This is a genomic window from Pseudooctadecabacter jejudonensis (assembly GCF_900172275.1).
Classification (GTDB): domain Bacteria; phylum Pseudomonadota; class Alphaproteobacteria; order Rhodobacterales; family Rhodobacteraceae; genus Octadecabacter; species Octadecabacter jejudonensis.
Genome location: NZ_FWFT01000001.1, coordinates 904,978 through 962,192 on the forward strand (window position 1 = coordinate 904,978; position 57,215 = coordinate 962,192).

A 57,215-nucleotide genomic window follows, 5' to 3' on the forward strand; every position below is an offset into this window, starting at 1 on the left:
GCCGATGTTGCCACGGTCTTTGCCGGTCATGGCCTGCGTTGCGCTTTATCCGCGCCTGTGGCGCCGGGTGATGGATCCCTTGGCGGACGAATGGCAATCCGCCGCCTGATGTGATGATGGCCCTATCCCAATGGGGTATTGTCTGACAGTTTGTCCCCATGAAGTGCATAATTCTGTCCATCGCCATGGCCCTGTTCGCGGCCCCCGCCACAGCCGAAACACCCCTGTCTGCCGAGGCATTTGAGGCGCTGGTCGAAGGAAAAACCCTTTCCTTTTCCGTGGGCGGCGCTCCATATGGGAGCGAGTTTTACGGCCCCAATCGACAGGTCATCTGGTCCTTCGTGAATGGCACCTGCCAATACGGCGAATGGTTTGAACGCCCAACAGATCAAGGCCCCAGCATCTGCTTTGTTTACGAGGGCGACGGGCAAGAACAATGCTGGCAGGTGTTTGAGGACGCAGGGACTTTGCGCGCCGAGTTTTTGAACGCCCCCAACACCACGGTGCTGTACCAACTCGAAGAGGCCGCCCCCTTGGTGTGTGGCGGCGTCGGCACCTGATCTTCAATGTGTTTTTGCGTGTTTGGGTCGAATTTTAGGTATTTTTGACCCAAAGAAACAGGGCGTCGCGTTAGAACAGGTTGCCTTGGTCTGGCGGTGAGGTCTTGGGTTTTGGCTTTGCCTTTGGGGCAACGGGCGACGGTTTCAGGACACCGTCGGCGAATTCAATCTCAATAGACGAGGCCGATTTCGCATCTTTTGCGTTTGTCACAACCGCGCCGTCGCCGCGCACCACAGCATAGCCGCGCTCCAAGGTGGCGCGGTAGCCCAAGGTCTCGCGCATGCGGTCCATCGCCTCAAGCCGCGTGCGGGCGCGTTCCGTTCGGGTGTGCGCCGCTGTGACAAGCCGCGCCAATGTCGCGGTGAAGTCCCGTTCGGCACGGGATTTCGCGGCCGTAACAGCCTCCGGACGCAATCGATTGGCCCGCTGATCCAGATCGCGCCGCGCTTGGGCGGTGGTCCGCGTCAAAGCCGGTGCCAGGCGGGTTTTGAGGCCAGTCAAACGGTCGCGTCCCTGGGCTGTGCGCGTGTTCAGGACCGACGGCCGCAACAAACCAGCCGCATGTCCCAATTGTAGTCGACCATCCGTCACCCGCCGGATCAGGGCCGCATCCAGCTTTTCCGCCCAATAGTCGTACCTTTGCTTGGCGTCATCGGCCAATTGCTGCGGATTGGGGGCCGCGCGCCACAGGTCTTTGACACGTTGCTTGCGTCCTGCAACGCTTTCGGTCACAGCGCGGCTCGCCCGCGCGCCCATCTGGTCCACCGCGGCGACCAATTCCATGCGCACCGGCACAGCCATTTCTGCAGCAGCCGTTGGGGTCGGCGCGCGGCGGTCAGAGACGTAGTCGATCAGGGTTGTATCGGTCTCATGGCCCACCGCCGAGATCAACGGGATGTCCGATCCGGCCGCAGCACGGGCCACGACCTCCTCATTGAACCCCCAAAGGTCTTCGATCGATCCGCCCCCCCGCGCAACGATGATGACATCGGGGCGCGGCAACGCGCCGCCCGGGCTCATCGCGTTGAAGCCTTCGATGGCGCGCGCCACTTGCGGGGCGCAGGCCTGGCCCTGCACCGCGACCGGCCACACCAGCACCTTGCGCGGAAACCTGTCGCGCAGCCGGTGTAAAATATCACGGATGACAGCGCCAGTCGGCGACGTAACCACCCCGATGATGTCCGGCAAAAAGGGCAAGGGCTGTTTGCGCTCCGCCGCGAACAAACCTTCTGCGTCCAACGCTTTCTTGCGCTTTTCCAACATCGCCATCAACGCACCGACACCCGCCACCGAAACCTCGGTTGCGTTCAACTGGTACTTGGATTGGCTGCCAAAGGTCGTCATGCGGCCCTGCACCACGACCTCCATCCCTTCCTCAGGGGTCACGGACAGCTGGGCCACCTGCCCTTTCCACGTGGTACAGGCCAACACATTGCGATCGTCCTTAAGGTCGAAATACAGATGCCCCGACCGCGCGCGCACCACACGCCCGACCTCCGCCTTGACCCGAACCTGGCCAAATTCGCCCTCAATGGTGCGTTTGACCGCCCCTGAAAGCTCACTCACCGTGAATTCAGGGGTGTTGCCAGCGGTTTCGGGATCGTCGATCAGGTCCATCAAGGCGCCTCTTGTGCTGCGTTGGGGGTCACAATAGAACGCGGCCAGGCAGAAGGGAATTGCACATGAACATCCTTATCTTAGGCGGCGGCGGCCGTGAACACAGCCTCGCATGGGCGGTCAAGCAAAACCCGAAATGTGACAGGCTGATCGTGGCGCCTGGGAATGCGGGCATCGCCAAAATCGCGCGATGTGCGTCACTGGACATCGAAGACGGTGATGCAGTGGCCGCCTTCTGCGCCGACAATGCCATTGACTTCGTCATCATTGGGCCAGAGGCGCCTTTGGCCGCCGGGGTGTCTGATGTGCTCCGCCAAAACGGGCTTGTCGTTTTCGGATGTTCTAAGGCTGCAGCACAGCTCGAAAGCTCAAAGTCTTTCACAAAATCAATCTGCGACGCCTGCGCCGCCCCGACCGCAAAATACGCCCACTTCACAGATGCGACAGCGGCAAAAGACTATGCCACAGCCCAAGGCGCGCCCATCGTCATCAAGGCAGATGGATTGGCCGCGGGTAAAGGCGTCGTTGTTGCAATGACCTTGGACGACGCCCACGCCGCCATCGACGATATGTTGGGCGGCAGCTTCGGGGCCGCCGGCGCGGAAGTCGTCATCGAGGAGTTCATGGAGGGCGAGGAAGCCTCCTACTTCCTCCTCTGCGACGGCGAAACAGTCCTCCCCGTCGGCACCGCCCAAGACCACAAACGGGCCTTCGATGGCGACACCGGCCCCAACACCGGCGGCATGGGCGCCTATTCCCCCGCCCCCGTTTTGACCGACACCGTGGCGCAAAAGGCACTCGATGAGATCGTAAAGCCGACCGTGGCCGAAATGGCCCGCCGCGGCACCCCCTTTCAGGGCGTTCTCTATGCCGGATTGATGATCAAGGACGGCCAACCGCGCCTTGTGGAATACAACGTCCGGTTTGGTGATCCTGAATGTCAGGTTTTGATGATGCGGCTCGGCGGTCAGATCCTCGACCTGCTCCATGCCTGTGCCACCGGCACCTTGGCGGACGTCAAACCCAACTGGGCCGATGACCATGCGATGACCATCGTTCTGGCCGCTGACGGATATCCGGGGCATTACGAAAAAGGCAGCACCATCAACGGCTTGGACGCCCTGCCAGAAACCACATCCGAAATGGTCTTTCACGCAGGCACAACCGAAGAAAACGGCACGATCACAGCGACAGGCGGTCGGGTCCTGAACGTCACCGCCCGCGGCGCAACCCTGCAAGAGGCGCACGAAAAAGCCTATGCCATGACCCAGCAAATCGATTGGCCCGAAGGGGTCTACCGCACCGACATCGGCCACCGCGCGCTCTAGTCTTCATCTGACCCGAAATACTCCCGCCGGAGGCGCACATCGCCCCACGCACCGCGTCAGACATTCGGGCTCACACCGCCACATGCGCCCATAAAAACAACAAAGCCGCGCCCGAAGGCGCGGCTTTTCCATTTCTAAACAGCCAGGTCTATGCGGCAGGTGCGCGGCTGGCGAGGGTTTCGGAAATCTCATCTGCCGCATCGCCTTCGTTGCCATTGCCCACGGCGGCAATCTCACGGGTCAACCGCTCAAGTGCTGCTTCATACAGCTGCCGCTCGGAATAACTTTGCTCACGTTGGTCGTCGGCACGGTGCAAATCGCGCACCACCTCTGCAATCGCGATCAAATCGCCAGAGTTGATCTTTTGTTCATACTCCTGCGCCCGCCGCGACCACATGGCCTTTTTGACCTTGGCCTTACCCTTCAACGTTTTCATCGCGTCTGCCACAACATCAGGCGCAGACAGCGACCGCATGCCGACGTCCTCGGCCTTGTTTGTCGGCACCCGCAGGGTCATCTTGTCTTTTTCAAAAGCAATGACGAACATTTCCAACTCGAAACCGGCGACCTCTTGCGACTCAATCGATACGATTTTACCGACCCCGTGGGCTGGATAGACCACAAAGTCGTTCGGGCTAAATTCACTTTTCTTCTTCGCCATGAGTGTTTCCTTTCCTCAAAGCAGCCTCCCCAACACCACAAAAGGACCGGCGGCACCAAAGGTCCCGTCAGTCCGTTTCGTCAAAATTGGGTCAGCAATTACGCGGCATTGACGACAGTATACCACAAAAATAGGGTGATTCCCAGCGCGCCAAAAAACGACGCTCAACCGCCCTCGCCCGGCGCCTCGGAGAACAGATCCATCTTGCCCTCTTTGCCATCCATATCATCGGCATTGGGCAATGGGTCTTTTTTCGTGATGATGACCGGCCACATCTCGGAATACTTGCGGTTGAACTCCACCCACTTTTCCATGTCAGGCTCGGTATCGGGGCGGATCGCGTCAGCGGGGCATTCGGGTTCGCACACGCCGCAGTCGATGCACTCATCCGGATGGATCACCAGCATGTTTTCCCCCTCGTAGAAACAATCCACGGGGCACACTTCGACGCAGTCGGTGTATTTGCAGGCGATGCAGTTGTCGTTGACAATGTAGGTCATGGGTCAAATCCGTTTGGTGTCGCAGGTTCTGTAACGTCCCCCTGACAGGGCTTCAAGGCCTGACGTGGGGCGGCGGCTTATCTGGTGCCGCGAAGGTGATCCAGATCGCGGCGGTCTTTCTTGGTGGGCCGTCCGCCCACCCGTTGCTCAATGGCCGTATCTTTTGGGGGGCTGGGCGGTGTCAGATCGTCGTAAAGCGCCTGCGCCTCTGGCGCGGGCCCGCGCCGTTCGCCCAAGGCCAAAACCTTGATGACGCGCACTTCGTTTTCCTTGGGAAAGGTCAGCACCACACCGGGGCTGATCGTGCGGCTGGGTTTGCTGACGGGGGTGCCATCAACGCGGCACCGACCCGATTTCACCAAACCCGCCGCCAGCCCGCGCGATTTGAAAAACCGCGCGTGCCAGAGCCATTTGTCCAGGCGGAGTGTCTCCCCCTCGCTCAATCCTTTTTGAGCCCCGCAAGGGCGGCCGCAAACGGATTGTCGAGATCAATCTTGTCCTTCTTGGGCGGACGGGCCGAGAACGACTGCGCCTTGCCGCCGCCTTTGCCCTGTGGCTTGCCGCCCTTTTTCCCAGCTCCGCCCTTGCGGCCTTTGTTTTGGGGCCGGTCACCCTGTGGTCTATTGCCTTGGGGCCGATTGCCCTGAGGACGATTGCCACGGGGTTTGGGCGCCCAGGCAAAGGTATAAAACACCTCCATCTCAGGGGCAGCCTCAGCGGGGGCCTCCACGCTTTCACCTTCGGGGATGGGTTGGACAGCGGGCGCCTCGTCCGCCGCAGGTGCGGCCTCTTCGGCGGCGGCGGTCCCGTCCGGGGCGGCCTTCACCTTTTCGCGTTCGCCCTTCTCGGCCTTGTAACCCAGGCCCTCCATCAGGCCCGCGAATTGCTCCAACGTCATGCCGGTGATCGACAGCATATCCGCCGTCGCCTCAAACCCGCCGCGCGTGTCTTGGTCGCGCAGCATATCGGCCAGCCGTTCCAGCATATCAATGCGGATCGCGCGGTCGCCTGCGGCGCGGTATCCCGACATCGCATAGGTGCCGGGCTCCAGTCCCTCAACCGTTGGCACCGTCACCAATCCAGGCGGTGGCGCTTCGGGGAAGTCCTGCAACCCTTTGTCAATGCTCCACAAAACCAGACGCAACCGAGTGGGCGCAGGCTTCAGCAGCAGCGGCATGAAGACCGTAAACTGACCGAACCGCACACCATGTTTGCGCAACGCCCCGCGCGCGTCCTGATCCAGCGCCTTGACCTCCCCAGCCACAGCGCCCCGGGGGATCACACCGAACCCTTCAACCAGACGGAAGGCAAACCCCTTGGCGTCTTGCGGCAGCTCCTCATCGGCGCGCATCTTCATCATCGGCTCAAACGCCGTGGCAATCTTGCGGTCGATGAAATGCTGCAACCGGCGCTGGACTTTCTCGGCCACCTCTGCCCCCGCCTCATCATCGACAAAGGCCTGCGCACGGGGCTTGAGCGGGTCATCGCCCTTGATCAGCTTGCCCACGGCATCGCTGCCCCACATCAGGCCACCTTGTTCGGTGAAATCAATCTCTGTGTCGGGGGCGTTGTAGAACCGATCGGCCCGCAGCACGAACTGCGGCGCCAGCGCCTGCAGCGACGCCGCACGCAGGGTCTTGGCCTCCTCCGGCGTGGCAGACGAATCCTGACGGAACCGGAAGCCTTCGATTTTCCCAACAAACTGCCCTTCGACAGTCACTTCACCTTTGTCGTTTACGTCGGCCACAAGGCCCTCCTTTTGGTTGAGCCGCCGAAGAAGAACACTCGTCCGCCGGTCCACAAATCGTTGGGTCAGACGCTCATGCAAGGCATCTGACAATCGGTCTTCTACAGCGCGCGTCGCCCCGCGCCAATGACTTTCGTCGTGCACCCAGCCTTTGCGCTGCGCCACGTAGGTCCATGTGCGGATGTAGGACAGCCGTTTGGACAGCGCGTCGATGTCCCCATCCGTGCGGTCGATGCGGCGCACACGGGTCGCCAACCAATCATCCGGCACCTTACCGCTTTCATGCAGGAAGTTGTAAATATCCGTCAAAAGCTGGGCGTGCTCGGATTTGCTGATGTCGCGGAAATCGGGGATGCGACACACATCCCACAGCAGCCTGACAGACGGACCGTCGGTCGCCCGTGCGGTCACCTCCGCATCCTGTGACACCGCTTTAAGCGCCTGTAAATCATCACTTTCCCGCACACGGGTCAGCCACGGATCGTCCGTGCGTTCTTCCAATGTGGACAGCAAACGCGCGACGCTTCCAAACTGCAAATTCGCATTGCGCCATTGCAGTTTCTTGACCGGCGCAAACACATTCGACGTGATCGCCTCGGCCACATCGTCATCCAACGCCGGCGCCTCCCCCGTGACCCCGAACGTGCCCTTGTTCATGTGACGCCCTGCACGTCCCGCGATCTGGGCCAGCTCATTGGGCATCAAATGGCGCATCCGCCGTCCGTCAAACTTGGTGATCGACGAAAACGCCACATGATCAATATCAAGGTTCAAGCCCATCCCGATGGCATCGGTCGCCACCAGATAGTCCACATCGCCGTTTTGATACATTTCAACTTGTGCGTTGCGCGTGCGCGGGCTGAGCGCCCCCATGACCACCGCAGCACCGCCCTTTTGACGGCGCAAAAGCTCTGCGATGGCATATACATTTTCAACAGAAAACCCAACAATGGCCGACCGAGGCGGCATCCGACTTATCTTTTTCGAACCTGTGTACGTGAGCGTGCTGAACCGTTCCCGTTTGACGAAATCCGCCTCAGGCACCTTCGATGCAATCGCCCCCCACATCGTCTCTGCACCCATGAACAAGGTCTCATGGGTGCCACGCATCCGCAGCAACCGGTCCGTGAACACATGCCCCCGGTCCGGGTCCGCGCACAGCTGAATTTCGTCAATCGCCACAAAATCCGCACCCATGCCCTCGGGCATGGCCTCAACCGTGCAGACCCAATAGGCCGCACGCGGCGGCACGATCCGTTCTTCGCCCGTGACCAGCGCCACCACACCGGGGCCGCGCACCGCCACCAGCCGGTCATAGACCTCACGCGCCAACAGCCGCAGCGGCAGGCCAATCACACCTGTTCGGTGGGCCAACATCCGTTCAATCGCATAATGGGTTTTGCCCGTGTTCGTCGGGCCCAAAACGGCAGTCACCCGACCAAGGGGCATCACTTAATTCCTTGAAACTATTACAGGGTTTGCCCCGAAAGGGAGGCGTTCAACCGCTCGATCACCTGTTCAACTTCTGCATCTGCAGGGCTCAACTCCGCGACCTTTTGCCAAACCTCAAGTGCCTCTTCAACACGGTCCAGTTCCTCAAGTATCACGGCAACCCCAATCATCGCGCCGAAATGGCGCGGCTCAATCACCAAGGTTTGGCGCAGATCATCAATGGCAGGGCCGTAAAGCCCAAGGTTATAGTAAGCGGTCGCCCGCCCATGATAGCCTTCGGCAAAATCGGGCGCGTGATCCACAAGGGCTGTCAAATGCTCGACCGCCTGACCAAATTCGCCAGCCTCAATCGCGTCTTCGCCCCTGCGCAGCAGCAAATCCATCGCGGCAGAGCCTGATTTGCTCCACTCCGTGATGATCTGCCCTTCAATGCGCTCCACCTCATCGGATTCCGCCTCAAGCAGCTGTTCAAACAACAAATCCAAACGTTCCGATTGCGCCCAGACAGGTGTGGAAAACCCGACTGTGATCAAAAGTGTCGTAGCGATAGAATTGATGTAGTGACGTTCAATGCCCATAGTGGTCAGTGTAGCGCATCACGCGCCCGATACCAGAGGCGCCGCTTCACAATCACGCGGCCCATCACCAAAGGACCAAACCACATGAGCGACACAATCACCGAAGCCGTCACCGCCCTGAACGCCAAAATGGACGGCGGATTCGACGGCACCGCGAAATTCGACATCGAAGGCGAAGGCGCCATCATCATCGACGAAAACGGCGCACGCGCGGGCGACGACGACGCAGATGTCACGCTGTCCGCCTCCGCTGAGACGTTCAAGGCGATTTTGGACGGCGAAGAAAACCCAACAGCCGCCTTCATGACCGGCAAGCTCAGCGTCGATGGCGACATGGGGATGGCCATGAAACTGGCCGGCGTGCTGGGTTAATGATGGATCAGGCCCCCTATCACGCAGACATCGCAGGCAACCCGGACGGGCACTGCCACTGGCTGGTGACGGTGGACGGGGTCCGCATCAGGGTGGGCCACTGGCCCGCCCAAACGTCTGAAAAGATGTCCAAAGGCACCGTGCTGATCTTTCCAGGCCGCACGGAATACATTGAAAAATACGGTCGCACCGCAACCGATCTGACAGCACATGGCTACGCCTGCGTGGCCATCGATTGGCGCGGCCAAGGCATAGCCGATCGTCTGCTGGACAACCGCGCGGTGGGCCACGTCAACGTGTTCGGCGACTATCAGCTGGACGTCAAAGCCGTCTTGGCCCATGTGCGCAAACTTGGCCTGCCGGAACCCTTCCATCTGCTGGGCCACTCCATGGGGGGCTGCATCGGGCTGCGCGCGCTTTATGATGGGTTGCCTGTCGCCTCCGTCGCGTTTTCAGCGCCCATGTGGGGCATCAAAATGTCGCCTGCGTTGCGCCCCATCGCATGGGGTCTCAGCACGGTCAGCAAACCGCTTGGCTTCTCCGGCGTGTTCGCCCCCGGCCAACAGGCCGAAACCTATGTGCTGCGGGCCACGGCAGAGGACAACACCCTCACCTCCGACCCCTCCAGCTTTGAAATTCTGCAGGCCCAGCTGAAGGCGCAGCCTGATCTCGCACTCGGCGGGCCGTCCCTACATTGGTTGAACGAGGCCCTGCGTGAAATGCGCGATCTCTCGCTCAAGCCCTCCCCCGACCTCGCTTGCGTCACCTTTTTGGGCAGCGAAGAGGCCATCGTGGACCCCGCCCGCATCCATGACCGCATGGGCCGTTGGCCGCACGGCGAACTGGTGGTCCTTGATCTGGGCCGCCATGAGGTACTGATGGAAATACCCGCCCTGCGCGATCAGGTCATCGGCGGCGCTGTGGCGCTCTTCGACGCCCACGCCAAACAGCTAGCCTAGGGCGTGAATGCCCTTGGCTGCCATCGCAGCGCCTTGCCGCATCCACGTATGTTCTGACGCAACAACGTATCCGGTCATGCCACAGTCCGACCACTCTGCGGCCTTGGCGGCATCCGGCACCCACGACACATACCCCTTGCCCGCCTGCTGACAGGCCTGCCCGACGCGGACCAAGGCCGCGCGCAAATCGTCGTTGTCTGTGTCGCGATGCCCATACCCAACGGTCAAATCCGCAGGCCCGGCAAACAGCGCATCAATCCCGTCAATGGCCGCAATGCCCTCACAGGCCTCAACACCCTCGGGTTCTTCGATCTGCGCCATCACAATTGTCTGGCCGTCCTGATCCAAAACCTCCCCCATAGGTCGTGTGGCAAACCCGGCCCACCGCGTGGATCCCGCAAACCCACGTCCACCGCGTCCGAAATGGGCCGCCCGCGCCACCGCCTGCGCTTTGGCCACCGAATCAACATGGGGGACCACAACGCCCACCGCACCTGCATCCAGCGCCATCAGAACATTCTCCTCCGATGCGGAGGAAATCCGCACCATTGCCGGAAAATCCAACGCGCGGGCCACAGCCAAACAGGCGTCCAGCCGTCCGCGATCAAAGCCGGAGTGTTCCCCGTCCAGCACAATAAAATCCAGACCAGAGGTCGCCAAAACCTCCACAACCGTGACCTCAGCCGTCTTCACAAACGTGCTCGCCAATCTCTCCCGGCCCAAAACCCGTGCCCTCAATCCAGCAGTGCGCATATCGTCCTCCCTTTTGCGACACGCCACCACATCCACGGCGGCAGAACAACCGCCCTGACTTCATCTGACCAGAAAAACTCACTTCCAACAGGGCGGCCCCGCACTACCTCACCCCATATGACGGACCTTCTGACCTTTACGCCCAACGGCATATATTGCGCTGCGGGTGACTTCTATATCGACCCGTGGCGTCCCGTGGACCGCGCCCTGATCACGCACGGCCATGCCGATCACGCGCGCCCCGATATGGGGCACTATCTGGCGACAGAGGCCGCAGCCCCCGTCATGCGCCACCGATTGGGCGACATCTCCCTCGACACCGTCAAATACGGCGAAACGCTCACCCGCAACGGCGTTTCCATCTCGTACCACCCCGCAGGTCACGTCCCCGGTTCCGCCCAAATCCGCCTGGAACACAAAGGCGAAGTCTGGGTCTGTTCCGGCGATTACAAAACCGTCGACGACGGGTTGTCCGAACCCTTTGAGCCTGTCCCCTGTCACGCCTTCATCACTGAAAGCACCTTCGGCCTGCCCGTCTTCAACTGGACGCCGCAAGAGATGCTGGCCCAGCAAATCAACGACTGGTGGGCTACAAACGCGGCCAACGGCACCTTTTCTTTGCTGGGCTGCTATGCCCTTGGCAAAGCGCAACGCCTCCTGCGCACCGTCGATCCCTCAATCGGCCCGATCCTGACCCATGGTGCGATAGAAAACACCAATCAAATTCTGCGCGGCCAAGGCATCGCCTTGCCTGACACAACCCTCGTGACGCCCGATCTTGACGTCAAAGCCAACGCAGGCGCACTTGTCCTTGCCACGCCTTCAGCCCTCAACTCCTCATGGGCTGGTCGGTTCAAACCGGCCTCGACCGCGTTTGCCTCCGGCTGGATGGCCCTGCGCGGGGTCCGCCGCCGCCGCGCCGCCGACCGTGGGTTCATCGTCTCAGATCACGCCGACTGGGCGGGCCTAAATTCCGCAATCGCCGCCACAGGCGCCGACCGCATTTTCGTCACCCACGGGTACACGTCAGTCTTTTCCAAATGGTTAAACGAACAGGGCTACAACGCAAAAATCGTCGAAACCCAATTTGACGGCGAATCCCTCGATCATACAGAGGCCGACTGATGGCCCGCCTGCCATACGCGTGCCATACGCAAACCATACGCGAGCCAGCCCGCCCATGAAGGACTTCGCCGCCCTCTTCACCCGCGTCGATCAAACGACGAAAACCACCGTCAAAGTCGCGGCCATGGCCGACTATTTCCGCACCGCATCCGATGCGGATAAACTCTGGACGGTTGCGCTCTTTTCAGGTCGCCGCCCCAAACGCGTCATCACCACCACAGCCTTGCGCGAATGGGCCGCCGAACGGGCCGGTCTGCCCCTGTGGCTGTTTGAGGAATGCTACCCAATCGTGGGCGATCTGGCCGAAACCATCAGCCTCTTTCTGCCTCCATCCGAAGGACATGAAGACCGCCCCCTAAGTCACTGGATTAACGAACTGAAACGTCTTTCATCGCTTGATGATACCGCCCGCCGCGCCGGCATCCTTCAGGCGTGGGACAGCCTTCCGCAAATCGAACGTTTCCTTTTCACCAAATTGCTGACCGGTGGGTTCCGGATCGGCGTCAGTCAAAAGCTCATGACCCGCGCGCTCGCCCGCGCCACGGATCAAGATGAGGCCGTTCTAACCCATAAGCTTATGGGAAATTGGACGCCGGACACCACCACATGGGCCGCCTTGATTGAGGCAGACGACCCCACCGCAGACCTCAGCCGCCCTTATCCATTCTACTTGGCCTACGGGCTGGAAAATCTGGATGAACTTGGACCAACAACCAACTGGTTTATCGATAGAAAATGGGATGGCATCCGCGGCCAACTCATCCTACGCGGCGGCGAACATCACCTGTGGTCGCGCGGGGAGGAATTGATGACAGACCGCTTTCCGGAACTCGCCCAACTCAAAGACTATCTGCCCGACGGCACCGTGATCGATGGTGAAATCCTGGCCTTTCAAAACGAAACCCCGCTGTCCTTCAACGCCTTGCAAAAACGCATCGGCCGCAAAACCGTCCCAAAGAAAGTCCTGGCCGAGGCGCCGGTCATCCTGATGGCCTATGACTTACTGGAAACAGGCGGCGTAGACATCCGCGCGCAAGCCTTAGAAACACGCCGCAACCATCTGGAAAACCTCCTTGAATCCACCCCAACGAAAGCCCCCATTCGTCTGTCCCCCGAAGTGACAGGCGACACCTGGGGCGCACTCGCCGCCGAACGTGCCCGATCCCGCGATCTGAACGCTGAAGGCCTCATGCTCAAACGTCGCGACAGCCCCTATTTGGCGGGCCGCAAAAAGGGCGATTGGTGGAAATGGAAGATCGATCCCCTGACGGTCGACGCCGTTATGATCTATGCACAGGCCGGTTCTGGCAGGCGGGCCAACCTCTTCACCGACTTCACCTTCGCGGTCAAAAACGGCAATGATCTTGTGCCCTTCACCAAGGCCTATTCCGGCCTCACAGATGCGGAATTCCGCCAGATCACCCAGTGGGTCAAACGCAACACCCAAGAAAGGTTCGGTCCCGTCCGTCAGGTGCCCGCCGAACACGTGTTCGAAATCGCATTCGAGGGGATACAGGCCTCGCCGCGCCACAAATCGGGCATTGCGCTCCGGTTTCCCCGTATGCTCCGGTGGCGGCAAGACAAACCGGTGGATGAGATCAACACCCTCGATGACCTGCAACAGATGCTGAAGACCTATGGATAAACCAATCGCCCAAATGCCCCCCGTCCCCCGCGCGCCCAAAATCGCGCCCCCCGATGGGGCCTGCGACGCCCATGTCCACCTTGTGGGCGGGCGCTCCGATTTCCCGCTGTGGGACGGCCGTGTCGAAGACCCCGCACGCGACGAAAGTGGCGGCCCCGATTTCCAAGGCTGGCTGGACCTCTACCGCGCCCATCTGGACACCTTGGGCTTCGATAAGGGCTTGATCGTCCACTCCATTCTCTACGGAACCGACAATAAGGTCACCATCGAAACCCTCAAACACCTCGGCCCCAATTTCAAAGGCGTGGGCCTGTTGCCTGACACCGCGACCGATGCCGACCTTGATCGTTTCGCCGATCAAAACCTCGTCGCCGTGCGCCTCAATTACGTGCACGGTGGGGTGCTGACGTGGGACGGCGCGCGCGCCATGGCCCCGCGGCTGGCCGCACGCAACCTGCACATCCAGATGCTGCTGCACAGCCACCTGCACATCGCTGATCTCGCCCCCGACATCCGCGCCCTCCCCGTCCCACTGGTCATCGACCACATCGGCTGGCCTGACTTGAGCCTCGGCACCGATGATCCCGGCTTCCAAACCCTGCTGAAACTGGTGGGCGATGGCCACGCCTATATCAAACTCAGCGCGCTGTATCGCCTCTGCCCCGCCCCCTACGATGACGCCGCTCCCTTCGTAGAGGCCCTCGCCCGCGCCAACCCAGACCGTTGCCTCTGGGGCTCCGACTGGCCACACCTGATGCTGAACGGGGCCGCCATGCCCCATGCCGCCAGCCTCCTTGATGCCTTCCATGACACCGTCACAGACACCGACAGCCACACCCGCATCCTGAAAGGCACCCCCGACGCCCTGTTCTTCGGCTAACCTTCATCTGACCGGAAAAACTCCCGCCGGAGGCGCCCCCCTGTTCAACCCGCGCGGCCGTACATAGGTATGGCATAACAGTACAACCAACGAGGCCCCCATGAACGACCCCCGCACCTTTGACGCCAACGCCACAGGCACGACCCCCTTTGGCGATCTGCCCGAATGGGACCTGACGGATCTCTACCCCGCGCCCGACAGCAAAGAGATCAAGCGAGATCAGGATTGGCTCGAAGACGCCTGCCGCAGCTTTGCCACCGATTACGAAGGCAAACTCGCAGGTCTTGACGCCGATGGCCTGCTTGAGGCCGTCAAACGCTATGAACAGATCGACATTATCGCAGGCCGCATCATGTCCTACGCAGGTCTGCGCTATTACCAACACACCACAGACCCCGAACGCGCCAAGTTCATGTCTGACATGCAAGACAAAATCACCACCTACACCACACCGCTGGTGTTCTACGGGCTGGAATTCAACCGACTTGATGATGCCCACATAGAGGCCCTTTTGGCTGCCAACGCGGATCTTGCCCGCTACAAACCCGTGTTCGACCGCATGCGCGCGATGAAACCCTATCAGCTGTCCGATGAGCTGGAAAAGTTTCTGCACGATCAATCGGTTGTGGGATCTGCCGCGTGGAACAAACTGTTCGATGAAACCATTGCCGGCCTGAAATTCACCGTAAACGGGGACGAGCTTAACATCGAAGGAACGCTCAACCTGTTGTCCGAACAAGATCGCAGCACACGCGAAGCGGCCTCGCGGGAACTGGCCCGCGTGTTTGGCGAAAACGTCGGCCTTTTCGCCCGGGTCCACAACACGCTCGCCAAGGAAAAAGAGGTCGAAGACCGTTGGCGCGGCCTGCCTACGCCTCAAACGGGCCGTCACCTGAGCAACCATGTAGAGCCAGAGGTGGTCGAGGCCCTGCGCAATGCCGTCGTCGACGCCTACCCCCGTCTGTCGCACCGCTACTACGCGCTGAAGGCCAAATGGATGGGCCTTGAGACGATGGAAGTCTGGGACCGCAACGCCCCCCTCCCGATGGAGGCAGACCGCACCGTCCCGTGGGACGAAGCCCAACAAACCGTCATGGACGCCTACGCCGCCTTCGATCCGCGCATGGCCGATCTGGCCAAACCCTTTTTCACCGATGGCTGGATCGACGCGGGCGTCAAAGACGGCAAGGCCCCCGGCGCTTTTGCCCACCCCACGGTCACCACGGTGCACCCTTACGTGATGCTCAACTATCTGGGCAAACCCCGCGATGTGATGACGTTGGCCCATGAATTGGGCCACGGCGTGCATCAGGTTTTGGCCGCTGAACAAGGCGAATTGCTCAGCTCCACCCCGCTGACACTGGCGGAAACGGCTTCGGTGTTTGGGGAAATGCTCACCTTCCGCAAGCTGCTCGATCAGGCCAAAGACGCGACCGAACGCAAGGTGCTGCTGGCTGGCAAGGTCGAGGATATGATCAACACAGTCGTCCGCCAGATCGCGTTCTATGACTTTGAATGCAAACTCCACGCCGCCCGCGCGCAGGGCGAACTCACGCCCGATGACATCAACGCCCTATGGATGTCCGTGCAGGGCGAAAGCCTCGGCCCGGTGTTCAACTTCATGGACGGGTACGAAACCTTCTGGGCCTATATCCCCCACTTCGTTCACTCGCCCTTCTACGTCTACGCCTACGCTTTCGGCGACGGCCTCGTAAACGCGCTCTATGCCGTCTTTGAAGAACAGGGCGAGGCGTTCAAGGACAAGTATTTCGACATGCTCAAAGCCGGCGGGTCCAAACACCACAGCGAATTGCTGGCCCCCTTCGGCCTCGATGCCTCGGACCCTGCCTTCTGGGCCAAGGGTCTCAGCATGATAGAAGGCATGATCGACGAATTGGAAGCGATGGAGTGACATCCCTTGCGGAAAGGGCGGCGCGGCGCAGTCCGATCAAACCCAGCCCCGGTTCATCGTGAACCGATGGGCCAGCCCAACGGCTCATATGAAAAAATCCGATCCTCACTCAGCCCCCTGTTTCGCTGTTTCTCAAATATGCAAAAGCCGCGCCCGCCAGGGCGCGGCTGGTCGGATTTGCGCAGCAAATTCGAAACCAAATTGATCGCCACACCGCAAAGACGTCCCTCGATCGACTTGCGGCCCGTCCAACTCCGCCTTCCGTCATGGGCCCGCGAAACCGGCTTCGCCTCTTCGCTACACCCATAAGTTGGATGACCTGCGGTCAGTCCAACTCCGTCCAGGGCCAGGGTTTCACCTCGGACGCGCCGGTTTGATACCGCGTGGCCTTGGCCACCCAAATGCCCACATCCGTGCCCAAATCCGCAATCCGTTCGTTGGGCTGCTTTTGGTTCACCAACATGATGATGAATTGCAGCAAGGCCAAAAGCCCGATCACTGACCCCGCGAAAGAAATCATGAACGCGATGATGATCATGTAAATCAATCGGGAAAACAGGTTCTCTTCGATGGGCTTTTCAGGCGCACGCCTCGACGTGTTTTCAGGCATCACATCATCAAACTCATTGGGATCCGCCATGGTCCTGTCTCCTCTCTCAGCGCCTTAAGCCGCATAAATCCGGTCAATGACCTCTTGCGTGGTCTTGGCCTGTTCCAACGTCCAGCCAAAGGCCGCCTCACCGCGCATCGCCGCGCCAAAGGCCTCAACTTGCAGGACATACTGGCGCACGGCGGGCCAACGTTCAACACGGGTGCCCCCCCCCGCCTGAACGATCCTGATCTGTGCCTCACCCACTTTGCCCGCGTTGAACGGCGCCAGCACATCAATGCGTCCGTGGCTTCCCACAAATGACATCCATTGGCTGTCATGAATGTTCATCGCCGTCACCCAATGGGCAGTAAACCCGTCAAACCGTACCGACACCCGTGCGCGCACATCGACCCCGTTCAACATATCAATGTCCGCATGTGTGATCTGATCGGGGGTCTGTCCCGTCGCCAAAATGGTAGATCCGATGGTGTACACACCAATGTCCGGCAGGCTGCCGCCCCCCTTGGCCGCGTCATAACGCACATTGGTCAAATCAGGGTTGTTGTAGGTAAAGATCCCGTCCACATGGGCCAGCGTCCCAATCGCGCCATCCGCCAGCAAATGCCGCACACGGTGCCACTGGGGATGATGGGCAATCATATAGGCCTCTGCGGCCTGTAACCCCGTTTCATCGCGTCGTGCCATCAGCGGATCAATCTCCGCCGCCTTCAACCCAACGGGCTTTTCCACCAAAACATGTTTGCCCGCAGCCAAAGCCTTCATCGCCCATTCGATATGCAGATGATTGGGCAACGGGACATACACCGCATCAACGGCGGGATCCGCCAGGACCGCATCATAGGTGTCATGCACCACCAAATCCGGCGCAAAAGCCTGAAAAGGCGCGGCCTTCTCAGCCGAAGACGTCCCCAAAGCAACCAACCGCGCGCCAGAGGCCGCATGGATCGCAGGGCCCATCTCCTCCCGCGCGAACTTGCCCGCGCCCAAAATTCCCCAGTTCACGACCATGCTCCGCCCCCTGTTGCCTCTGCCGTCTGTCTTTGTTTCAAAAATATCCCCGCCGGAGGCATCAACAGCAAGAAAAAAGACGCGAACCCCGTTGGGGGCCCGCGTCTTTCGCATTCAAACCTTTAGGCGCTGGCCAACATGCCGCGTTCGCGGGCCAAGGTCTGCATTTTCTTCTGCAGCTTCTCGAACGCCCGCACTTCAATCTGGCGGATCCGTTCGCGGCTGACGTCATATTGGCCGCTCAGCTCTTCCAAGGTCACCGTCTCGTCGGCCAGACGACGTTGCATCAGAATGTCTTTTTCGCGGTCGTTCAGCACATCCATGGCTTCGGCCATCAATGCGCGGCGGGCCTCCAGCTCATCGCGGGCCTCATAATCGCCCGCCTGGTCCGCATCTTCGTCTTCCAGCCAATCCTGCCACTGCATGGTGCCTTCGCCCTCGGATCCAACCGTGGCATTCAGCGATGCGTCGCCACCGGACATCCGGCGGTTCATCGAAATCACCTCGTCCTCGGTCACGCCCAAATCGTTGGCGATCCGCTTGACGTTCTCGGGGCGCAAATCGCCGTCTTCCAAAGCACCAATGCGGCTTTTGGCCTTACGCAGGTTGAAAAACAGCTTCTTTTGCGCCGACGTCGTGCCCAGCTTCACCATGGACCAGGACCGCAGGACATATTCCTGAATGGAGGCCCTGATCCACCACATGGCATAGGTCGCCAGACGAAAGCCCTTTTCAGGGTCGAACCGTTTGACCGCCTGCATCAGGCCCACGTTCGCTTCAGAGATCACCTCAGCCTGAGGCAGGCCGTAGCCACGATACCCCATCGCGATTTTGGCGGCCAACCGCAGGTGCGACGTCACCATCTTGTGCGCCGCTTCGGTGTCCTCTTCCTCAACCCAGCGTTTGGCCAGCATGTATTCTTCTTCGGGCTCCAGCATCGGAAACTTGCGAATTTCCTGCATATACCGGTTCAGGCCCTGTTCCGGCGATGGCGCCGGTAAATTTGTGTAAGAGCTCATTTTGCCCCTCCCAAAGGTCGTGTTGGCCGTTCTTCGAACTTATATGTTTACGGCCTTAACATGGATATGGGCGCACAATGCGTCCCATTCAAGACTGATCTGTTCAGTTTTCATAAATCCAAACTAAGAATTGGTTAAGTCGGTTCCACAAACATGTCGCGGCCCTCACGCACATGGGACGCACAGAGCGCAATTGTTACAGATTTCACAGTCTGGTGCCCGACGAACGGCCTAACATCCACCCAGCGCCGCCACCAAATCGCGCATATCCTGCGGCATCGGGGCCTCAAACCGGATCATCTCCCCGCTCACGGGGTGTTCAAACCCCAAAGTGGCGGCATGCAGCGCCTGACGCGAAAACGCGCGAACAGCCTCAATTCCGCGGGCCCCAATGGCCTTTTCGGACAATCTGCGTCGGCCGCCATAGGTCGGATCCCCGATCAACCCATGTCCCGCATGGGCCAGATGCACGCGGATCTGATGGGTGCGCCCTGTTTCCAACCAGCAATCCAGCAAGGCAGCGGTGGGCGGTGTGCCGTAACTCTCAACAATGCGCGCGCGCGTCACCGCATGCCGCCCGTTGTGCCACACGACCTGTTGTTTCTGACGGTCATGTTTGTGGCGCGCCAGCTGGGTTTGCAGCTTTAGAATATTGCCCGCCTCAAACGACGCCCCCTTCACGCCGCGCACGCGGGGGTCGGTGCTGTCGGGCACGCCGTAACAGATCGCGCGGTAATGACGCTCCACGGTGTGCGCCTCAAACTGCGCGGCCAGCCCGTGATGGGCGCGGTCCGTCTTGGCCGCCACCAACAACCCCGACGTTTCCTTGTCGATCCGGTGCACAATGCCGGGCCGCTTTTCCCCGCCCACACCCGACAGGCTGTCACCGCAATGGTGCAACAAGGCATTCACCAACGTCCCCCCTGGCGTGCCGGGGGCCGGATGCACCACCATGCCCGTGGGCTTGTTGACGACAATCAGTTCGGCGTCCTCAAACACCACATCCAGCGGAATGTCTTCGGCCGCCACGTGATAGTCATCCGCAACCTCAACACTAATCCGAACGGCATCTCCCTCTGTTGCCCGCGCCCGTGGGTCCGTGACAACCACGCCGTTTACACGCACAGCCCCCTCAGCCAGCAAACGCGCCAGCCGCGACCGGCTGAGCGCCGCCCCCTCAGGCACATCCCGCGCCAACGCCTTGTCCATGCGCGCAGGCGGTGCCTCCCCGATTTGAAATTCTACATTCATGCGCGCCTGATACGCCCCAACCTGCCATATGTCACGACGCCCCCCTTCATCTGGCCCAAAAAACTCCCGCCGGAGGCATCCCAGCCTATCCGCCAAACCAGCGGTCAACCAAAGGCGCCCCAATGATCACAAAGACAATCCGCACCAAATGATGCGCCACCACCACCGCCGCATCCGCCCCCGCGACCAGCGCCACGATCGCCATCTCCGCTTGTCCACCCGGCGCAAACGCCAAGGCCGCCTCGGTCAGCGGCAACCACCCCAACCGCACGATAAGCACCGCGAAAAGCCCCCCGACCCCCAAACTCAAAACCGAAAACACAACCCCCGCCGTCACATCCACCTGCACCTCTTTCCAGGTGATGCCGGAATATTTCACGCCAATCGTGAACCCGATAAAAAACTGCGCCGCCGCGATGGCCTCCGCAGGCGGTCGGTTCTCAATCACACCGGCCAAGGACAGACCGGCGGTCAAAAACAACGGCCCCAGGATCGACGCCCCGAACAGCCCTACCCGTGCGGCGATCTTCCAGCCCGCAATTCCGGCAGCGCCCAAGACAATCAACTCAGCCAACGGCACATTCGTCCAGGGCGCGCCCACAGGCCCGTTCAGCTCCGCCCCATAAAAATAGGCAAACACAAACGGCAAAACCATCACCACAATCAACACCCGCGTGGCATGGATCAGCGACAGCGCCCGCACATCACCGCCTGCCTCTTCGCCAAACAGCAGCATATCCTGCAACCCACCCGGCATCGCGGAATAAAACGCGGTGGGATGATCAAACCCGAACCCGCGCCGAAACAGCGGATAGCCCACAGCGCCGACGCAAATCACCAAGGGCGGCACCAGGGCCAACGTCCAAATCAACGTGCCCAACTGCGCAAACAACGCCGGCGTGATCGTGGCCCCCACCGCCACCCCCAGAATCGTGCGCATCACTTGGCTGGCCCGTGGCGCGCCGCGCAACCGCACACCGCAAAGGGCGGCGATCAAACATCCCAACAACGGCCCCAACAGCCACGGCAGCGGCAACGCCAGCGCCATGAAAACAGCAACGCCCACGCCGGAAATGATAAGGGTGATCAACAAAGCCATTGGAATGTGGTGCCACGCCTCGCCCACAAAGCCCAGCCCCCCGAAACCGGTGTATCAATTGTCGCGGCCTGTCGGGTTCCGGTAGACGATGGTATACAAAGACGTTAAACGGCCTCCAAACCCTCCCATCCACCCTCCGACCACAGGGAACCTGACCCATGACCAAGATCATTTACACCACCGTTGATGAGGCCCCCCAGCTGGCCGCGGCCTCCCTCCTGCCCATCATCAAACGCTTCCTGTCCGAGGCAGGGCTTGAGGTTGAAACCCGCGACATTTCCCTCGCAGGCCGCATCATCGCCGCCTTCCCCGATCATTTGACCGACGCCCAACGTCAGTCCGACGCGCTGGCCGAATTGGGTGAACTGGTCAAAACCGCCGATGCCAACGTCATCAAACTGCCCAACATCTCCGCCTCCGTGCCCCAGCTGACCGCCGCCATCGCGGAGCTGCAGGGCCAAGGCTACGCCCTGCCCGACTACCCCGAAGCCCCCCAAACAGACGATGAAAAAGCCGTGCGCGCCAAATATGACGCCATCAAGGGATCGGCGGTGAACCCCGTGCTGCGCGAAGGCAACTCCGACCGCCGTGCGCCCGCCGCCGTCAAAGCCTTCGCCAAAGCCAACCCGCACCGCATGGGAAAATGGGTCAGCGACAGCAAAACCCGCGTGGCCACAATGGGCGAAGACGACTTCCGCTCAAACGAGGCCTCCGTCACCCTCGCAGACGCCGCAACCCTGCGCATTGAACATGTAGCAGGCGACACCGTGACCGTCATGAAAGACGGCCTCGACATGCCCGCAGGCACCATCGTCGACAGCACGTTCATGTCCGTCAAAGCCCTCAAAGCCTTCTACAACAAAACCATCGAAGACGTAGCCAAAGAAGGCACACTTTACTCCCTGCACATGAAGGCCACGATGATGAAGGTCTCCGACCCGATCATCTTCGGCCACTGCGTGCGTCAATATCTGGCCCCCGTCTTCGCCAAACACGGCGACCTGTTTGACGCCAACGGCATCACCCCCAACGGCGGTCTGGGCACCCTGCTGGACAAAATCGCAGACCTGCCCAACGGGGCTGAGATTGCGGCAGAGATCGACGCGGTCATGGCCGACCGCCCGCCGCTTTACATGGTCAATTCCGACAAGGGCATCACCAACCTGCACGTCCCCTCCGACGTGATCATCGACGCCTCCATGCCTGCCGTGATCCGCGCAGGTGGCAAGGGCTGGGGCCCTGACGGCGAAGAGGCGGACACCACTTGCGTGATCCCCGACAGCTCCTACGCGGGGGTCTATGCCGAAAGCATCGATTACTTCAAAGAAACCGGCGCGCTGGATCCGGCCACCGCAGGCACCGTGCAGAACGTCGGCCTGATGGCGCAAAAGGCTGAAGAATACGGCTCCCACCCCACCACGTTTGAGGTCCCCGCCGCCGGTGAGATGCGCGTGATGAACGGCGACACCGTTCTGATGTCCCATGCGGTTGAGGCAGGCGACATCTGGCGCATGGCTTCCACCCGCAAAGCCCCGATCATGAACTGGATCGAACTGGCCATCGAACGTCAGGCGGCTGAAAACTGCCGCGCGATCTTCTGGCTCGACGAAACCCGCGCCCATGACGCCGAATTGCTGAACTACGTGCGTCCGGCGTTGGCCGAAAAAGGCCTCACCGACACGTTTGAGGTCATGGCCCCCACGCCAGCAACCCGTGCCTCCTGCGAAGAAATCCGCGAGGGCCGAACCACAATCGCCATCACCGGCAACGTGCTGCGCGACTATCTGACGGACCTGTTCCCGATCCTTGAGGTCGGCACGTCGGCCAAAATGCTGTCCGTGGTGAAACTGATGCAGGGCGGCGGGTTGTTTGAAACCGGCGCCGGTGGCTCCGCCCCCAAGCACGTCCAACAGCTGATGGAAGAAAACCACCTGCGCTGGGACAGCCTTGGCGAGTTCTGCGCGCTAGGGGAAAGCTTGCGCTTCGCTGGCGGCGCGAAAGCTAAAGTCATGGGCGACGCCGTGGACACCGCCACCGTCAAACTGCTGGCCGAGGGCAAATCTCCGGGCCGCAAAGTGGGTCAGGACGACAACCGCGCCTCCCACGCGCACTTTGCGCTCTACTGGGCGGAGGCGCTGGCCAACCAGACAGACGACGCCGAACTGGCCACCGCGTTTGAACCCGTGGCCAAGGCCTTGGCGGACGGGATCGATGCGATTCTGGCTGAAATCAAGGCCGGTGCGGGCCAGCCTGTCGATCTGGGCGGCTACTACCACGGCGATGCGGACAAAACCGCAGCTGTCATGCGCCCCTCTGCGACGCTGAACGCGATCATCGGCTAAGCCAGCCCCAAAAAACAGCCAAGGCCCGCCTGTTTCCACAGGCGGGCCTTTTCGTGTCTGATGCGTCCCTCAGCGGATCGAATACACGAAGGACGCGCCATTGCCGCGATCGCGCGTCACCGTCGCCTCATTGCCGCTGACGGCCCAGATCTGGCAATCGAGGTCCAACGTGCGGCTGGTGCCGATGCTGCCCTCGCGGCAGGCTGCGCCCTCTTCCCATGTCCACGTGCCGGAAATGCCCTGCCCGTCCCACGGACCCGAAATCGTGCCATCGGCGTTAAACGCAAAGGTGTTGCCCTGAAAATCCAATGTCCGACCGACAATGGCTTGTTCAAATTGCGCCCGGGTGGTCAATGTCATCGATGCAGCCTCAGCTGCGCCCGTCTCAACCGGTGCTGTTTCCATGCAGGCGGTCAACCCCGCCAATGCCATCGCGCATCCCAAAAGTCTCATATGGTTGTCCTTCCCAATCTGCCCCGCGTCCTGCCCCCCAAATTGCCAAAGGACGCACGCACGCCCTTTGGCAGAGGGACCATTCAGCACCAATACTCACTCAAACTGTGCCGCAGGTCGTTTCAATAGGGGCAATCGGCCATGCCAGCGGGGGGCCACGCAACAGCGATAACCGGCGGGCTACCTCAAACAGGGTATGTGGCGAAGATGTCCGACAGAACCGTGCGCAAAGGTGCGCCCTCGGTCAGATGCCCCATCTGGGGTATGACCTGTGCGGGCTGGCCAGTGACATCATGCGACAAGGCCATCAGCTCATCAAGATCATGCACCCTGTCTTGCGCCCCGTGCCAAAACCGCCGCTCCATTGGCAAAGCCCGCGCCCTGTCCCATTTGAAATGCAGTTGCGACAGATAATCGTGGCGCATGGACCCGATGGACCCGCGGATCACTTGCTGCACCCGCGCGGCCCCCTCGGATGTGGCAAAGGCGGCATCCAGCACGGCCTGATCCACCGCACTGCCCCTGAAAATACGTCTGATGGTGCGTTCCAAGCGCCGCGTGCAGAACGCAGCCCCTCCCAGATGCTGCACCATCACCATCGCCATCCGGCTGTTCTGACGCAGCGCCCGCACCAGAAAATCACCGAAATAGGCGTCCCGCGATGGCCGTCGCCCTGCCGAATAGCAGGTTGAAACGAAATCGATCCGCGCCACCAGATCAGGGCGCGCCTCTGCCAGCGCCGTGGCATACCCGCCCGACGACACCAGCGCGATGACGGGCACCGGCACGGCACAGACAGCCCCCAACACCGTTTCGCAATTCGCAACGACGGCGGCGCAATGATCGTCCCACCGGCCTGACCGCACACCCGATGTGGTCAAACACTGCGGGCGTATGGGCCAGATCGCACGAATGCCCAGATCATGACACAGCGCGACATCCTCGGCGGTGATCGCCGGGAAGATCATCGGATGCAGCACCATCACAACCCGCCCCGTAACCGGCCCGATATCCAGATACCGCACCGCCGCACCGCTGGCATCCAACACCGCCGCGCATCGCACGCCGGCGGGCAAAAACGCCGCATAGCCGCCAAGGTCTTTGCTCTCTGACCGGTATAGCGTGGACAGCTCAGCCGACAATCTGTGCGCGGCACCTGCGGCAAAAGCCACCAGCGCCGCCTGACTTTCAACGCCCAGCTTGCGAAATACCCCCTGCAACTGTTTGCGTCGGGTCGACACGGCAACGCCCGCGGCCTCTGCGCTGCTCTCGACGGTCCGCCCGCAGCCCAAATCCGCAAACAGCTGAAACTCAGCCTCAGACAAGGGCGTATCCAAAGCGCTGTTCACATGGTCGCGCAGATCCCCCCTCCGAAGGGTGAACACCACCTGATGGCCTGCGTCCCATACGCCCAACCGTTCGTCCGACGGGGCCGTCAAAGGCCACATGGGCAAACCGGATGTCTGCGTCTGGGCCCACACCGGTGCATCGCCAAACCAAAAGGTCGGCATGTCTTCAATCACGTTCAGTTTTTCAGAAAAGGCGGCCAACCCGTCGTGGCCCTCATCCAGCGATGCCGCGATGACCGGCAAAGCATCCAATCCCGTCATCTCACCCATGTGCACCCCCCTTACGCCAAACTTACACGTTGGCGCGCGGCTGACAACAAAAGCCCTGTCTTGGCGACGTCTATGGCATGCGGGGGAGAGAATGGTACCACCTCCTGGTCTCGAACCAGGGACCTCTTGATCCACAATCAAGCGCTCTAACCAACTGAGCTAAGGCGGCACGCGAGGGCTGATTTAGCCAGACAGCCGACCGAATGCAAGAGGGTAAGGCGCGTTTTCAAGCGGTCATTTCCCCTGCCCTTGCCATTTCCCCCGCCCCCGCGCTAGATCATCCCAAGATCGGCAAAGGACACCACATCCATGGGCATCAACGACGAACGCGATATTGAGGCAAACCTGCAAATCGGGCCAACCGATCACGGTCAGGTGCGATTGTTCATTGATGCAGGCCAGTTTGAGGTTCCGATGGATTTCACACCCGAAGAGGCCGAAGAAATCGCCGAGGAAATCCTCGCCGCAGCCAAGGCCGCCCGCCTCGTCAAACGCTGAAACGCCCCCCCTTTGGCTGGTTGGTGTCACGGTGTTCGTGGCCATGACCTGCATCGTGATTGGCGACACCGCCGGAAAAATTCTGACCCAACAGGGCGTCAGCCCGCTGTTTGTCGCCTGGACCCGGTTTGCGCTGGCCGGTCTGGTGCTGTTGCCGTTTATGGGCTTGCAGGCAGATGATCTGCGGGCTGTGCGGGATCCTCTGGTCTGGCTGCGCGCGCTGCTGATTGCAGGCGGCATCGTCTGCATCCTGACGTCCCTGCGCACAGAACCTGTCGCCAACGCCTTTGGCGCGATGTTCATCAACCCGATCGTGGCGTTTGGATTGGCGGCGGTTTTTCTCAAGGAACGGGTGACTGTCACGCGGTCCGTGCTGCTCATCGCAGGGTTCATCGGCGTGCTGCTGGTGGTCAAACCGGGATTCGGGTTCACGCCGGGACTTGGCTTCGCGCTCAGCGCAGGGCTGCTCTATGGGGCCTTTCTGACGACCACCCGCGCGGTGGCACAAAAATATCGCCCAAGGTTGCTGCTCATTTCGCAACTCCTGATCGGCTCCGTTCTGTTGGCGCCCATGGGTTTGTCGGTTTTGCCAACCGCGATCAGCCTTCCGATGTTCGGATTCATCCTGCTCAGTGCGCTGGCCTCGGCTGCGGGCAATCTGCTGGTCGTCATGGCCAGCAAAACCAGCCCCAACACGACAATCGCACCGTTGATCTACTTGCAGCTGATTTCGGCCACAGCGATCGGGTATATGGTGTTTGGGGATTGGCCCGACCCCATCAGTTTTTTGGGCCTGTCCGTGATTTTCGCCGCCGGCATGTCATCGCTGGCCCTGTCACGCCGCTAGCCAAAGCCCGCCCCAAACCCTGCGGTCGGATCCCGCAGCGCCTGTAACCGCATCGCCGCCGTGCGGGCAAACTTCTGCACCATCACCTTGCGCCGCGCTGCGGCCAGCTTGTTTTCCGGCCCCATGCGAACGATCTCAGCATCATAAGCGTCAGCCAGGATCAGCCCCGTTTCATTCGGAAGCAAATCCGTCGGAAAATCCCCATCCACCGCCCAAAAGAACCGGTCGCACCACTCCAGATACCCTTGCCACTTGTGATCCGACTGAAAATCCGCGCGGCTGGATTTACATTCAACCACCCAAACCTCGCCCTTCGGGCCCAACGCCATAACGTCCACCCGCAACCCTCGCACAGGCACAAGTTCTTCAACACACACAAAATTCATCGCGCGCAAATGTCGACAGACCCCCCGTGCCAAAAGCTGACCGGGCTGAAGCGTTGCAGAGGTTTGAAGCAAATCATCAGGCATATCTGAAACATGAACAATTCATGAACATCGGTCAAGGTCTGGCACGACCACCCCTTCATCTGACCCGAAAAACTCCCGCCGGAGGCCAAAATCTTGTAAAAGATTTTGCACCCAAAAATTCTACGAATTTTTGACACACCCGCCGCAGGCGCCCTTGTGCAATGGGGACCTACGCACTACCTCAAGTGTCGGCGGGCTTCTGCTCTTCTCGTATACAACGGGTAAATTCCGGTGGCCTTAAGCAAATCCGAGGGAGCTGGCTCTGTCATGGCCCTGGCCACGTTACCTGGCGCCCACCTGTACATACAGGTCCTCGGGAATTCAGACCCCTACGGTCGCTGCGGGGCCCGCCACTTTTGACGTTCGGTCATGTTCGAACGTCCGAATTGGGGGCGCTGCCCCCGGCGCGGTGCGCCTCCCCCGAGGTATTTTTGACCCAAAGAAACAGGGCCTGCTGGGCAAACGGAGGGCGCTAGAATGCCTCGGGTTTTGCTTCGCGGGCCATATGATCGAGGACAGCGTTCACGAATTTCGGCTCATCCCCGCCCTCGAAAAAGGCTTTGGCAACATCGACGTATTCGGTGATGGCCACCTTGGGTGGGGTATCACGGCCCGTCAGTTCTACGCCTGCTGCGCGGAACACAGCCCGCAACGTGGGATCGATGCGGCCCAAGGGCCAGCGGGCAACCAGGGCGCGATCGGTCATCTGGTCGATTTTGGCTTGGTGGTTCACGGCACCTTCGACGAGGGCGCGGAACAGATCCACATCGCCTTCGGCCATTTCATCGCCTTCATACACTGCGCCGAACCGGTGGTTTTCGAATTCGCGGGTCACGTCTTCGATGGTCTGGCCCGTCTGTTCCATTTGAAACAGGGCCTGCACGGCGTAGAGGCGCGACGCGCTGCGCATTTTGCGTTTTTGGTTGTTCGAAAGGGTCATGCGGTTGTGTTGCCGTCCATTTTGCCCGCCATCAGGATCTCGCTGGTGAATCCAACGCCCTCCTTGGCGCGGCCCCACTTACGGCTGAGCGCGATGAGGTGCAAGGCCGCAGCGGCCGCGCCGCCGCCTTTATTCTGATCCGACGGATCCGCCCGCACAGCAGCCTGTTCGTGGGTTTCCACGGTCAGGATGCCGTTGCCGATACACAGCCCTTGCAGGCCCAGCAATTGCAGCGCGCGGGAGCTGTCGTTGCAGACCGTATCGTAATGGGTGGTTTCACCGCGGATCACACAGCCCAATGCCACATAACCGTCAAAGTTGGACATACGTTCTGCAATCCCAATGGCGGTCGGAATTTCCAGTGCGCCGGGCACCTCGACGACCTCATGGGTGGCGCCTGCGGCCTCGATCTCGGCCTTGGCCCCGGCCAGCATATTGTCGGCGATGTCCTTGTAATAAGGGGAGATGACGATGAGGATCTTGGTGTCGCGGTCCACGTCGGCGCGCGGCAGAATGTAATGTGAAGGTCCGGCCATGGGTCTGGTCCTTATCCGAGGTCTGAGATTTTGCGGGTTCCGACAATTTCCAGACCGTAAGCATCGAGGCCCACAATCTTGGGTTGGGGGGAGTTTGTCAGCAACTCAATCTGTCCCAGCCCCAGCGAGCTGAGGATCTGCGCGCCCAGCCCGTATTGGCGCAAGGTCTGGGGGGAGACTTCGTCATGGGCGACGATCTTCATGGATGTATCGCGGAGCAGAACCACAACACCGCGCCCCTCTTCTTCAACCCGCTTCATGGCTTCGCCAAATTCCGCCGTGCGCCCTTTTGGGCCTGCGCCCACCACATCGAGCATGGGATCCATGGAGTGCATGCGCACCAGCACGGGCGCGTCGCCGGTGATGTCGCCTTTGGTCAGCACGATGTGTTCGTCGCCGTGTGTTTCATCGGCGTAGACACGCATGTCCCACTCGCCGCCGAATTCGGAGGTGATCTTTTCTTGCGTTTGTACCCGCACCAGATTGTCGTTGCGGCGACGGTAGGCAATCAAGTCGCTGATGGTGCCGATTTTCAGCCCATGCAGTTGGGCAAAGGCCACCAAATCGGGCAGACGCGCCATTTCCCCGTCGTCCTTCATAATTTCGCAGATCACACCGGAGGGGTTGAGGCCTGCAAGGCGGCTGATGTCCACTGCTGCCTCGGTGTGGCCTGCGCGGACAAGCACCCCACCTGCGCGGGCGCGCAGCGGGAACACATGTCCGGGGGTCGCGATATCCTGAGGGCCTTTGGTCGGGTCGATGGCCACGGACACCGTGCGGGCGCGGTCGGCGGCCGAAATGCCTGTCGTCACCCCTTCGCGAGCCTCGATGGACACTGTAAAGGCGGTCTCGTGGCGCGACGAGTTGTGCGTGGACATGAGGCTGAGCCCCAGCGCATCAAGCCGTTCGGCCGGCAACGTCAGGCAGATCAGCCCGCGCCCGTGGGTCGCCATGAAATTGATCGCATCGGGGGTGGCCATTTGCGCGGGGATCACCAGATCGCCTTCGTTCTCACGGTCTTCGTGGTCGACGAGGATAAACATGCGACCATTGCGGGCATCATCGATGATCTCTTCGATGGGAGAGATCGCATCGCGGTAGTCGGCTTCGACGGGCCCTGGGGTTTCAAACATATCGCTCATGGTTGTCCTTTGGGCTGTGCCTTGGTCTTTGGTGTCAGATAGCTTGGCGGCGGGGATTCGGAAAGGCCACTGACGTGACGACCTTTTGCACCTTTGGTGCGATGAGTTTTTTTGGTCAGATGAAGGGGGGCTTCACTCGATCAGCCATGGCACGGCTTTGAGGGCGGCGGAATAGGCTGCGAATTCGGTTGTGAAGGCGGGGCCATCGGCGGCGGACAGACGGCGCCAGCCGTGGCTGTCTTCGGGGTCACGGCGGCATTCGGCGAAGGTGAAGTGGGTGTCCCCGTGTTTGATGATGTCAACGCAGCGGTCGCCGGTGTCATCTTCCAAGGACGCCACGACCAGGGGTTTCGCCGCAGAAGGTTTTGCAGGCGAGACCGTCATCGGGCAAAGAACACATCAGAGGGCAGCGATCCGGCGAGTTTGGCGGCTGCGACCCATTCGGCCTCAAGTGCGGTGTCGCAGACCAGCACCATGCGGCTGGGTTTGGCCTGGGCTGCTGTCAGGGCGTCCAGCAGCACTGCCCGGGTCTCGCCCCAGCCAGCAAAGGGGCGCGGTGCCTTGCAGGCGCTGTCTGTGGGCGGCGACAGTTGGTCCGGCTGCACGGGCGCGTGGGCCAGGGCCAGTGTGCGCGCCTCTTTCAGGGTCATGAGTTTGGAGACGCGGTCCGAGGGGACGCGTTGACCGGCCCGAAGGACCCGCAGCGCATTTGATGAGAACATAAATCCGATCAGATCATCGCCAGAGGCGGCCCGCAGCCCCGCATATGTTTTGTACGGCAGACCCAATTCTTTGGCGCGGGCCACGCGGCGGCGCACGACCTCGATCGGCAGGGTTGGCATCAGATCGGCCCGGGCTTTGCGCCAGACGTGCGTGCGCCAGCTGCGGCCCGCCATCTCACCGCGGCCAGAGTTGTGTCCGATGCCCGCCATCTAGTCCATATCCCGCAGGCGCGCGACATAGCGGGCCATGGTGTCGACCTCAAGGTTCACAGCGTCGCCCACGGCGGCCTCCCCCCATGTGGTGACCGTTTTGGTATGAGGGATGAAGTTGATGCCAAAGCGCGCGCCGTCGACTTCGTTCACCGTCAGCGATGTCCCGTTGAGTGCAACAGACCCCTTGGGTGCGATGAACCGCGCCAGATCGGCGGGCGCCTCAAGCACAACACGGGTGCTGTCGCCCTCGTCAGTCATGTCGACAATTGTGGCCACACCGTCCACATGGCCAGACACGATATGCCCACCCAGTTCATCCCCCACCTTCAGGGCGCGTTCCAGATTGACCCGTTTGCCCACCTGCCAGCCGTTGCCACGGCCAATGTTCGTCAGGTTCACCGTCTCGGCTGAGATATCAACATCATACCAGCCTTGCGGATCGGTGCCCTTGTCGACCACCGTCAGGCACACGCCGTCCGATGCAATAGACGCCCCGATGTCGATGCCTGCAATGTCGTAGCCGGTGCCGATACGCGCCCGCAGATCGCCGCGATGGTCAAGGGCCAGAACCTCGCCCACGTCTGTGATGATGCCGGTAAACATGATGCCCCTTTCGGTGAATTCCCCGTGATCTGCTTGGGGTAACCTCTTGCATGGGTGGGGGCAAGGTGGTGACCTAAAGATCAACGAGACACCAAACAGCCATATTTATGCCGCGATGCACTGTTAAGCGTCAAAAGACGTACGACGCCCAGAGGACCTGAATGATCCACCCGACGCCGAAATTCCTGTTCCTGCAAGGCCCCCACGGGCCCTTCTTTCACCGGCTGGCCAAGATGCTGCGCCGGGCGGGCGCTGATGTCTGGCGTGTGGGGTTCAATGCAGGCGACCGTGCGTTCTGGTTCGGCGCCAAGGGCTACATCCCCTATCGCGGCACGCCCGAAGACTGGGCCGACACCTTTGTCGCGTTGCTGGACGAACACGCCATCACCGACATCGTGCTTTATGGCGACACGCGCCCGATCCACGCGCAAGCCGCCCAGATTGCAAAGGACCGCGGGCTGACCGTCCATGTCTTCGAAGAAGGCTACATGCGGCCCTATTGGGTCACGTATGAACGGGGCGGATCCAACGGGCATTCGCGCCTGATGGACACCAGCGTGGCAGACATGCGGGGCGCGCTTGCCCAATCCGAACTGGATATTCCAGAGGCCCCGGCCCATTGGGGCGACATGCGCCACCACGTCTTCTACGGCGCGCTGTACCATTGGTTCGTGATGTTCCGAAACAGCGAGTACAAGAACTTCCGCCCGCATCGGGAGCTTCCGCTTGTGACCGAAACGGCGCTGTATACGCGGCGCCTCATGTTGATGCCAGTGATCGCGCTGGACCGTATCCTGTCGACCTTTCGGATCAAACACGGCGGCTATCCCTACCACATTGCCCTGTTGCAGCTGGAACATGACGCCAGCTTCCAGATGCACTCGCCCTTTGACCGGATGGAGGATTTTCTGTCCGTGATCATCGAAGGCTTCGCAAAAGGGGCGCCGAAACACCACCATCTGGTCCTCAAGGCGCATCCGCTGGAAAACGGGCGCAGCCCTGTGCGCCGCATTGCGCGCAAACTGGCCGAACACCACGGCGTGGCAGGCCGCGTGCACTACGTGCGGGGCGGCAAACTGGCGCAACTGCTGGATCATGCGCGCACCGCCGTCACCGTCAATTCCACCGCCGGACAACAGGTGCTGCACCGTGGCATCCCGCTTAAGGTGTTTGGCCAAGCGGTCTATGCCAAGCCTGAATTCGTGTCCGACCAACCGGTTGAGGCGTTCTTTGCCCAGCCCGGGCGCCCCGACAACCGCGCCTTTAAAGACTATCGTCGCTACCTGCTGGAAACCAGTCAGGTGCCGGGCGGTTTTTACAGTGCGCGCGGTCGCCGTCAGCTGATGCGGCAGGTGGTTGATATGATGCTGGACGCGCAAGATCCCTATGATGCGCTGCGCAGCGGCAAGGCCCCGCCGCGCCAGCAGTTGCGTGTCGTCAAATAGAACCCACAAGACCTTGCGGCGGCCCCTGAGGGGCGGTTGCACCACGGCCACACCCGATCCCACCCATAACCTTTATGTGGATTTTGGCACAGGATTCCGGTACCTTGCAGGCAAAAGGTGAGGTGATCATTGAAATCACCCGCATGAGTTTGAGGCAGAAATAATCAGGTCGAGGAGACCGAAAGCAGTGACATCAATCAGATCGCGCCTTGCCAAAGGCGCCGCCCTCATCGCGGCATTGGCCGTTGTTGCATCCTGTGGCCTGCCCCGCTCAGGCCCCAACAAACAGGAAATTTTCGCAGGCTCCGTCATGCGTGACGGCGACGCCTTCGTTCTGCTGGTCGATGACCGCGTGAACCTTGTGGCCGGTGTCACTCCGGCACTTGGGTTCTCTGCTGGCTTTCAAAACGCAAGCGTGCTGGGCAGCGACACGATCCGCGCGGGCGATACATTGGGCCTGACAATCTGGGAAAACGTGCGCGATCCGCTGCTCGTGTCTCAGGGGCAAAACGCCACCGTTCTTGAAGAAGTCCAAGTCGACGGTGCGGGCTTCATCTTTGTGCCCTACGCAGGCCGCATCCGTGCAGCGGGCAACACGCCTGAGGCGATCCGCCGGATCATCACCGAAAAGCTCGAAGAACAAACACCCGATCCGCAGGTGCAGGTCCGCCGTCTGGCCGGTGATGGGGCGACCGTGTCCATCGTGGGGGCCGTCAGCGGCCAGGGTGTCTATCCCATCGAACGGCCCACCCGTACCCTGTCGGCCATGTTGGCCGCCGCCGGTGGCGTCAGCGTGCCGCCTGCCATTGCGCGCGTCACCGTCACACGAGGCGATCATGTTGGCGAAATCTGGTTCGAAGATCTCTATGATCATCCCGGCCACGACATCGCCTTGCGCTCCGGTGACCGCATTTTCGTCGAACAAGACACCCGGTCTTTCACCGCCCTTGGTGCCACAGGGTCCCAGTCGCGTCTGGCCTTCGAAAGCCAGTCGATCTCCGCCATCGAAGCCATCGCGCAGGTCGGCGGCCTGAACACCAACCTCGCCGATCCAACTGGTGTCTTCGTGTTCCGCAATGAACCCGAAGACATCGCAGAACAACTGGTGGGCCGTGACGATCTGACAGGCACGCAACGTGTGATCTACGTGCTGGATCTGACCGAACCCAACGGCATGTTCATGGCCCGCGATTTTGCGATCCGTGATGGCGATACCGTGTACGTCACCGAAGCGCCCTACAGCCAGTTCAACAAAACCATCTCGGCGGTCTTCGGCACGCTGGGTCAGGCAAATTCGGCCGCCAGCCTGGTGCAGTGACGCACAGCGCGCACACCGATCCAGCCGCCGCGCGTCCCCCCGCGCGGCGGCTTTTCGTTTTTAACGGTGGGTTTTTGACGCAAACCCGCATCCGCCGCATCCTGACCCTGTCGGGCTTCGACGTGTCGCTTGGCAAACCAACGCCCAACGATATGATCGGCGTCTGGGGCCAATCCCCCACCGCTTGGCGGGGGGAGGCCGTGGCGGGCCGCACCGATGCGCCGGTGTTGCGCGTCGAAGATGCCTTTCTGCGCTCCGTGCTGCCCGGCCGTGATGGGGAGCCTCCACTGGGCCTGCATCTGGACACCCGTGGCGTGCATTTCGATCCGGCCCAGCCCTCCGATCTTGAGGTTTTGCTGGCCGAACACCCCCTCGACGACACCCACCTGCTGAACCAGGCCCGCGACGGCATGGACCGTTTGCGGCGACTGAACTTAAGCAAATACAACGCCTTCGATCCGGCCACCCCCGCTCTCACGACGTCCCCCGCCCTAGACGCGGGCTATGTGCTGATCATCGACCAGACAAAGGGCGACGCATCGGTCACGGCCTCACGTGCCGATCGCAACACCTTTCTTGAAATGTTGTTCGTCGCCCGCGAAGAACACCCCACCGCCCCCATCGTCATCAAAACCCACCCCGAGACGACCGCAGGCCACCGCGACGGCCACTACCGCGATGCAGACATCGGGCCGAATGTGCACTTGATGAGTGACCCCGTGTCGCCCCACGCACTGCTGGATGGCGCGATTGCCGTTTATACCGTGTCGTCCCAACTGGGGTTCGAGGCGGTGTTGGCTGGCCACAAACCGGTGGTCTTTGGCCAGCCGTTCTACATGGGCTGGGGCCTGACCGATGACCGCATGCCGCTGGACCGCCGCCAACGTCGCCTGACGCGCGCGCAGCTGTTTGCGGCCGCGATGATCCTCTATCCCAAATGGTACGACCCCTACCGCGACCGCCTGTGCAGCCTGTCTGAGGCGATTGACACCCTCGCGGCCCATACCCGCGCATGGCGCGATGACGCGCAAGGCTGGGTGGCCTCGGGCATGCGGCTGTGGAAACGTGGGCCGTTGCAACAGGTCTTCGGGTGCCACCGCAAGGTGGTGTTCGAAGACAACCCCGCCACCGCGGACGCGCTGGCGGCCAAAACCGGTCGGGGCCGTATGGTCTGGGCGGGCAAATCAGACGGTCACGACAGCGCTTACCGCGTCGAAGACGGATTTCTGCGGTCCCGCGGATTGGGGGCAGAGCTGATCCCGCCGCTGTCGTTGGTCCTCGATGACCTTGGCATATACTACGATCCCACCGGCCCCAGCCGTCTTGAAGTCTTGATCGAAGCCGCCACCGCCCTGCCCCCCGCGGCCAGCGACCGCGCCGAACAACTGATCGCGCGGATCACCTCGGCGGGTCTCAGCAAATACAACCTCGACGCCTCGGATGTGCCCGATGATCTGTCCGGCGACGATTACAAAGGTCGCAGGATCCTCGTGCCCGGACAAGTGGAAGACGATGCCTCCATCCGGCTGGGCACCCCCGACGTCGCCACGAACCGCGGCCTGCTGGCCGCGACCCGCGCCGCCAATCCGGCCGCGACGATCCTTTATAAACCGCACCCGGATGTTGAGGCCGGGTTGCGATCCGGCGCCGTGCCGGACGCGGCCGAATTTGCTGATGTGATCCTTGATCGAACTTCGCCCATGGCTGCACTTGAGGCCGTCGATGCAGTCTGGACGATGACCTCGACCTTGGGGTTCGAGGCCCTTTTGCGCGGCAAAGACGTCACCTGTCTGGGGACACCGTTTTATGCCGGTTGGGGCCTGACAGATGATCGTGCCCCGCCCTGCGTGCGGCGCACCGCCCGGCCCACTCTGGCGCAGCTCGTCCATGCCATTTTGATCGACTATCCCCGTTATTATGATCCGGTCACGCAGGCACCGTGCCCTGTCTGGGTTGTCCTGGACCGTTTGGAACAGGGGACCGTCCCGCGGCCGTCGCGGGCCAACCGGCTGTTGGCGAAAATGCAAGGCGCGTTTGCGTCCTATGCGTATCTGTGGCGCTGAAGTCAGATCGGCCCTGCGGGGCGAGTTTTTCTGGTCAGATGAAGGGGGGGCGTTACGCGTGTCGGGCCCAGCGGTGCATCAAATCAGCGCCGATTTGGCGGCTGTCCACAAGTGTGAAACGCGGTGCGGCGTTCAGGCGTTCCAGGCCCATCGCGCCAAGGCCAGGCGTGCCCTCTGCCCCGATCACAAGGCCTGCGGTGTAGCCCACGACCTCATCCACCAGATCGCAATTCAGCAACGACGCGGCAAGTTTGCCGCCCCCCTCGCAATACACACGGGTGAGGCCGGCGTCTGCCAATTTGGTCATCATATCAACAGGATCGATCTGCTGACCTTGGGTTTTGCACGGCACAGACACAGCACCTTGGTCCACAAATGAGTGCACGGGCGCACCGTCTGCGTGGCACAGCCAGACGGGCGCCGCCTCCACACCTGCCATCATCGCAGGTGCATCTAATTTCAATTTGCGCGAGGCCACGACCCGCACCGGTTGGCGCACGGCCCCCAAGTTGCGCACCGTCAGCGTTGGATCATCGGCGCGGACCGTGCCCGCCCCCACCAAGACGGCATCGTGGGTCATCCGCATTGCATGGACATGACGGCGCGCCTGTTGCCCGGTAATCCATTGGCTTTCCCCCGTGGCGGTGGCAATCCGCCCGTCAAAAGATGCCGCAAGTTTCAGCGTCACAAAGGGTCTGTTTCGCGTGATACATGACAAAAACCCCGCCATGTCGCGTTCGGCCTCGGCGCGTCGCACGCCGGTCTCAACCGTGATCCCCGCGGCGCGCAGTTTGGCCACACCGCCACCATCCACCCGCGGATCCGGGTCAGGTGCCGCGATGACGACCCGCGCGACCCCGGCCTTCGCCAATGCATCCGCGCAGGGCGGCGTCTGACCATAGTGCGCGCAGGGCTCCAGCGTGACATAGGCCGTGGCCCCCTGCGCATCGATCCCGTGAAGCGCCTGTGTCTCCGCATGGGGACGCCCGCCGTCGGCCGTCCAGCCGCGCCCGATCACGCGCCCGCCCTGCACGATGACGCAGCCCACGTTCGGGTTGGGCCAAACACGCCCCAAGCCCCGCCGCCCGAGCGACAGGGCTTGTCCCATAAACCTGTGGTCTTCTTGCGTTATCAATCGTCCGGTTTTTCTGGCGGCCGCAATTCGCTGACGAATTTATCGAAGTCATCCGCGGCTTGGAAGTTCTTGTAAACACTGGCAAATCGCACATAAGCAACAGTGTCGATCCGAGCCAACGCCTCCATCACGATCTCACCGATCTGTTTGGAATTGATGTCCGTTTCACCCATGCTTTCCAACCGGCGCACGATGCCGGAAATCATCTGATCCACGCGTTCGGGTTCCACGGGCCGTTTCTGCATGGAAATCCGGACCGATCGTTCCAGCTTATCGCGGTCAAAATCTTCGCGGCGCCCGTTGGATTTGATCACCACCAAATCGCGCAACTGCACCCGTTCATATGTTGTGAAACGTCCGCCACACGCAGGGCAAAACCGCCGCCGCCGGATGGCAACGTGATCTTCCGCAGGGCGGGAATCCTTCACTTGTGTGTCGACGTTTCCGCAAAAGGGGCAACGCATGGCCTGTCCTCGTTTTCTGCCTTTGGGGTCTTATGCCCCATTTATCCACAGCCACTATAGGACTTGGGATAAGTTTTGGGTAGTGGGCAAATCACACCACTAGATCATGAGTCGCATCGGCCACACTTGCGCTGTCAGTACCCGTAGTTGACCGTTGCCGGATCACAGCGCAAATGGGCCAGTTCAGTGCCGTCGAAATCTTCTACAACGATGCCGCCAAAGAAAACCTCTGCAAGGGTTTTGGTGTCGTCTGCCGCAAGAAACCGGTCAAAGCCGGCGTAGACTTCGTAGGTGACATCATTGTTCGTCAGGCGGATCGCCTCCCAAATGGATCGCCCCACGCCAGTCCACGGCACTTTTTCTGCCCCCTCTTGGTACGCCAATGAAATCGCAAGTTCCGGCGACTGACCAGATACGCCAAAGGAATAGTCGACGATGTTGCCGTCAGTGCAAACAGTGATCGTTTTGCCGTTTCCAAAGTCGCACGACATAAACAATTCCGCCGAGGCCCCACAATCGGCCCACGTCGCATTTGCACAAAACAATAGGGGGAAAATCAGTCGCATGGGTCCTCCAATGTTGAAATATGCCAATCATGTCCGGCGGGCGTTTCGACATATCTGGGCCAATTGATCCCGGTGGGCGGGTCGTAATCACACAGTGGCGGACACGGCGCCTCATCGCGGCGGAGTTCAAATTCATCCCTCGCGTCAGACCGTGCCTTACCATCTTCCAACAGACGCAAAGCAGACAGGGCGAGAACCTTTGCGGCCACCTGCACCGTCGGATCAATGGTCTGAGGGATACCGCCCAAGGCATTCATGGCCCACGCCGGATAAGGCCCGCCCCGCAGGGCCGGACGCGCGATATAGAACCGCGCGGTAGGTGCATGCCACGTCATGTCAGTGTAGTCGTCCGATGTTGAATTAAGTTGCGAGGGCGGCAAATCCCGCCGCAATATCGCCTCTGCCTCTTGCGGCGAAATCAATGTCTCACAGGCGGGCAGGATTGGGTCATCCGTCGGATCCATTCCGCAATTCGCCTGCACCTGCCGCATTATTTCTTTTGCCGCATCATCCCAAACAGGCGCGCCAACCTGTTGAATTTGCTCCCAAACCAGTGACGCCATCGTGTGATTTGCCAATCCGGGGCGGGATTTGCAGACCCAGTGTTTTTCCACACGGCAGCCTGTCTGCTGCGCCACAGCTTCTGCCAAAGCATCAAGGCGCGCGGTGATACGTTCGGCCAACGCGACGGTCGGCACCCGCATCATGTACTGCAACTCTGCAAGGCCCGCGGGCAAATTATCCGCTGTGGCCTGCCCCGCCGACAGGATCGCCTCAGAAATGGACCAACCGCCTGCGTGGGACGCCATGCTGTCGCGCAACATTCGGCCTTGGGCGTACATCATGACCAAAGCATCATTTGCGCCCGGCGCGCGGATGTCTGAATGGCTTTGCGGAATGGGGGCACCGTCAGCGGCCCCAAACAGATGCGGCGCATCGCAGATGAACCGGTAAACCATCGAATAAGCCGCACCACAGTGGGTGTCCCAGCGGACCGTATTGCACAGGGGCAGCATATAGAACGGATGAAACGACAGCATGCCCGCAAGACCGTCGTAGTACCCCTTGGCGGCATGGATGGGTTTTGACCCGCGCACCTTCTCGGCAGGCTCACCGGTGAAGCGCAAACCGCCTTTGATACCATGGTGTTCCATTGCCGCCTTGGTGGCCAATAGCCCCCCTAACCCACTGATCCCCAACGCTGAATGGGGATCAGTGTGGCCTGCCGCATAGGGGCTGAACCCTGCGCGCGGGGCCTCGGCAACATCTGCGGCCTGACAATTGCCCGGCACCGCGTCGTACTCTGCGTACAGTCCCACCACGGGGCCGTCCCCGTTGGACCAATCGGCACAAAAGGCCGTGGGCATACCACCGCTGCCCTCTTCCACGGTGAACCCTTCGGCGCGCAATCTCTCAACATACCATGCCGCTGACCGATATTCGCGCCACGCAGGTTCCGCATATTCAAAAATGGTGGCACAGGCCGTCGACAGATCGGCGCGCGCGGCATCGACCCATTTCAACGCGGTGTTTTGCGCGGCAGACGTCATCGCAGCATCCCGACAACCCGCCGCCGATGGGCCATCGCGCGATGTTCGAAAAGATAAATTCCCTGCCAGGTTCCAAGCTGCAATCGCCCGTCAACCACAGGAATAGACAAGCTGACAGGTAGCATCGCGGCCTTGATATGGGCCGGCATATCGTCAGGCCCCTCGTAGGTGTGCCTCAGATAGGACATCGTGGGGTGATCACTCGGCGGCACCAACCGTTCAAAGAACGCCTGCATGTCGTCCCGCACTTCAGGATCCGCGTTTTCCTGGATCAACAGCGAACAAGAGGTATGCTGAACAAACAACGTCAGCACGCCAGTGCCAGACACCCGCGCCCGCACCTCATCCGTGAACTCATAAAGCCCCGGTCCGTTGGTCGAAATCACCCAATCCATAAACCAAATGTCCCCGCACAAGGGCGGGGACACAAGGTATTTTATTGATCAAGGAAGGACCGCAGCCTGCGCGACCGGCTCGGGTGTTTCAGCTTTCGTAGGGCCTTCGCCTCAATCTGGCGGATCCGTTCGCGTGTCACGCTGAACTGCTGACCGACCTCTTCCAGCGTGTGATCGGTGTTCATCCCGATGCCAAAGCGCATCCGCAGCACACGTTCCTCACGGGGGGTCAGCGACGCCAGAACCCGTGTGGTCGTCTCTTTCAGGTTCTCTTGGATCGCAGAATCCAAAGGCAGAACCGCGTTCTTGTCCTCGATGAAATCGCCAAGCTGCGAATCTTCCTCGTCGCCAATCGGTGTTTCCAGTGAAATCGGCTCCTTGGCGATTTTCATCACCTTGCGGACCTTCTCAAGCGGCATTTGCAGCTTGGCGGACAACTCCTCCGGCGTCGGCTCACGACCAATCTCATGTAGCATCTGGCGGCCTGTGCGCACCAGTTTATTGATCGTCTCAATCATGTGCACCGGAATACGGATCGTGCGGGCCTGATCCGCGATGGACCGCGTGATCGCCTGACGAATCCACCATGTCGCGTAGGTCGAAAATTTGTAGCCGCGACGGTATTCAAACTTATCCACCGCCTTCATCAGGCCGATGTTGCCTTCCTGAATAAGATCAAGGAATTGCAGGCCGCGGTTCGTGTATTTCTTCGCGATCGAAATCACCAAACGCAGGTTCGCCTCGACCATTTCTTTCTTGGCCTGACGGGCTTCTTTCTCGCCCTTCTGAACCTGCTGCACGATGCGGCGGAATTCGGAGATATCGACGCCCACATACTGACCCACCTGGGCCATTTCAGCGCGTAAATCCTCGATTTTGGCGGTGGACCGTTCGATCAGCATCTGCCAGCCACGCCCGGACTTTTCGCCCATTTCTTCCAGCCACGTGGGGTCCAATTCACGGCCCTTGTAGGCGTCCACAAATTCACGACGGTTGATGCGGGCTTGATCGGCCAGCTTCACCATATTGCTGTCGATCTGCATGATGCGGCGGTTGATGCCATAAAGCTGGTCAATCAACGCCTCGATGCGGTTGTTGTGCAGGTGAAGCGAATTCACCAGATCAACGATTTCCTGACGCAACTTTTGGTACGTCGTCTCTTCTTTGTCGGAAAACGACCCGTCCTCATTCAACGTGGCCGACATCCGTGCGTCTTGCATCTCGCTCAACTTGGCAAAATCCCGGGCGATCACGTCCAACGTCTCAAGAACTTGGGGCTTCAGCGTTGCCTCCATGGCGGCCAGCGACATGTTGGCGGCGTCGTCCTCGTCATCGTCGTCCTCTTTGGCAATCGGGTTGCCATCGGCGTCAAGCTCTTGCTTTTCTTCCTTTTTCTCACCCTCGCCCGCGCTGGCGGAGACGACATTTTCTTCCTCGTCGTCGTCGCCCAACTGGTTGCCGAACGTCGTCTCAAGGTCGATCACATCGCGCAGCAGGATGTCCTCGGACAGCAATTCGTCGCGCCAGATTGTAATCGCCTGGAAGGTCAGCGGGCTTTCGCACAGCCCCAAAATCATCGTGTTGCGGCCAGCCTCGATGCGTTTCGCAATCGCAATCTCGCCCTCACGGGACAGCAGCTCTACAGATCCCATTTCGCGCAGATACATGCGCACGGGGTCATCGGTCCGGTCCAGCTTTTCCGTCTCGGCGGCACCCAGCGTCACCTCGCGGCTGCCCGAGGTCGTGGTCAGTTCTTTCGACTTGCCGTCGTCCTCAACCTCTTCGGATTCTTCTTCTTCCGTGACCTGAATGCCCATTTCATTAAGCATGCTCATCACGTCTTCGATCTGGTCAGACGACACCTGATCGGGCGGCAACACCTTGTTCAGCTGATCATAGGTGATCGTGCCACGTTCACGCGCTTCCATGATCATCTTTTTGACCGCGGCCTGGCTCATATCAAGGGAGATATCCCCGTCTGCGCCGTCCTGCTGATCCGTGTTGTCCTTAGCGGCCATGTGCATTCCCTTCGTTTCAGGCCCGCATTCGATTCGGGCGCCTGATTCGGTTGATTCGGACTTTGGTCGAATCAAACAAGCATAAGTGTGATTCGCAATGCCCAAACGTCTTGTTTTTTAGGGCTGTTGCGTCTTGGCTATGATGGACTTAGGGCCCCTTGCCGTCTTTGGCAAAGGTGATTCGGTCCAAAAGTGCATCAAACGCACTGCGTTCTTCTTTCTTCATGCGGGCACCGTTGTCTCCGGTGTCGTATTCCGCGCGATCGTCGCCGTCCTGTTGACCCGCGTTGTTCATTGCGGCCAGCGATTGTGCCAACCGTTTTGTCAGGCGTTCGTCGGCCACATCGGACGACAGTTCTTCGATCGCATCTTCGATTTCATGGGCATGACCGCGGCGGGCGGTCAGCTTGGCAAATTCTTCGGCCAGACACATGCGCGCCAGATCGCCGTTGTCGGGCCTTCGCACTGCTGGTGTGATCGCGACGTGGGCTTGGCCAAGCAGTTTTTCAAGGGCCTCGCCGCCGATTTCCTCTGCGACATGTTCGGGCAGTGCTGCGTCCGCGTCGCATTTCAAAATCGCCATGCGCACGCGGTCAATGTCTGGCGTCGAACAGGCCATACGTTCAAGCGCGCCGTAAAATTCGTTCACGATCAGTGGGTTGCGCAGCAAAACAGCGACGATCACAGCCTCCCGCAGGTGGTCTTCAACCATGGCCCCCGCCGCAAGGGCCGATGTTTTCGTGCTGGCCTGCGCCGGTAACTTCGCGCCCTTAGGATGCCACACGCGTCGCGGTCCGCCCGCTTGCGCAGAACCACCGCGCCCCGCGCCAAACAAATCCCACCGCAGGTCCTTGATGGCCTGGCCGTAATGGCTGCGGATGCTGGGGTCTTTGATCAGCATGATCTTTTCACGCAGCGCCTTGTCCAATGCGGCCTTGCGTTCGGGGCTGTCAAACACCTTACCCTCAATCTCACGCTGCCACAGCAGCTGCACCATCGGCTCCGCACCTTCGATCTTTTCGCGCATGGCCCCGGCCCCTTGCGCCTTTAGCAAATCATCGGGGTCCTGCCCCTCTGGCATCATGGCAAAGCGCACCGATTGCCCCGCCTCAAGCAGCGGCAGCGCCAGATCAATCACCCGCATGGCCGCCCGCTGGCCCGCTGTATCCCCATCAAGCGTGATCACAGGCTCGGGCGAGACACGCCACATCATCTGCAACTGCGTTTCCGTCACGGCCGTGCCCAGGGGGGCCACAGCAGCCTGAAACCCCGCCTCGGACAGGGCGATCACATCCATATACCCCTCCGCTACGATCAACGGCTGGCCCTTGCCCGCCGCCTCGCGCGCAGGCTTCAGGTTGAACAGATTGCGCCCCTTATCAAACAATTCCGTTTCAGGAGAGTTAAGATATTTCGCGTTATCAGCCGGATCCATCGCCCGCCCGCCAAAGGCAATCGCGCGGCCCCGTGCATCGCGGATCGGAAACATGATGCGGTTGCGGAACGTGTCATAGGGTTTGCCCCCCTTGGTGCTCGCCTTCGACAGCCCGCACCCAAGGATCAGGTCCTCCGCCACGCCCTTGCCCGTCAGATGATCCCACAGGTTTTGCCAGCCATCAGGGGCAAAACCGATCTCCCATCTCTCCAACGCAGGCCCCGTCAGGCCCCGCCCCGCCAGATAGTCCCGGGCCGCGCCCCCCGCACCCGTCTTCAACTGCAGGCGGAAGAATTGCACCGCCATCTCCATCACCTCGGCCAGTTGGGTGCGTCTGTCCGCCTTTTGCTGGGCCTGCGGATCGCGTTTGGGCATGGTCATGCCCGCCTCCCCGGCAAGGATTTCGACCGCTTCCATGAAGCCCACATTCTCCGTCTCACGGACAAAAGAAATCGCATCACCTTTGGCGTGACAGCCAAAGCAGTAATAATACCCCTTGCGGTCATCCACATGGAACGACGCAGATTTTTCCTGATGGAACGGGCACGGCGCCCACAAATCGCCCTTACCCTGATTGGATTTGCGCTGGTCCCACATGACCTTGCGCCCGACGACCTGCCCAATGGACAGCCGGTTGCGCAGTTCGTCCAAGAATCCCGGTGGCAGCGACATATACCCTATATTGGGGCGCGCGCGGTCGGAGTCTAGCCTTTCGTCTGATGCACAGCAGGCGTTGCCAACTCTCGTCCTTGGGCTTTGGCCACGGCCTCCCGCCAGGTGATGAAACTGACCGACGCCAGAATAACCGTGCCGCCTGTGATCACCCAGACATCCACGCCCTCGTTAAACACGAAATAGCCCAGCAGAACCGCCCAGATCAGCTGTAAAAACGTGACCGGCTGTGTGACGGTCAAGGGCGCCGCCTTGAACGCCAGCGTCATGGAATAATGGCCCGCAGTGGCAAAACAGGCGACCAGAAACAGCCAGCCCAGATCGACCAGCCCCACAGGCACCCAGACCGCATAGGCAAACGGGGCCAGCCCAATCGTCACCGTGATCGACAACATCCCCACGACAACCGCCGCCGACACCTCCCCCGACAGCTGTTTGGCCACCAAATACCCCGCGGCAAAGCCAAGCGCCGTGCCCAACATGGCGATATGGCCCACGTCAACCTCCCGAAAGCCGGGGCGCAAGATGATGACCGCCCCGATCAAAGCAAAGACCACCGCCGCCAAACGACGCGGCGGAAGGCGCTCACCCAACAGCAATGCAGCCCCCAACGTGACGTAAACCGGGGACAGGTAATTCATCGCCGTCACATCCGCGATCGGAATGCGCGCCATGGCAAAGAACCACAAAATCACTGCTAAAGTGTGAACAACACCCCGAGCGGCAAACAGCTTAAGCTGCCGTCCCGTCAGATGGGCCGCCAAAATGGGCCGTATCATGGGGATCAAAAACACCAACCCCAAAAGGTAGCGTAAAAACGCGCCCTGGGCGGCGGGCACATCCCCGCCCACATGTTTCACAATGGCCGTGACGGCGACAAAATTCAGGCCGGTGACGACCATCCAGAACGCACCCAGAACGGGCCGATCTTGTGTTGCTTGGGGATGTGACATGGCCCCACAAAACGCCCCTTAACCGCCGGGCGCAACCTCAAAGCGCGCTCAACACCAAACCTGCAGCGATGACAACCATCACCACACCAATAAGGAATTCCAAAATCTGCCACGCCCGCGGCTTGGCCATGACCGGCGCCAGCAATCGCGCGCCATAGCCCAAGGCCACGAAAAACAACGCCGATCCGGCGCTGGCCCCGGCCCAAAACGCCACCCGTGCGCCGTCAAACTGTGCCGCCACAGAACCCACCAACAAAACCGTGTCCAGATAAACATGCGGGTTCAACCATGTGATCGCGAAACAAAACGCCAAGGCCGCCCGCAACGATCCTTTGCCAGATGTGGCCGGATCCAACGCCTCCCCGCCCGCAAAAGCCCGCCGAAAACTCAGCAATCCGTAAGCGAAGACAAACACCGCCCCCACCCACAACATCAAAGGCGCAACAGCAGGCACCGCCCGCGTCAACGCCCCAAAACCAAACACGCCCAAGCCCATCAGAACCGCGTCAGACGCCGCACAAAACGCCACCAGCGGCCCGACAAACTCACGCCGCAACCCCTGTTTCAAAACAAACGCATTCTGCGCGCCGACTGCCAAAATCAACGACAGCGACAACCCAAACCCGTTCAAAAATGCCCAGATCATGTCACACATGCCCCCGCTTCATCTGGCCCGAAAAACTCCCCCCGGAGGGCCGATCTCACCCCTCCCGAAAGCCCCCGCACAGGGCTCACGCCCGCCACACGCACCAAAAATCATGCGCGCCGCAGGCGCTCAATCGGGTTAGCCGTCGCTCTCGGCAAAGGCCTGCATCACCTCGTCCGAGGCATCCAGATTGGTGGTGACCGTCTGAACATCGTCATCATCTTCCAACGCCTCGACCAGCTTCATCACCTTGGTCAGACCATCCAGATCGACCTCGGATGTGATGTTGGGCTGCCAGATCAGCTTGGTGGACTCAGATTCGCCCAAATCCGCCTCCAGCGCATTGGACACATCATTCAGATCCGTATCCGCACAGATGATAACGTGGTTTTCGTCGTCACTTTGCACATCTTCCGCGCCTGCCATAATCGCAGCCTCCAGCACGGTATCCGCATCGCCCACAGAGGCCGGATAAACCACCTGCCCCTTGCGATCGAACATAAAGCCCACGGATCCGGTCTCGCCCAGATTGCCGCCCGCCTTGGAAAAGGTCGACCGCACGGTGGACGCGGTGCGGTTCTTGTTGTCGGTCATCGTCTCGACGATCACCGCCACCCCGCCCGAGGCATAGCCCTCATAGCGGATTTCATCATAATCCTCAGCATCCCCACCGGTCGCTTTCTTGATGGCCCGTTCGATGTTGTCCTTGGGCATGGATTGGCCCTTGGCTTCCTTCACCGCCAACCGCAACCGAGGGTTCTTGTCCGGGTCCGGGTCGCCCATCTTGGCGGCAATCGTGATCTCCTTGGACAATTTGGAAAACAGCTTGCCGCGGATCTTGTCCTGACGGCCTTTGCGGTGCTGAATATTTGCCCATTTTGAATGGCCTGCCATGTCTCGTCTCCCGCGGGGTCATGTGAAATTGCGTATCAGCGCTTCTATAGGCCAACCCGCCCACCCTCAGCAAGACCAGCCGCAGGGCCTTGGCCACAGCACAGACGTTCCGTTGAAATGAAAGGGAACCATCGCGTCATCTTACCGTTTCCCTTGGCACAGCTTGCAGGCTAGACAGCGACCATGACACCAGACCAGATCATCCTGTTTTCGCTCTTCGGCCTCGTCTTCGGCATGCTCCTGTGGGGGCGGTTCCGCTATGACATCGTGGCCTTCTCCGCCTTGCTGATCGGCGTGGTTCTGGGCGTGGTGCCCTCTGAGGATGCCTTTTCCGGCTTCGGCCATCCGGCCACCATCATTGTGGCGCTGGTGCTTGTGGTGTCTGCGGGTCTCGTGCGTTCAGGCGCCGTCTATCTGATCACCCGAACGCTGGTGGATGCGTCGCGCCAACTGGGCGCGCATATTGCCATTATGGGCGCCATCGGTGGCGTGCTTTCGGCCTTTATGAACAACGTGGCGGCCCTTGCCCTGCTGATGCCCGTGGACATCCAGACCGCGCGCAAAGCAGGCCGCGCCCCCGGCCTCAGCCTCATGCCGCTCAGCTTTGCGACAATCCTCGGCGGCATGGTCACGCTGATCGGCACGCCCCCCAATATCATCATCGCCTCCATCCGCGAAGAAACCCTGGGGGAGCCCTTTGCCATGTTCGATTTCGCCCCCGTGGGTGGCATCACGGCCCTTGCAGGGCTGATCTTTGTGGCGCTCATCGGCTGGCGCCTGATCCCTGCGGCCGATGGCAAAGGTGCCGGCCAAACCATTGACAGCTATACCGATTATCTGGCCGAACTCACCGTTCCCCACGACAGCAAACTCATCGGCACCCGTCTGCGCGAACTCTACGACGATGCCGAAAAAAACGATGTCGCGATCCTTGGCCTGATCCGCGACGGCAAACGTCTTTACGGCACCGCCCAAAACACGGCCCTGCAGGCCCAGGACATCCTTGTGATCGAAGCCGCACCAGAGGCGCTCGATGAATTCCGCACGGCCCTCAAACTCGACTTTTCGGACACAAAACGCGAAGAGCTGTTGCAGGCCACATCCGACGGTCTGACCGTGATCGAGGTCGTGGCGACCGAAACCTCCCGCATCACCGGCAAAACCGCCGAAGCCATCGGGCTGGCATGGCGTCAACGCACCGTCCTGATGGGCCTCAGCCGCAAGGGCAAACCGGTCAAATCCCAGATGCGCAAAACGCAAATCTACCCCGGCGACATTCTGTTGCTGCTGGCCCCACAAGACCGCGCAACGGACGTGACGGAATGGCTCGGCTGCCTGCCCTTGGCCGACCGCGGCGTGGCTGTCACGGCGGACCGCAAAGTCTGGCTGGCCATCGGCCTCTTTGCCGCCGCCGTGGCCGCCGCCAGCTTTGGCCTGATCTATCTGCCGATTGCACTGGGGCTTGTGGTCATGGCCTATGTGTTGGCCAAAATCGTGCCCCTGTCTGAACTCTATACCCACATCGAATGGCCGGTTGTGGTCCTGCTGGGCTCCATGATCCCGCTGGGCGCCGCCTTGGAAACCTCAGGCGGAACCGAATTGATCGCCGGTGCTCTGGTGGGCCTGACCGAAGGCTTGGCCCCATGGATGATCCTGACCGTGCTGATGGTGGTGACAATGACCCTGTCCGATGTCCTCAACAACACCGCGACCACCATCGTGGCCGCCCCCGTGGGCATCCAGATGGCCAACACCTTGGGCGTCTCCGCCGACCCGTTCCTGATGGCCGTGGCCGTGGCGGCCTCCAGCGCGTTCTTGACCCCTATCGGGCACAAGAACAACACGCTCATTCTTGGCCCCGGCGGCTACTCCTTTGGCGACTATTGGCGCATGGGGCTTCCGCTTGAACTCCTCGTCGTCGCCGTCTCGATCCCCGCGATCCTGGTTTTCTGGCCGCTCTGATCTTCATCTGACCGGAAAAACTCCCGCCGGAGGCCCCCATGGCCGCACCGAAACGCCGCGTCCACCAACTGGGCCCGTCGCTTTGCACAAACCGACCACAGACTTTTCACAAAAGTCTGCCCCCAAATTTTTTGCAAAAATTTGGCCCGCGCTACAGCGGCCAGATGTAGGGAATAACGGCAGAGGCCAGCATCCCGATGCTCAGGTTCAAAGGAATCCCGACCTTCATGAAGTCACTAAACCGATATCCCCCCGGCCCATAAACCAACGTGTTGGTCTGATACCCGATGGGTGTGGCAAAACTGGCCGAGGCCGCAACCATCACCGCCACCACCAAGGGCCGCGGATCAAAGCCCAGCGCATCGGCCAGACCAATGGCAATCGGCGTCACCACAACCGCCACCGCATTGTTGCTCACGGTTTCTGTCAACACCGACGTCAGCAGATACACCGCCCAAACAATCAGAAACGGCGGCAACAGCGCCAGCCCCGGCGCCACCGCCTCCACAATCAAGGCCACGGCCCCTGACGCCTGCAACGCGGCCCCCACCGCCAACATCGAGAAAATCAACGCCAACAACCGCCCGTCCACAAAGGAAAAGGCCTCCTCCGCGTCAATGCAGCGCGTGATCAACACGATCGTGACCGCCAGAACGCTCAGCAGGAAAATCGGCGCCACGCCAAAGGCCGCCAGCGCCACGATGCCCACAAGGGCGGCCAGCGCCACCGGCGCATGGGACCGCCGGTAAGCACGGGCCGAGGGTTTGGACACATCCACCAGATCCATATCCACCGCCAACCGCTGGATGTCCTCCGCCGATCCCTCCAACAACAAGGTATCGCCCACGCGCACCACCAGATCATCCAGCTGACGTCCGATGTTCTGGTTGCGCCGGTGCACCGCCAAAACATACACGCCGAACCGCCGCCGCAAACGCAGCGCGCCCAGCGTCCGGCCGACCATCTTGCAGCCCGGCGTGATCAGCACCTCAACCGTCTGGGTCTCCACCGCAGACACCTGATCCACGCGGCGCAGTTCCTTGTTGCGCTGCAAGGACAACAGCTCCGTCATGGCGGTGCGCAGCACCACGCGGTCGCCCACCTGCAAGGTCACGCCAGACAGATTGCGCCGCAACGACAGATCGCCCCGCACCAGATCAATCAACCGCACACCATCGCGTTTGAACAACTGCACCCCCGTCACCTCTCGCCCGATCAGGTTGCTGTCGGGGGGGATCACGGCCTCGGTGAAAAAGCGCATCTTGCTGCGGTCCGACAACAACGTCGCCATGCTGTCGCGGTCGGGCAAGAGCCGTGGCGCAATCACGCCCAGATAGATCATCCCCCAGATGACAAGGATAAGGCCTAAGGGCGTGACCTCAAAAATCGTGAACGGCTCAAGGCCCTCGGCGCGGGCCACACCATCGACCAACAGGTTCGTGGACGTGCCGATCAGGGTCAACGTGCCGCCCAAAATCGCACCATATGACAGCGGGATCAGCAGCTTGGACGCAGACATCCCCAAGGTCTTTGCCAGTTGCACAAAGATCGGGATCATCACAACGACCACAGGGGTGTTCGACACAATGGCCGAGGCCACGACCACAAACCCCATCAAGGCCGCCAGCGACAGCATCGGCTTCTTCTTGGCATTGCGTTCGGCCAGCGACGTCAACGCATCAAGTGACCCAGTGCGCACCAGCGCCCCCATGACAATGAACATCGCCGCAATGGTCCAGGGCGCGGGGTTCGACAGAACCGTCAGCGCCGTATCATAGGGCAGCACGCCAGAGGCCAACAAAAGCGACACGCCAGCCATCGCCACAACCTCCGTCGGGTAGGTTTCGCGCACAAAAAGCACGAACATGATCGCTACCACGCCCAACGTCAAAATCGCCTGACCGGTCTGGGAAAGACCCAACAACTGAACCACCCGCAGTCTCCCTCTTTAATTCGTCCCAGTGTCGCCCGTGGCGCGTGGCCGGACAAGGGACAGCCCCGCCAACATCAACGCCAGGGCCAGCCAGATGGCCAAAGCATAGCGTTCGCCCAACAGCACCATGGACCACAGCACCCCGAACCCCGTCACCAAATAGGCGGTTTGGCTTGCAAACACAGCGCCTGACCGTGCGATCAGCCACAAAAATCCCGCATAAATCAATGTGTGCCCTACCACGCTGCCCGCCACCGCCAGCGACGGCAGATCTGCGCCGAGACCCTTCAGCTGGCCGGTGATCACAGCACCGCCCGTGGCCACCGGCAAAAACAACAGCGCCGATCCCGCAAGCGCCTGCAAGGGGTGCATCCCATACAGGCCCCGCGCCGAGGTCAGCGTGCTGTTGGTGGCATAGCACAAGGGGGCCACCACCGCGACGCCCACCGCCCAAAGCGGGCCTGTCCCGAGGTCGGTGCCCATATCGCCGTGGGTGGCCGCGATCACCGCAATCGCCGCCAGCCCGCAGCCGATGCCCAGCGCCCGGCGCGCCGTCACAGGCTCCAACCCGATGACGCCGCCCATGAGCAGTGCAAAAATCGGGATCAACGCCATGATGATCGCCATCAGGCCCGCAGGCAAATGCGCGATGGCGGTAAAGCTGGCGAAATGGGGGATCAGCGTACCCAGAACGGCCACTTGGGCACAAAAAAGCCATTGCCAGCGCCCCCGTGGTGGCCCGTATCGCGCGGACAAAAGTCCGCCCAACACGAGCGAGGCCACCCCCTGCCACACCATGATCCCGAACGGCTCAAACCCGCCAGACACAGCAATCTTCGTCAGCGGCTGCATGATGCCCCAGCCCGCGCCAAACAAAATCAACGCCACCCACGGCAGGGCGTCGGCGCGGGTCAAGGTGCTAGTCAACCGGTGACGGCCCGTGTTGCGCCAACCGCCCCCCGTGGCGCACAGGCTCAACCCGTGTGGCCTTGCCGGTGCGGTCGTCGGTTTCAACATAAAGCCCGCTGAGCGTGGCCTCGCCCTTCGCAGGTTCAAACCGCGCCTTGGGCATGCCAGTGATAAACCGGCGCAGGGGTTCGTCTTTTTGCATGCCGATGACGGAATTGTAATCGCCGCACATGCCTGCATCGGATTGAAAGGCCGTGCCGCCGGACAGGATCATCGTGTCGGATGTGGGCACATGGGTGTGCGTGCCCACAACAACGGACGCGCGCCCGTCGCAGTAGTGACCCATGGCCATCTTTTCCGACGTCGCCTCACAATGCACATCCACCAGTGACGCCTGCACGGCACCCGCCAAAGGATGGGCCTTCAACACGGTTTCCACGGCAGAGAACGGATCGTCAAAGGCGCGTTTCATAAAGACCTGCCCCAGCACCTGCGTCACCAGAACCTTGCGTCCCCGCGTGGCCTCAAACACCCGCGCGCCTTTGCCGGGGGCCGCTTTGGAGTAGTTGAGGGGGCGGATGATGCGCGGTTCAGCCTCGCAGAATTGCATCATGTCTTTTTGATCAAACGCGTGGTCGCCCAGGGTCAAAACATCGGCCCCTGCGCCCAGCAAGGCTTGTGCATGTTTTGCGGTCAGCCCCGCGCCGTTTGACGCGTTTTCGCCATTCACCACGACGAAATCCAAGGCCCAGGCCGCGCGCAATTTGGGCAGCTCTTCCACGACGGCCGTGCGTCCGGCACGGCCCATGACGTCGCCAAGAAAAAGAATTTTCATCGGGGGGCTCCTGACACATGGATGTGGACGAAATGCATGTCTGTGGGGATTTGGATCGGAGGGCCAAAGGCCCTCCGATCCGCTGGGGCGCTGCCCCAGACCCCGGCATATTTGCGAAACAGCGAAACAGTCCGGAGGACAATTTGAGAGGTCATGGTTCGATGACGCCTTGTTCGGTGACGATCAGATCCAGCGGCTGATCGGTGGGCTCCAGCGGCAGATCCTCCATTTCCTGTGTGGCATAGGCAAAGCCAATGGCCAATGTAGGTTTCACGGCGCGCAGACCTTCGAGGGTGCGATCATAAAAGCCGCCGCCATAGCCCAAACGCCCGCCTTCGCGGGAGAACGCCACAAGGGGCACGATGACAATCTCAGGTGTGATCCAGTCGCCCTCCTTTGGGATCTGTGCGCCAAATGCGCCTGGGATCATGGCGCAGCCAGGGGTCCAGGCGCGGAACGTCAAAGGGGTTGCGGCCGCCTCGATCACCGGCAGGCCCACAGGGCCGTGGGCGGCGGCCTCTTCCATGGCGGGGGTCGGGTCAATTTCTGTGCGCATCTGCGCATACCCCGCCAGTGGTACGCCGCGGTAGCCTGCCAGCACGGCCGACAGGTGGCCCGCGTGGCCCTGCCCCTTGGCATGGGCCGCCTTACGGGCCGCGAAGGCCGCTTTGCGCGCGGCGTCTTTTCGGTCGGACAATGTCTGCGTCATAGCAGCATCACCGCAGCCAACCCCAGGAATGCGAAAAAGCCCACCACATCCGTGACAGTCGTCACAAACGCACCCGACGCAAGCGCGGGGTCAATCCCGACCTTTTCGAGCAACACTGGGATCGCGGTGCCCGCAAGCCCCGCAACCACCAGATTGATCACCATAGCCAGCGCGATCACCACGCCCAACATTGGCTCACCAAACCAGATATATCCCACGATCCCCATGATAACGGCAAAGGCCACGCCGTTCACGAGGCCCACCAAGACTTCCCGCCTGATCACCCGCCAGACGTTGGCGCCTGTCAGGTCTTTCGTCGCCATAGACCGCACCGCCACCGTGAGCGATTGCGTGCCCGCGTTGCCCCCCATGGATGCCACAATCGGCATCAGCACGGCCAGCGCCACCAGCCCTGCAATGGTCTCTTCGAACAGGGAAATGATCATGGAGGCCAGAATGGCCGTGACCAGGTTCACAGCCAACCACGGAAAGCGGCGTTTGGTGGTGGCGATGACCTTGTCTGTCAGGCTCGATTCCCCGTCCACACCGGCCAGACGCAGGATGTCTTCTTCGTGTTCCTCGTCCAGCACGATCATCGCGTCGTCGATTGTGATGACCCCCACAAGGCGGTCGTCTTCATCGACCACAGGGGCCGAGATCAGGTGATACTGATTGAACGCATAGGCCACGTCCTCTTCGTCCTGATCGACGCGGAACGTCCGAAACGACGGCTCCAGCAATTCGGTCAGATGGATGGCACGGGGTGTGCCCAACAGGCGCCCCAGCGTCACATAACCCACGGGTTTCATGCGCGGATCCACCAAGATCAGGTGGTAAAACTGTTCCGGCAGATCGTCCGAGGCGCGCAGATAATCAATCGCCTCCCCCACCGTCCAGTGGGACGGGGCGCGCACGACCTCCATCTGCATCAGCCGGCCTGCGGATTCCTCTGGGTAGGCCAGCGCCTTTTCCACCGCCATACGGTCCACGTCGCCCAGCGCATCCAGAACCTGTTCTTGCTGGTCGTCACCCAGATCCTCCACCAGATCGACGACATCGTCACTTTCCAGATCGCGGATGGCCTCGGCCAATTCACGCGGACCGAGGGCATCGATGACCTCTTCGCGCAGGTCATCGCCCAGCTCTGACAGGATGTCGCCATCCATCCCGCCTTTCCACAGGGCCAACAGCGAAGCGCGGCCCCGTTCGTCGATCTGTTCCAAAAGGTCAGCGATATCAGCGGGATGCAGCGGATCCAGCAGCGCATCCAGCTGCGACTTGTCCCCTGCTGCAACCGCATCCACCACCTGAGCCACCAGGTTGCGCGGCAAGCCCTCATCGTCGTCAAGAAGTGTGTCAGCGGCGTTAGACATGCGGCATCCTTTCGTTGGGGGCACCTTAGACAACTCCGCCATACCCTCAAGCGTTCAAAATGATTTGCCGATTGTCCACGGCAAGTCCGCACAGTAGGAAGTCGGCATGAAAGATACGTTGATATTTGGCCAAACCTTGGCGTTTCAGGCCGATCCCTTTCAGACGCCAATCGCGGACGCGGCACAGACGACGTCCCATGGCGGCGTCCTGATCCGGGGCGGCAAAATCGCAGCCGTGGGGGACGCCGACACCCTGCGCGCCCAAAACCCCACGGCCCGGATCATCGACCATGGCACGCACCTGATCACCGCCGGTTTCGTCGACGCCCATATGCACTATCCGCAGACGGCGATGATCGCGTCCTGGGGCAAGCGGCTGATTGACTGGCTCAACACCTATACCTTCCCCGAAGAGGCGCGCTTTGCCGACCCCGCCTATGCCGCAGACATTTCCGCGCGCACGCTTGATCTGGCGCTGGCCCATGGCACCACGACCCTCACCAGCTTTTGCACCATCCATCCGGCCAGCGTGACCGCCTTTTTCGATGCGGCAGAGGCCCGCCGCATGGCCGTTGTGGCTGGCAAAACCTGCATGGATCGCAACGCCCCAGACGACCTGCGCGATACCGCGCAAACCGCCTACGACGACAGCAAAACACTGATTGCGGCCCACCATGGCAAGGGCCGTGCCACCTATGCAATCACGCCGCGCTTTTCGCCCACCTCCACCCCGGATCAGCTGGCCGCCATGGGGGCGCTTTGGGCCGAACACCCTGAGACGTTGATGCAAACGCATCTCAGCGAACAGCTGGATGAAATCGACTGGGTGCGCGGCCTTTATCCCACCGCGCGCGATTATCTTGATACCTACGAAGCCCACGGCCTGCTGGGCGCACGCGGCCTGTACGGCCACGCGATCCACCTTGAGCCACGCGAAATCGACAGACTGGCAGAGGTCGGCGGCGCCGTGGTGCATTGTCCCACCTCAAACACCTTCATCGGGTCGGGCCTGTTTGACATGACCGGGCTCAAGGCCCGCCAGATCACCGTCGGGCTGGCCACCGACACCGGTGGTGGGTCGTCCTTTTCGATGCTGCGCACCATGGCCGCCGCCTATGAAGTCGCCCAACTGCGCGGTCATGCCCTGCACCCGGCCCAGCTGATGTGGCTGGCCACCGAAGGCTCGGCCCGCGCCCTGCACATGTCCGGTCAGATCGGCAGCCTGACCGTGGGGGCCGCTGCAGACATCGCCGTTCTCGATCTCGCCTCCACCCCCGCGATTGCCCAGCGCAGCGCCCGCGCCGCGGATCTGTGGGAGGCGCTGTTCCCGACCTTGATGATGGGCGATGACCGCGCCATCGCCCAAACCTACGTGGCCGGACAGCCCGTCAAACGCCAAGCTTAACAGCCGCGTCCCAACACCAGCACCCAATTGTTGGCCGTGCGGCCAATCCCAAATTCTGTGACATCGCTGAGAAGAATATTGCGGCGGTGGCCAGACGAAGTCATCCACGCCTCCATCACTTGCGCGGGCGTGCGCTGTCCGCTGGCGATGTTTTCCGCCCGCGCACAGGTATAGCCCGCCGCCCGTGCACGATCCGAAAAGCTGCTGCCGTTTGATCCTGTGTGGCCAAAGAAATCCTGCGTCTGCATGTCTTGCGCATGGCCTTGCGCCGATGCGCTCAACCGGCTGTCTTCACGGACAGGCCCACGTCCGTTTTCAGCCCGCGCCGCATTCAGAAGCGACATGAACGATCCCGATGGCTGCACAGCAACAGGCGTGCCACCGCCTGTCGAGGGGGGCGTCGTCGGTTGCGACGGCGAAGCACACGCCGCCAAAGCGGCCACGGCTGCGATAAGAATGAAACGCATGATGTCTCCTGTTGTTAACTCTGCATGGCTTGGACCAATTGCTGTTGGCGTACAATGGTTCCCCTTAAATCAAAGCTAACAACGCGGCCATCCGCCACCACCGGGCGGCCTTCCACCAAAAGATCGCGCACCTGCGTGGGCCCCGCAAGCAATATGGCCGCCGGATCCCAGGATCCCGCAGATTGCACGCCGGTCACATCCCAAATCGCAATATCGCCCCGTTTTCCAGGGGCTATTTGCCCGCAATCATGGCGCCCCAAAACCTCCGCGCCGCCGCGCGTGGCAATCTCCAACGCCTCACGCGCTGACATGGCATCCGCCCCCAAGGCCACGCGCTGCAATAACATGGTCTGGCGGGCCTCACCAATCAACGACCCTGCGTCATTGGACGCAGACCCGTCGACCCCAAGCCCCACAGGCACCCCCGCATCGCGCATCGCGCGCACAGGTGCGATGCCGGACCCAAGGCGACAGTTGGAACACGGGCAATGGGCCACACCGGTTTTGCTTCGCGCAAAAAGGTCAATCTCCCGTCCATCCAGCTTGACGCAATGGGCATGCCACACATCGTCCCCCGTCCAGCCAAGGTCTTCGGCATATTGA

The 57,215-nt window shown here is 61.0% G+C and carries 55 protein-coding genes and 1 tRNA gene (2 of these 56 only partly in view); 17 read left to right on the forward strand and 39 right to left on the reverse strand.

The features are described from left to right. Both PSJ8397_RS04315 and PSJ8397_RS04320 read left to right on the forward strand, forming a co-directional pair. Positions 1-109 carry the 3' end of an alkane 1-monooxygenase gene (locus PSJ8397_RS04315; protein WP_085863289.1) on the forward strand. Its footprint begins 929 nt before the window's first position, so 109 of the gene's 1,038 nt are visible here — the last part of the coding sequence; the start codon falls outside the window, past its left edge; its stop codon occupies positions 107-109. A gap of 49 nt (positions 110-158) precedes the next feature. Next, positions 159-560, forward strand: a complete 402-nt coding sequence (locus PSJ8397_RS04320) for a hypothetical protein (protein WP_085863290.1) — start codon at positions 159-161, stop codon at positions 558-560. A 70-nt stretch (positions 561-630) separates the two neighbouring features. On the opposite strand, the gene xseA is transcribed toward PSJ8397_RS04320, so the two are convergent. Beyond that, positions 631-2,178, reverse strand: a complete 1,548-nt coding sequence (gene xseA, locus PSJ8397_RS04325) for an exodeoxyribonuclease VII large subunit (protein ID WP_085863291.1) — start codon at positions 2,176-2,178, stop codon at positions 631-633. 65 nt (positions 2,179-2,243) lie between these two features. Between xseA and purD the strand changes: the two genes are divergently transcribed. Further along, complete coding sequence (gene purD / locus PSJ8397_RS04330; RefSeq protein ID WP_085863292.1) at positions 2,244-3,506, forward strand: phosphoribosylamine--glycine ligase; 1,263 nt, start codon at positions 2,244-2,246, stop codon at positions 3,504-3,506. 148 nt (positions 3,507-3,654) lie between these two features. Here the strand turns inward: purD and PSJ8397_RS04335 are convergent, their stop codons facing one another. From PSJ8397_RS04335 to PSJ8397_RS04355, 5 genes are all read right to left on the reverse strand, one after another. Further along, entirely contained in the window at positions 3,655-4,167 is a 513-nt protein-coding gene (locus PSJ8397_RS04335; RefSeq protein WP_085863293.1) for a CarD family transcriptional regulator, read from the reverse strand. 164 nt (positions 4,168-4,331) lie between these two features. Next, positions 4,332-4,667, reverse strand: a complete 336-nt coding sequence (fdxA, locus tag PSJ8397_RS04340; RefSeq protein ID WP_085863294.1) for a ferredoxin FdxA — start codon at positions 4,665-4,667, stop codon at positions 4,332-4,334. Positions 4,668-4,744: 77 nt separating this feature from the next. Further along, positions 4,745-5,110 (reverse strand): RNA-binding S4 domain-containing protein, encoded by a 366-nt coding sequence (locus PSJ8397_RS04345; RefSeq protein ID WP_085863295.1) that lies wholly within the window; start codon positions 5,108-5,110, stop codon positions 4,745-4,747. Further along, complete coding sequence (locus PSJ8397_RS04350) at positions 5,107-7,863, reverse strand: helicase-related protein (RefSeq protein WP_085863296.1); 2,757 nt, start codon at positions 7,861-7,863, stop codon at positions 5,107-5,109. Before PSJ8397_RS04350 ends, PSJ8397_RS04345 begins: the two co-directional genes overlap by 4 nt. A 20-nt stretch (positions 7,864-7,883) precedes the next feature. Next, complete coding sequence (locus PSJ8397_RS04355; RefSeq protein ID WP_085863297.1) at positions 7,884-8,444, reverse strand: tetratricopeptide repeat protein; 561 nt, start codon at positions 8,442-8,444, stop codon at positions 7,884-7,886. Between the two features lie 84 nt (positions 8,445-8,528). Here PSJ8397_RS04355 and PSJ8397_RS04360 point away from each other — a divergent pair, with 84 nt between their 5' ends. Beyond that, positions 8,529-8,816, forward strand: coding sequence for an SCP2 sterol-binding domain-containing protein (locus PSJ8397_RS04360; protein ID WP_085863298.1), 288 nt, complete (start codon positions 8,529-8,531; stop codon positions 8,814-8,816). Continuing rightward, positions 8,816-9,775, forward strand: coding sequence for an alpha/beta hydrolase (locus tag PSJ8397_RS04365; protein ID WP_085863299.1), 960 nt, complete (start codon positions 8,816-8,818; stop codon positions 9,773-9,775). The genes PSJ8397_RS04360 and PSJ8397_RS04365 overlap by 1 nt, the downstream gene beginning before the upstream one ends. On the opposite strand, the gene PSJ8397_RS04370 is transcribed toward PSJ8397_RS04365, so the two are convergent. Beyond that, entirely contained in the window at positions 9,767-10,528 is a 762-nt protein-coding gene (locus PSJ8397_RS04370; protein WP_085863300.1) for an HpcH/HpaI aldolase family protein, read from the reverse strand. The two genes, PSJ8397_RS04365 and PSJ8397_RS04370, sit on opposite strands and share 9 nt — an antisense overlap. Before the next feature lie 117 nt (positions 10,529-10,645). Here PSJ8397_RS04370 and PSJ8397_RS04375 point away from each other — a divergent pair, with 117 nt between their 5' ends. From PSJ8397_RS04375 to PSJ8397_RS04390, 4 genes are all read left to right on the forward strand, one after another. Next, entirely contained in the window at positions 10,646-11,653 is a 1,008-nt protein-coding gene (locus tag PSJ8397_RS04375) for a ligase-associated DNA damage response exonuclease (RefSeq protein ID WP_085863301.1), read from the forward strand. Between the two features lie 55 nt (positions 11,654-11,708). Beyond that, complete coding sequence (locus tag PSJ8397_RS04380) at positions 11,709-13,298, forward strand: ATP-dependent DNA ligase (RefSeq protein ID WP_085863302.1); 1,590 nt, start codon at positions 11,709-11,711, stop codon at positions 13,296-13,298. Further along, a complete protein-coding gene (locus tag PSJ8397_RS04385; RefSeq protein WP_085863303.1) occupies positions 13,291-14,178 on the forward strand; it encodes an amidohydrolase family protein in 888 nt (295 codons plus the stop codon). Before PSJ8397_RS04380 ends, PSJ8397_RS04385 begins: the two co-directional genes overlap by 8 nt. 100 nt (positions 14,179-14,278) lie before the next feature. Further along, positions 14,279-16,090, forward strand: coding sequence for a M3 family oligoendopeptidase (locus tag PSJ8397_RS04390; protein ID WP_085863304.1), 1,812 nt, complete (start codon positions 14,279-14,281; stop codon positions 16,088-16,090). Between the two features lie 325 nt (positions 16,091-16,415). Here the strand turns inward: PSJ8397_RS04390 and PSJ8397_RS04395 are convergent, their stop codons facing one another. The 5 genes from PSJ8397_RS04395 to PSJ8397_RS04415 all read right to left on the reverse strand — a co-directional run bounded on the left by PSJ8397_RS04395 (position 16,416) and on the right by PSJ8397_RS04415 (position 21,080). Next, entirely contained in the window at positions 16,416-16,730 is a 315-nt protein-coding gene (locus PSJ8397_RS04395; RefSeq protein WP_085863305.1) for a DUF4389 domain-containing protein, read from the reverse strand. Positions 16,731-16,754: 24 nt separating this feature from the next. After that, entirely contained in the window at positions 16,755-17,711 is a 957-nt protein-coding gene (locus PSJ8397_RS04400) for a Gfo/Idh/MocA family protein (RefSeq protein WP_085863501.1), read from the reverse strand. Between the two features lie 122 nt (positions 17,712-17,833). Then, the gene (gene rpoH, locus PSJ8397_RS04405) at positions 17,834-18,730 is read right to left on the reverse strand and encodes an RNA polymerase sigma factor RpoH (protein WP_085863306.1); all 897 of its coding nucleotides are present in this window, start codon (positions 18,728-18,730) and stop codon (positions 17,834-17,836) included. A 231-nt stretch (positions 18,731-18,961) separates the two neighbouring features. Next, positions 18,962-19,981 (reverse strand): RluA family pseudouridine synthase, encoded by a 1,020-nt coding sequence (locus PSJ8397_RS04410; RefSeq protein WP_085863307.1) that lies wholly within the window; start codon positions 19,979-19,981, stop codon positions 18,962-18,964. Between the two features lie 85 nt (positions 19,982-20,066). After that, entirely contained in the window at positions 20,067-21,080 is a 1,014-nt protein-coding gene (locus tag PSJ8397_RS04415; RefSeq protein WP_085863308.1) for an AbrB family transcriptional regulator, read from the reverse strand. A 158-nt stretch (positions 21,081-21,238) separates the two neighbouring features. On the opposite strand from PSJ8397_RS04415, the gene PSJ8397_RS04420 reads away from it, so the two are divergent. Continuing rightward, positions 21,239-23,422 carry an NADP-dependent isocitrate dehydrogenase gene (locus tag PSJ8397_RS04420; protein ID WP_085863309.1) on the forward strand — a complete coding sequence of 728 codons (2,184 nt, stop codon included), beginning with the start codon at positions 21,239-21,241 and terminating at the stop codon, positions 23,420-23,422. 69 nt (positions 23,423-23,491) lie between these two features. Here PSJ8397_RS04420 and PSJ8397_RS04425 read toward each other — a convergent pair whose 3' ends face one another. The 3 genes from PSJ8397_RS04425 to PSJ8397_RS04435 all read right to left on the reverse strand — a co-directional run bounded on the left by PSJ8397_RS04425 (position 23,492) and on the right by PSJ8397_RS04435 (position 25,663). Continuing rightward, positions 23,492-23,875 carry a hypothetical protein gene (locus PSJ8397_RS04425; RefSeq protein ID WP_085863310.1) on the reverse strand — a complete coding sequence of 128 codons (384 nt, stop codon included), beginning with the start codon at positions 23,873-23,875 and terminating at the stop codon, positions 23,492-23,494. Positions 23,876-24,060: 185 nt separating this feature from the next. Then, complete coding sequence (locus PSJ8397_RS04430) at positions 24,061-25,494, reverse strand: hypothetical protein (RefSeq protein WP_085863311.1); 1,434 nt, start codon at positions 25,492-25,494, stop codon at positions 24,061-24,063. Between the two features lie 92 nt (positions 25,495-25,586). Continuing rightward, positions 25,587-25,663: transfer RNA gene (locus tag PSJ8397_RS04435), tRNA-His, on the reverse strand. 140 nt (positions 25,664-25,803) lie between these two features. On the opposite strand from PSJ8397_RS04435, the gene PSJ8397_RS04440 reads away from it, so the two are divergent. Both PSJ8397_RS04440 and PSJ8397_RS04445 read left to right on the forward strand, forming a co-directional pair. Continuing rightward, entirely contained in the window at positions 25,804-25,992 is a 189-nt protein-coding gene (locus tag PSJ8397_RS04440; protein WP_085863312.1) for a DUF6324 family protein, read from the forward strand. Between the two features lie 31 nt (positions 25,993-26,023). Further along, complete coding sequence (locus PSJ8397_RS04445) at positions 26,024-26,839, forward strand: DMT family transporter (protein WP_268794658.1); 816 nt, start codon at positions 26,024-26,026, stop codon at positions 26,837-26,839. Here the strand turns inward: PSJ8397_RS04445 and PSJ8397_RS04450 are convergent. The 7 genes from PSJ8397_RS04450 to PSJ8397_RS04480 all read right to left on the reverse strand — a co-directional run bounded on the left by PSJ8397_RS04450 (position 26,836) and on the right by PSJ8397_RS04480 (position 31,465). Further along, positions 26,836-27,309 carry an MmcB family DNA repair protein gene (locus PSJ8397_RS04450; RefSeq protein ID WP_085863313.1) on the reverse strand — a complete coding sequence of 158 codons (474 nt, stop codon included), beginning with the start codon at positions 27,307-27,309 and terminating at the stop codon, positions 26,836-26,838. The two genes, PSJ8397_RS04445 and PSJ8397_RS04450, sit on opposite strands and share 4 nt — an antisense overlap. 472 nt (positions 27,310-27,781) lie before the next feature. Next, positions 27,782-28,249 (reverse strand): transcription antitermination factor NusB, encoded by a 468-nt coding sequence (gene nusB, locus PSJ8397_RS04455; RefSeq protein WP_085863314.1) that lies wholly within the window; start codon positions 28,247-28,249, stop codon positions 27,782-27,784. Beyond that, the gene (locus PSJ8397_RS04460) at positions 28,246-28,785 is read right to left on the reverse strand and encodes a 6,7-dimethyl-8-ribityllumazine synthase (protein ID WP_085863315.1); all 540 of its coding nucleotides are present in this window, start codon (positions 28,783-28,785) and stop codon (positions 28,246-28,248) included. Before PSJ8397_RS04460 ends, nusB begins: the two co-directional genes overlap by 4 nt. 11 nt (positions 28,786-28,796) lie before the next feature. Beyond that, the gene (ribB, locus tag PSJ8397_RS04465) at positions 28,797-29,927 is read right to left on the reverse strand and encodes a 3,4-dihydroxy-2-butanone-4-phosphate synthase (RefSeq protein ID WP_085863316.1); all 1,131 of its coding nucleotides are present in this window, start codon (positions 29,925-29,927) and stop codon (positions 28,797-28,799) included. 132 nt (positions 29,928-30,059) lie between these two features. Continuing rightward, the gene (locus PSJ8397_RS04470) at positions 30,060-30,266 is read right to left on the reverse strand and encodes a hypothetical protein (RefSeq protein ID WP_143515338.1); all 207 of its coding nucleotides are present in this window, start codon (positions 30,264-30,266) and stop codon (positions 30,060-30,062) included. A 41-nt stretch (positions 30,267-30,307) separates the two neighbouring features. Next, positions 30,308-30,859 (reverse strand): hypothetical protein, encoded by a 552-nt coding sequence (locus tag PSJ8397_RS04475; protein ID WP_085863318.1) that lies wholly within the window; start codon positions 30,857-30,859, stop codon positions 30,308-30,310. Further along, positions 30,860-31,465, reverse strand: a complete 606-nt coding sequence (locus PSJ8397_RS04480; RefSeq protein ID WP_085863319.1) for a riboflavin synthase — start codon at positions 31,463-31,465, stop codon at positions 30,860-30,862. 161 nt (positions 31,466-31,626) lie between these two features. On the opposite strand from PSJ8397_RS04480, the gene PSJ8397_RS04485 reads away from it, so the two are divergent. From PSJ8397_RS04485 to PSJ8397_RS04495, 3 genes are all read left to right on the forward strand, one after another. Then, positions 31,627-32,910 carry a capsule biosynthesis protein gene (locus PSJ8397_RS04485; protein WP_085863320.1) on the forward strand — a complete coding sequence of 428 codons (1,284 nt, stop codon included), beginning with the start codon at positions 31,627-31,629 and terminating at the stop codon, positions 32,908-32,910. Between the two features lie 187 nt (positions 32,911-33,097). Then, positions 33,098-34,228: a polysaccharide biosynthesis/export family protein gene (locus tag PSJ8397_RS04490; protein WP_085863321.1), complete on the forward strand. Its 1,131-nt coding sequence runs from the start codon at positions 33,098-33,100 to the stop codon at positions 34,226-34,228. Further along, entirely contained in the window at positions 34,225-36,291 is a 2,067-nt protein-coding gene (locus PSJ8397_RS04495; protein ID WP_085863322.1) for a capsular polysaccharide biosynthesis protein, read from the forward strand. The genes PSJ8397_RS04490 and PSJ8397_RS04495 overlap by 4 nt, the downstream gene beginning before the upstream one ends. A gap of 52 nt (positions 36,292-36,343) precedes the next feature. Here PSJ8397_RS04495 and ribD read toward each other — a convergent pair whose 3' ends face one another. From ribD to PSJ8397_RS04545, 10 genes are all read right to left on the reverse strand, one after another. Next, complete coding sequence (gene ribD / locus PSJ8397_RS04500; protein ID WP_268794661.1) at positions 36,344-37,423, reverse strand: bifunctional diaminohydroxyphosphoribosylaminopyrimidine deaminase/5-amino-6-(5-phosphoribosylamino)uracil reductase RibD; 1,080 nt, start codon at positions 37,421-37,423, stop codon at positions 36,344-36,346. Next, a complete protein-coding gene (nrdR, locus tag PSJ8397_RS04505) occupies positions 37,423-37,890 on the reverse strand; it encodes a transcriptional regulator NrdR (protein ID WP_085863324.1) in 468 nt (155 codons plus the stop codon). The genes ribD and nrdR overlap by 1 nt, the downstream gene beginning before the upstream one ends. 134 nt (positions 37,891-38,024) lie before the next feature. Further along, on the reverse strand, positions 38,025-38,456 hold the full coding sequence (locus tag PSJ8397_RS04510; RefSeq protein ID WP_085863325.1) for a hypothetical protein: 432 nt from the start codon (positions 38,454-38,456) through the stop codon (positions 38,025-38,027). Next, positions 38,447-40,006: a zinc-binding metallopeptidase family protein gene (locus PSJ8397_RS04515; protein WP_085863326.1), complete on the reverse strand. Its 1,560-nt coding sequence runs from the start codon at positions 40,004-40,006 to the stop codon at positions 38,447-38,449. Before PSJ8397_RS04515 ends, PSJ8397_RS04510 begins: the two co-directional genes overlap by 10 nt. Then, positions 40,003-40,401 (reverse strand): secondary thiamine-phosphate synthase enzyme YjbQ, encoded by a 399-nt coding sequence (locus PSJ8397_RS04520; protein ID WP_085863327.1) that lies wholly within the window; start codon positions 40,399-40,401, stop codon positions 40,003-40,005. The genes PSJ8397_RS04515 and PSJ8397_RS04520 overlap by 4 nt, the downstream gene beginning before the upstream one ends. A gap of 41 nt (positions 40,402-40,442) precedes the next feature. Then, positions 40,443-42,419, reverse strand: coding sequence for an RNA polymerase sigma factor RpoD (gene rpoD, locus PSJ8397_RS04525; RefSeq protein WP_085863328.1), 1,977 nt, complete (start codon positions 42,417-42,419; stop codon positions 40,443-40,445). Positions 42,420-42,567: 148 nt separating this feature from the next. Continuing rightward, a complete protein-coding gene (gene dnaG, locus PSJ8397_RS04530) occupies positions 42,568-44,526 on the reverse strand; it encodes a DNA primase (protein ID WP_085863329.1) in 1,959 nt (652 codons plus the stop codon). A 32-nt stretch (positions 44,527-44,558) separates the two neighbouring features. Next, on the reverse strand, positions 44,559-45,479 hold the full coding sequence (locus tag PSJ8397_RS04535) for a DMT family transporter (protein ID WP_085863330.1): 921 nt from the start codon (positions 45,477-45,479) through the stop codon (positions 44,559-44,561). Between the two features lie 37 nt (positions 45,480-45,516). Then, positions 45,517-46,125 (reverse strand): LysE/ArgO family amino acid transporter, encoded by a 609-nt coding sequence (locus PSJ8397_RS04540; RefSeq protein WP_085863503.1) that lies wholly within the window; start codon positions 46,123-46,125, stop codon positions 45,517-45,519. A 138-nt stretch (positions 46,126-46,263) separates the two neighbouring features. After that, on the reverse strand, positions 46,264-47,019 hold the full coding sequence (locus PSJ8397_RS04545) for a YebC/PmpR family DNA-binding transcriptional regulator (protein WP_085863331.1): 756 nt from the start codon (positions 47,017-47,019) through the stop codon (positions 46,264-46,266). A 183-nt stretch (positions 47,020-47,202) separates the two neighbouring features. Here PSJ8397_RS04545 and PSJ8397_RS04550 point away from each other — a divergent pair, with 183 nt between their 5' ends. Continuing rightward, positions 47,203-48,981, forward strand: a complete 1,779-nt coding sequence (locus tag PSJ8397_RS04550; RefSeq protein WP_085863332.1) for an SLC13 family permease — start codon at positions 47,203-47,205, stop codon at positions 48,979-48,981. 151 nt (positions 48,982-49,132) lie between these two features. Here PSJ8397_RS04550 and PSJ8397_RS04555 read toward each other — a convergent pair whose 3' ends face one another. From PSJ8397_RS04555 to mgtE, 5 genes are all read right to left on the reverse strand, one after another. Then, positions 49,133-50,914, reverse strand: coding sequence for an SLC13 family permease (locus tag PSJ8397_RS04555; RefSeq protein WP_200811279.1), 1,782 nt, complete (start codon positions 50,912-50,914; stop codon positions 49,133-49,135). A 15-nt stretch (positions 50,915-50,929) separates the two neighbouring features. Then, on the reverse strand, positions 50,930-51,829 hold the full coding sequence (locus PSJ8397_RS04560; protein ID WP_085863334.1) for a DMT family transporter: 900 nt from the start codon (positions 51,827-51,829) through the stop codon (positions 50,930-50,932). A gap of 4 nt (positions 51,830-51,833) precedes the next feature. Then, entirely contained in the window at positions 51,834-52,658 is an 825-nt protein-coding gene (locus tag PSJ8397_RS04565) for a TIGR00282 family metallophosphoesterase (protein WP_085863335.1), read from the reverse strand. A gap of 151 nt (positions 52,659-52,809) precedes the next feature. Beyond that, positions 52,810-53,367, reverse strand: a complete 558-nt coding sequence (locus PSJ8397_RS04570) for a 5-formyltetrahydrofolate cyclo-ligase (protein ID WP_085863336.1) — start codon at positions 53,365-53,367, stop codon at positions 52,810-52,812. Beyond that, a complete protein-coding gene (gene mgtE, locus PSJ8397_RS04575) occupies positions 53,364-54,740 on the reverse strand; it encodes a magnesium transporter (RefSeq protein ID WP_085863337.1) in 1,377 nt (458 codons plus the stop codon). Before mgtE ends, PSJ8397_RS04570 begins: the two co-directional genes overlap by 4 nt. A gap of 106 nt (positions 54,741-54,846) precedes the next feature. Here mgtE and guaD point away from each other — a divergent pair, with 106 nt between their 5' ends. Continuing rightward, entirely contained in the window at positions 54,847-56,145 is a 1,299-nt protein-coding gene (gene guaD / locus PSJ8397_RS04580) for a guanine deaminase (protein ID WP_085863338.1), read from the forward strand. Here guaD and PSJ8397_RS04585 read toward each other — a convergent pair. Further along, the gene (locus PSJ8397_RS04585) at positions 56,142-56,612 is read right to left on the reverse strand and encodes a CAP domain-containing protein (RefSeq protein ID WP_085863339.1); all 471 of its coding nucleotides are present in this window, start codon (positions 56,610-56,612) and stop codon (positions 56,142-56,144) included. The two genes, guaD and PSJ8397_RS04585, sit on opposite strands and share 4 nt — an antisense overlap. Positions 56,613-56,626: 14 nt before the next feature. Next, positions 56,627-57,215 carry the final stretch of an 8-oxoguanine deaminase gene (locus tag PSJ8397_RS04590; protein WP_085863340.1) on the reverse strand. 764 nt of this gene lie beyond the right edge of the window, so 589 of the gene's 1,353 nt are visible here — the last part of the coding sequence; the start codon falls outside the window, past its right edge; it ends in the stop codon at positions 56,627-56,629.

Coding starts and splice junctions, on each gene's coding strand:
- PSJ8397_RS04550 (WP_085863332.1), top strand. CDS start 47,203: ATGACACCAGACCAGATCATCCTGTTTTCGCTCTTCGGCCTCGTCTTC.
- nusB (WP_085863314.1), bottom strand. CDS start 28,249: ATGACCCTTTCGAACAACCAAAAACGCAAAATGCGCAGCGCGTCGCGC.
- PSJ8397_RS04350 (WP_085863296.1), bottom strand. CDS start 7,863: ATGCCCCTTGGTCGGGTGACTGCCGTTTTGGGCCCGACGAACACGGGC.
- nrdR (WP_085863324.1), bottom strand. CDS start 37,890: ATGCGTTGCCCCTTTTGCGGAAACGTCGACACACAAGTGAAGGATTCC.
- PSJ8397_RS04400 (WP_085863501.1), bottom strand. CDS start 17,711: ATGGTCGTGAACTGGGGAATTTTGGGCGCGGGCAAGTTCGCGCGGGAG.
- PSJ8397_RS04485 (WP_085863320.1), top strand. CDS start 31,627: ATGATCCACCCGACGCCGAAATTCCTGTTCCTGCAAGGCCCCCACGGG.
- ribB (WP_085863316.1), bottom strand. CDS start 29,927: ATGAGCGATATGTTTGAAACCCCAGGGCCCGTCGAAGCCGACTACCGC.
- PSJ8397_RS04585 (WP_085863339.1), bottom strand. CDS start 56,612: ATGCGTTTCATTCTTATCGCAGCCGTGGCCGCTTTGGCGGCGTGTGCT.
- PSJ8397_RS04460 (WP_085863315.1), bottom strand. CDS start 28,785: ATGGCCGGACCTTCACATTACATTCTGCCGCGCGCCGACGTGGACCGC.
- PSJ8397_RS04570 (WP_085863336.1), bottom strand. CDS start 53,367: ATGACGCAGACATTGTCCGACCGAAAAGACGCCGCGCGCAAAGCGGCC.
- PSJ8397_RS04430 (WP_085863311.1), bottom strand. CDS start 25,494: ATGGGTGAGATGACGGGATTGGATGCTTTGCCGGTCATCGCGGCATCG.
- PSJ8397_RS04375 (WP_085863301.1), top strand. CDS start 10,646: ATGACGGACCTTCTGACCTTTACGCCCAACGGCATATATTGCGCTGCG.
- guaD (WP_085863338.1), top strand. CDS start 54,847: ATGAAAGATACGTTGATATTTGGCCAAACCTTGGCGTTTCAGGCCGAT.
- fdxA (WP_085863294.1), bottom strand. CDS start 4,667: ATGACCTACATTGTCAACGACAACTGCATCGCCTGCAAATACACCGAC.
- PSJ8397_RS04440 (WP_085863312.1), top strand. CDS start 25,804: ATGGGCATCAACGACGAACGCGATATTGAGGCAAACCTGCAAATCGGG.
- xseA (WP_085863291.1), bottom strand. CDS start 2,178: ATGGACCTGATCGACGATCCCGAAACCGCTGGCAACACCCCTGAATTC.
- PSJ8397_RS04415 (WP_085863308.1), bottom strand. CDS start 21,080: ATGGCTTTGTTGATCACCCTTATCATTTCCGGCGTGGGCGTTGCTGTT.
- PSJ8397_RS04565 (WP_085863335.1), bottom strand. CDS start 52,658: ATGAAAATTCTTTTTCTTGGCGACGTCATGGGCCGTGCCGGACGCACG.
- PSJ8397_RS04545 (WP_085863331.1), bottom strand. CDS start 47,019: ATGGCAGGCCATTCAAAATGGGCAAATATTCAGCACCGCAAAGGCCGT.
- PSJ8397_RS04520 (WP_085863327.1), bottom strand. CDS start 40,401: ATGGATTGGGTGATTTCGACCAACGGACCGGGGCTTTATGAGTTCACG.
- PSJ8397_RS04360 (WP_085863298.1), top strand. CDS start 8,529: ATGAGCGACACAATCACCGAAGCCGTCACCGCCCTGAACGCCAAAATG.
- mgtE (WP_085863337.1), bottom strand. CDS start 54,740: ATGTCTAACGCCGCTGACACACTTCTTGACGACGATGAGGGCTTGCCG.
- PSJ8397_RS04335 (WP_085863293.1), bottom strand. CDS start 4,167: ATGGCGAAGAAGAAAAGTGAATTTAGCCCGAACGACTTTGTGGTCTAT.
- PSJ8397_RS04535 (WP_085863330.1), bottom strand. CDS start 45,479: ATGTCACATCCCCAAGCAACACAAGATCGGCCCGTTCTGGGTGCGTTC.
- PSJ8397_RS04390 (WP_085863304.1), top strand. CDS start 14,279: ATGAACGACCCCCGCACCTTTGACGCCAACGCCACAGGCACGACCCCC.
- PSJ8397_RS04410 (WP_085863307.1), bottom strand. CDS start 19,981: ATGAATGTAGAATTTCAAATCGGGGAGGCACCGCCTGCGCGCATGGAC.
- PSJ8397_RS04515 (WP_085863326.1), bottom strand. CDS start 40,006: ATGACGTCTGCCGCGCAAAACACCGCGTTGAAATGGGTCGATGCCGCG.
- PSJ8397_RS04395 (WP_085863305.1), bottom strand. CDS start 16,730: ATGGCGGATCCCAATGAGTTTGATGATGTGATGCCTGAAAACACGTCG.
- purD (WP_085863292.1), top strand. CDS start 2,244: ATGAACATCCTTATCTTAGGCGGCGGCGGCCGTGAACACAGCCTCGCA.
- PSJ8397_RS04370 (WP_085863300.1), bottom strand. CDS start 10,528: ATGCGCACTGCTGGATTGAGGGCACGGGTTTTGGGCCGGGAGAGATTG.
- PSJ8397_RS04380 (WP_085863302.1), top strand. CDS start 11,709: ATGAAGGACTTCGCCGCCCTCTTCACCCGCGTCGATCAAACGACGAAA.
- PSJ8397_RS04420 (WP_085863309.1), top strand. CDS start 21,239: ATGACCAAGATCATTTACACCACCGTTGATGAGGCCCCCCAGCTGGCC.
- PSJ8397_RS04355 (WP_085863297.1), bottom strand. CDS start 8,444: ATGGGCATTGAACGTCACTACATCAATTCTATCGCTACGACACTTTTG.
- PSJ8397_RS04480 (WP_085863319.1), bottom strand. CDS start 31,465: ATGTTTACCGGCATCATCACAGACGTGGGCGAGGTTCTGGCCCTTGAC.
- PSJ8397_RS04540 (WP_085863503.1), bottom strand. CDS start 46,125: ATGATCTGGGCATTTTTGAACGGGTTTGGGTTGTCGCTGTCGTTGATT.
- rpoD (WP_085863328.1), bottom strand. CDS start 42,419: ATGGCCGCTAAGGACAACACGGATCAGCAGGACGGCGCAGACGGGGAT.
- PSJ8397_RS04385 (WP_085863303.1), top strand. CDS start 13,291: ATGGATAAACCAATCGCCCAAATGCCCCCCGTCCCCCGCGCGCCCAAA.
- PSJ8397_RS04510 (WP_085863325.1), bottom strand. CDS start 38,456: ATGCGACTGATTTTCCCCCTATTGTTTTGTGCAAATGCGACGTGGGCC.
- PSJ8397_RS04365 (WP_085863299.1), top strand. CDS start 8,816: ATGATGGATCAGGCCCCCTATCACGCAGACATCGCAGGCAACCCGGAC.
- PSJ8397_RS04475 (WP_085863318.1), bottom strand. CDS start 30,859: ATGGCGGGCATCGGACACAACTCTGGCCGCGGTGAGATGGCGGGCCGC.
- dnaG (WP_085863329.1), bottom strand. CDS start 44,526: ATGTCGCTGCCACCGGGATTCTTGGACGAACTGCGCAACCGGCTGTCC.
- PSJ8397_RS04320 (WP_085863290.1), top strand. CDS start 159: ATGAAGTGCATAATTCTGTCCATCGCCATGGCCCTGTTCGCGGCCCCC.
- rpoH (WP_085863306.1), bottom strand. CDS start 18,730: ATGAGCTCTTACACAAATTTACCGGCGCCATCGCCGGAACAGGGCCTG.
- PSJ8397_RS04425 (WP_085863310.1), bottom strand. CDS start 23,875: ATGAGACTTTTGGGATGCGCGATGGCATTGGCGGGGTTGACCGCCTGC.
- PSJ8397_RS04450 (WP_085863313.1), bottom strand. CDS start 27,309: ATGCCTGATGATTTGCTTCAAACCTCTGCAACGCTTCAGCCCGGTCAG.